Genomic DNA, 55746 nt, shown 5'->3' with positions numbered 1-55746 from the left:
GGAGGCTGTTAAAGGGCTGGCCGAAAGTATTGTTGTGATCGAAGGGGTCGGGTTCCTGAATGATGTGCTGTTCTCCGGAATTCTGTTCGCGCTGCTGCCGACGATGTATCTGGTGCCACGTCTTTATGGAAAAATTGAACCTCTGCTGGGGATGAAGCCGCGTGAGCGCGGGATGCAGTATACGTCTGGAGCCTGGCTGTCACCGAAGCTGGTTATCGGCGGCACGCTGCTTGCCGGGCTTGCTCTCGGTGCAGAGCTGCTGTCGGAATCCGGCTGGAGCATCGGCGAGTTCGAAGTGCCGGGAGCGGAGTCGCATGAGGGGAGCCTGATCTGGGTGAGCATGCTTGTAGCGGCTGTTATCGCGGCTGTGGTAATAGTGGCACTACTGCGCCGCGCCGCCCGCAGGCGGCAGAAGGCGGGGCAGCTGGATGGATAAGCCGCAGCCGATTCTGGAGCTGGACCAAGTGAGCTTCACCTATCCGGGAGCAGAGCTGCCGGTGCTGCGGGATGTCTCCTTGACGCTTCACGCCGGTGACTTCACTGCTGTCATCGGCAGCAACGGATCAGGAAAGTCCACCCTCTGTAAAACCTTCAACGGTCTGATTCCGCATTATTACACCGGTGACTTCTGTGGAGAGGTCAAGCTGAACGGGGTTTCTACAGCGGGTCAAAAGGTCAGCCAGCTCTCCAGGCATCTGGGGTACGTGTACCAAGACTTCGAGAACCAGCTGGTCCGTCCAACTGTGCTGGATGATGTCATTTTCACCCCGCTGAACTACGGGCTGCCCGATTACAAGGAGCGGGGTCGGCGCGCACTGGAGCTGACCGGGCTCACAGGACTTGAAGGCCAATATATCTGGCAGCTCAGCGGGGGCCAGAAGCATCTGCTTGCCCTCGCCGGAGCGCTTGCCATGGACCCGGATATTCTTGTCATTGACGAGCCGGTGGCCCAGCTTGATCCGCAGCATGCCCGGCAGATCTATGATATTCTGCGCCGCCTGAATGAGCAGCACGGCAAGACCATCGTGGTCATCGAGCATCATGCCGAGTTTATCGCCGAATACTGCCGGACTGTTGTCCTGATGGATGGCGGCAGCCTGCGCTGGCATAAGCCGGTGCGTGAGGCGCTCTCCTCGGTGGAGGAGCTGCTCGCGCTTGGCATTTATCCGCCGGATGTGACCCGGGCGGCGTGGATGCTTCAGCCCGGGCCGCATGCCGGGGCAACCTATCCGCTGAACAGCCGGGAGGGCGAAGGCTGCTTTGTACGTCGATGGGAGCAGATGCAGGCGGCAGGACATGCAGTGCCGGAAGCCCCGGCAGCGCTTGCCGGGAAGGCGGATTCCGCAGCGGAAATGGCGGGCGAGACCGTTGTGAGCATGGAGAAGGTTAAGCTGTCCTACCGGACGATTCACAAGACCCTGCACCCGGTGCTGAACGGAATCAGCCTTAAGCTGCGGGCCGGGGAACGTATTGCGCTTATCGGCAATAACGGAGCGGGCAAGTCTTCGCTGATGAAGCTGATTGCTGGGATGGTCTCGGCTACGGAAGGGGATGTGCATGTTAAGGGAATGCGGGTCAACGGGCAGCCGCCTGAGCGTCTGGCCGGGATTGCCGCCTACGTGTTCCAGAACCCGGAGGACATGTTCATCGACGATTGTGTGCGCAAGGAAATCGCCTATTATCTTAAGGCCAGGCGGCTGGCCGATACAGAGCAAACGGTAGAACTGATGCTGAAGGCTTTCCGCCTGGAAGCACTCGCGGAGCGGGATGCCCGTCTGCTCAGCGGCGGACAGCAGCGCCGGGTCTCGCTTGCAATTGGCGCCGCTGTCCGTCCGGCGGTTATGCTGCTGGATGAACCGACGGCCAATCTGGATATCTCGACAAAGCAGGAGATGATCCAGGTGCTGCAGACGCTGCGCAGCCATGTGGAGACGGTGGTGATTGCCACACATGATATGGCGCTGGTGGCGGAATGGGCCAGCCGGATTATCGTAATGAATGAAGGGCGGATTATCGCGGACGGCAGCAAAGAGGAGATCTTTGCTGATGGTCAGCTGCTAAGGCGCGCGGGACTGGCAGAAACCCAGCTTATGGAGCTGAGCCGGATGCTCAGACTTCGCGTCATCTGCAGCAATCTTGATGAATTTGTGCAGCATGTCCAGTGGAGAGAAGGGGGAGCTGATCATGGTGGAAGCCGTCAAACGGGCACTTAACCGGATCTCGGTTGAGCAAATCAAGCTGGAGCTGCTGGGCAATGCCTATAACAGCAGCAGCACTTTTCTAGGCAAATTGGACCCCCGCACGCTGCTGATCTGGTATTTATTCTTCGCCATCACGCCCTGGTTCGTGCACAACCGGACGATTCTGCTTGGCATGTTTGTCTTTATGGTCTTTACCACAGTTCTATCGCGGGTCAGTCCCTATATTATCTTCATACTCTGTCTTGGGCTGATCAGCCAGATCGGCTGGATGTTTCTCTTGTCGCTGTTCTTTGGAGGCGGGGCCGAGTCGGTGCTGCCGATGCTGACGCTCACACTCAAGCTATCGGTCATTTCACTTGCAAGCATTACCGTCTTCACAAGCCTTGATCCCGAGCGGCTAAGCGACGGGCTGTCCTCACTGGGTATCCCGGATGCCTTTGCCTTCAGCCTGTCTTACGGGTACCGCATCCTGCCAACCCTGCTGGAGGAGTTCCACCAGATTCTGCTGTCCTTCCGGCTACGGGGGCAAAGACCGCAAAAGCATGGATTTCTGTACCTTCGGACAGCAGTTTATTATTTGAAGATCATCGTTCTGGTCTTCTATCCCCTGATGCTGAACACAGCCAAACGGTCACGCACCACCGTAGAGGCGCTGGAGACCAGAGGATATACGTACGCCCTGAACAATCCCAAGGTAAAAAAGCTGAAGCTGTCCTATTTGAAGCTGAAACGGATGGACTGGATATTTGCCTCAGCCTCCGTTCTATATATTATCCTGCTGTTTTCGCTGGGTTCGTTGTATCCTAATCTGCTTTACTGACACTTTTATCACAAAGGAGACTACTCTATTGAATATTGATCTGCATACACACGGCAAGCTGTCGAAGAAATCCCGCTTTTCTAAGGATTATTTCCGGGAAATGGTACAGGAGGCCAAGGCCAACGGGCTGCAGGCGATCGCCCTGACCGAGCACTTCAATACCCTCGATTTCTTCGGAATGTACGAGACACTCGACACCATGTATCCGTACAACGGGCATTACTACGAGGCTGACGGTCTTATGATTTTTCCAGGTATGGAGGTGGATATATTCGAAACCGGGCATATCCTGCTGATCGGACTGAAGGAGGATATTCTGGCTGTCCGCTCCGGCCTTACGGAATATACAAAGGAAGGACATTTCATTCCTTTCCGCGAGCTGCTTGATAGGGCAGATGAACGGGGACTGTGGAAGATTGGGGCCCACCCGTTCCGTATCTCCACACCGCTGCATCACCTGGACCCGCAGCTGCTTGCGCGTCTGGACGCTTTTGACTTCAATGCGAAAGATATATATATGCAGGGGGCAGAGGCTTATAAGGCGCTGATTACCCCTTTTGCTGAAGGGTTGGGCGTTCCGGTGATTGCCGGAAGTGACAGCCATCAATGCCTGCAATACGGCAGTGTGTTTAACAAGCTGGAGGATTTCTGTTCTACGGTTGAGGAATTGCGGGAGGCGGTGCGGCAGGGTCGTTATTCCATTGAACTTTCGCCTTGCCTCCACACCAAGGTGAAAGGCTCCATCATGATGAAAAAGCTGCTGAAGCAAATGCACGGCGAAGCCCCATCCAGGGATGAAGAGGCGGAGTTCACCGCTTAATCAACATTTAATCATGCAAAAGGGATGTGCCCGGTACAGTAACGGGTCATCCCTTTTATAGTGTGACTGATTATTTATTTTCAGGCTTTACCCGCGCCGGTCGCGTTACCCAATTGCTGCGGTTCATGGGTTTGACCGTATCAATCCGGGGATTGGGCAGCTCCTCAGCGGGAGCTGCGGATTCGTTCAGCTCTGCGGCTTCCCGGGCTGCCGCCGGCTTCTTCGAAAGTCCGCGCCCATTATGCTTGCCTCTGTTCCACACGGTGTTCTTGCTCATCTTTACACTCCATTTCTGTAGGCTAATGCCTCAACCATATCACATCATACAAGGTTAAGAAAGAACCTATAGCATAAAACACTCCTTTTGACAAGTTATAAAATATACTATTGATAGCAAATCAGGGTGGCTATAATGAGATAGAATTGAAAGGAGAGCACCCTGATGCCCATCAAGATTATTACGGATAGCGGTTCCGATTTACCCCTTGAGTACATTGAGAAGTATAACGTTACTATCGTTCATTTGCCTGTTCATTTCCAGCATGAGCTGATGCCGGAGGATATGGAGACGAAGGCTTTTTATGCCAGAATGCGCGAATCCAAGGAGCTGCCGACGACAGCAAGTCCCAGTCCGCAGGTGTTTCTGGATAAGTTCAGGGAAGTGGAAGCAGGTACAGATATTATGGTTGTCTGCATGTCCTCCAATATCAGCAGCACTTATCAGACAGCGATGATCGCTAAGGAAATGTATGAAGAGGAAGGTCATCCGAACGCGATTGAAATTATAGATTCGAAAAACTTCTCCGGCGGGCTGTCCCTCATTGTCGCCCTGACAGCGAAGTGGTCGCTTACCTGTTCAAGCCTGAGTGAACTCAAACAAATGGTCCTGGACAAAATTCAAGATGTGAACGCATACTTTACGCTAGATACGCTGGAGAATGTGATCAAGGGCGGACGGCTGAACCGGCTGTCAGGCGCAGTGGCGTCTGTGCTTAACATCAAGCTGCTGCTTAAGATCAGCGACGAAGGCACTGTTGAGGTGGTAGAGAAGACGCGGGGTCTGCCTAAGGCGCTTACCCATCTGCTGGCGAAGCTCGAAAGCAAGCAGCATGATTACGAGAAGGCCGTGATTGCCATAGTGCACAGCAATTGTGAGAAGCTGGCGCTGGAAATCAAGGAACGTATTCTGCAGAAGCATCCCTTCAAGGAGGTGCTGTTCTCCAGCATGGGCCCTGTGATGGGGACTTATGCCGGTGAAGGCGGAATCGGCGTGGCTTTTTGAGCCTAGCGCTGTAATATTGGATAACCAGGCCGTGCATGGGGAGTTGCCCACAGTGCGGCTTTTTTCGATCAAGAAGCTATAACTTAGCGTGGCGGTGCGGTGAAATTTAGCTTTTCTTAAGATTTGGTTTAGACTGGATTAAGAATGGCACGCTATAGTTAGAATTAACGCTCCTTGCGGAAGTGAACTAGAGGGGGATTCACGATGTACACTATTCTGATCGCCGATGATGAATCGGAAATCGTTGAGCTGCTGCAGCTCTATCTGGAGAAGGAATATAACATTCTGCAAGCGCACAATGGGACCGAAGCCTTGAAGCTGATGCAGAGCCATAATGTTGACCTGGCTATTCTCGATATTATGATGCCTGGTATGGATGGACTGCAGCTTTTGAAAAAAATTCGCGAAACCCAGCATTTTCCCGTGCTGTTCCTGTCAGCCAAAAGCCAATATCACGATAAAATCCTGGGACTTGAGCTTGGAGCGGACGATTATATTTCCAAGCCGTTCAATCCGCTTGAGATTGTTGCCCGTGTCGGAGCGATGCTGCGGAGGGTACATCATTTTGACGCTCAGGTCGTACCAGAGAAGAAAGCGGATCAGATCGTCCTCGGGCGCTTAACCCTGGACCGCAGCGGTTGTCTGGTCTATTTGTCCGGGCAGCCTGTCGCGCTGACCTCAACCGAATATAAAATTCTGGAGCTGCTCATGGAGCAGCCGGGACGGGTGTTTACCCGCAAAAAGATCTATGAAGCGGTCTGGGAGGATTTTTACGTCTACGAGGACAACAGCATTATGGTGCATATCAGCAATATCCGCGACAAGATCGAACGTGATTCGAAGAAACCGGAATACCTGAAAACAATCAGGGGATTGGGGTACAAAATTGAAGCACCCGTGGGAGAGTAGAGACAACCGGCCGCTGCAGACGTCGCTCACAATGGATTTTCTGTTGTTTAACTGCATGCTGCTCCTGCTGGTGCTAGGGGTGTACCTGTTCATCCGCATGGATGTAACTCATATGATTCTTAACAAACAGGTTGCCGATCCGGATCTGTCGGTGGAAGCCGGAGATTACCGGGAAGAGCTGGGGAAGGGACAGGAGAGCCGTAGGCTGCTGAAGAGCGGGGGTTGGCTGGAGATCCTGGATAACGATAAAAATGTCGTCCGTGTCGTTGGAAACAAGCTGGATAAGACCAATTCGTACGATGAAGAGAGTCTGTATCTGGGACTGGAGAACCGTGCGGATCAGCCGTATTACTACTCGCTTACCCGATTGAATGAGGACGGTCAGAGCGGCTGGCTGCTGCTCAAAGTCCCCCGTGATGTGGTTAAAGTCTCCATTAATAACGGAGTGCTGGTTTCCTATTTGAACCATTCTGTGTTTTTCTATGTCATTGTGTTCAGCGGGTTAATCCTCATCTTGATCTTTGTATACAGCTCTTGGGTCACCAGACGGATCAAGAAGCCACTGCGCATTCTGAACCTTGGTCTGAAGCAGATGATTGGCGGGAATTACAGCACGCGGATTGAGCTGTATGCGGAAAAGGAATTTATGCGAATCGGCGAAACCTTCAATTATATGGCGGATGTGATCGAGAGAACTACAGAAGAGAAGCGCCGGGCCGAGAAAAGCAAGCAGCGCCTGATGGTCGATCTGTCCCATGATTTGAAGACGCCGATTACGAGTATTCAAGGTTATGCGCAGGCACTTGTGGAAGGCCGGGGGACAGATTCTGAACGGCAGACGAAGTACTTGAATTATATCTATAACAAATCTGTGCAGGTCACGAAGCTGATCCAGAATATGCTTGAGCTGCTGAAGCTGGATTCACCGGATTTTATTCTTCATGAGCAGCGGCTGGAGCTGGGGGATTCCCTCCGGGAGATTATTGCCGATACTTATGGGGAGATTGAGCAAAAAGCGTTCCTGCTGCAGCTTCAGGTTCCCGAACAGGAGGTTTACGCCAGATTTGACCCCGAATTGTTCGCCAGCGTGGTTAATAATCTGATCGCAAACGCACTTGCCTATAATCCGCCTGGTACAGTCTTAAGGGTACAGGTGATTCCCGAGGACACTGAGGTTGCGGTAGAGATTGCCGACAATGGGGTGGGGATTCCCAAAGAGCTCTGGTCCACGATATTTGATCCTTTTGTACGCGGTGATGAAGCCCGGACAGCAAGCGGCGGCACGGGTCTGGGCTTATCCATTGCGAGGAAAAACGCTGAAAAAATGGGCGGCTCCCTGGTGCTTGAGAGCAGAGATAATGAGCCGACGGTGTTCACGATCCGGGTTCCGAAGTAGAAGGATAGCTGCTGGCTGAAGTTAGAAACGGGGGGAGAGCTATGGCTAAGTTAAATGTGTTTATCCGTATTTGTATTGCTGTGCTGCTGGTGCTGGCGATTATCTATCTTGGCTCGCGAGTAAATTTTATTTTCAAGCCTGTTCTATCCTTGTTCAGCGTGGTAATTGTGCCGTTAATGTTGGCTGTATTCTTCTATTACCTGCTGCGTCCGCTGATTGACCTTCTCGAGAAACGCAAGCTGAACCGTACGGCAGCTATTCTGCTTGTGTATTTGGCAATTGCAATTCTGCTGCTGGCGTTCAGTAATGGCGTATGGCCTTCGCTGCAGAGCCAGTTGATGAATCTGATCCACAATATGCCAAATCTGTTCAACGCGGTGGGTGAACAGCTAACCAAGCTGGAGAACAACAAGCTGCTGTCCTCCCTGATTCCGGCTGATATGAATCCGGCCAGCCAACTGATGGAATATTTGAACAAAGGCTTCTCGCTGATGTCAAATTATGTGTCGGAGCTGTTCTCCTTTGTATCCAATTTCGCCGTTGTGCTGTTCACCTTTCCAATTCTGCTGTTCTACATGCTTAAAGAAGGCGGGAAGTTCGGAGCGAGGATTGTGAGCTTTTTTCCGAGGCGGTATCACCAGGAAGGCACGGCGGTTATGAATGATATCGACGGTGCGCTAAGCGGTTTTATTGTTGGCAGAGTACTGGTGAATTTGGCGCTGGGCGTGCTGATGTTTGTTGGGTTTCAATTGATTGGCTTGCCTTACGCGCTGCTGCTGACACTGATGGCTGTGGTGCTGAACTTCATTCCCTTTATCGGAGCAATCGTGTCCACCATACCTATATTCATTATCGGGCTGATTGAGTCACCTTCGACGGCGATCTGGTCGATTGTCGTTGTTCTTGTTGCGCAGCAGATTCAGGACAACCTGGTGGCACCCTACATTTTTGGCAAAAGCCTTGATATCCATCCGCTGACGACGATTATTCTGGTGCTGGCCGGCGGTGACTTTGGCGGAATTATTGGCATCCTGCTGATTATTCCGGTCTACATGATTCTTAAGATCATTGTTGTGAAGCTGCATCAGCTATTTATTCAACAGCATAACAAAGACGAGCCGCAACTGGGTGCGGATGCTGAATGAGTCTGGCGGGACTTACCAAAAGTTGAGGAGGAATAAGAATGGAACCAAATTTGGCAAAAGGGCTTATTCATATTTCAGATCATGTGGTGTCGGCCATCATTGGATATGTCGTGCGGGAAACTCCGGGGATCGCCGGGATGTCGGGAAGCTCTGTTACCGGGAATCTGGCCAAATGGCTAGGAGCAAAAATCGGCACAAAAGGCTTGTCCGTGGAAGTTACGGAGGCTGATGTTGCCATTAATCTGCAGGTCATTATCAATTACGGGTGCCGGATTCATGAGGTCTGCAGCAGCCTGCAGCACAATGTACGCAGTGCTGTTGAGAATATGCTGGGCTTGTCATTGACCGTTATAAACATCCGGGTGGAGAAGCTGGCCCTTCCGTAAGTCTGTTGCAGGCACCCTGATCTGGGCATCCGCATAGAATGGAGCAAAATTCATTTACGGACTGCTGACGATCTCCTTAATCTAGGTTTGGCTATCCAAAAAAAAGACATGAACCGTATTCGCGGCAGCTCTGCCGATCACGGGTCATGTCTTTTTGGTGTTGGCATCCTGCCGTTCATTCAGGTGTGTCTGTTCACTAGACCGCCTGTATTATTGTCCACCGCCGGGGCCGCCGCTGCTGAGAGTGATGCTCTCCGCCTGGGTTGTTCCCGCTTTAAGCGTGTACTGAATAATGTCACCGGCTTTTAGTGCAGACATGGCAAGGGTGGCTTCACTGCGTGTACCATTGTCAAAAGTGACGCTCAGCAGCTTCGTGCTGGAAGTTACGGTGATCACCTTCGTAGTCTCCGAGAAGCTCATCTGCCCGCCGCCCTGCGGCATATTCCCCGGCAGCTCTCCGCCGGAAGATCCCGGTGAGGCGATAGGTTTGCTCGCCGGAGACGCACCCCCGGTTGCCCCGGCAGGTCCCGCTCCGTTCTGCGGAGGAGCGGAAGGAGCATCGGCGGTATAGATCGTAATCGCGCTGCCGCTGATGCTCTTGATTTTGCCGAAGCTCAGCGCAGCCGTCGGATTGCCGCCTGCCGGCTTAGCGCTGTCGCCTGCCGAAGCGGCTGGCTTGGCGCTGTCGCCCGCCGAAGCGGCTGGCTTGGCGCTGTCGCCTGCCGAAGCGGCTGGCTTGGCGCTGTCGCCTGCCGAAGCGGCTGGCTTAGCGCTGTTGCCTGCCGAAGCGGCTGGCTTAGCGCTGTTGCCCGCCGACGCTGCCGGCCTAGCGCTGCCGCTTGGCCGCGCCGCTGCGCCAGCCGGGTCCGGCGCTCCGCCCGCGCCGGGTCTGCCGCCGGGTGCAATGCCCGGCGCGCCGCTTGGCGGCGTTCCGCCTTTGCCGCCGCCCTTGCCGCCTGCCGGCGCTTGTCCATCCTTGCCGCCTGGCGCGGCTCCGGGGCTCTGGCTCGGCTGGCTGTCCGCGCCTGCGCTCGGCAATGCCTTGCCGCCAGGGCTCGCACTCGGCTGCGGCGAAGGGCTGGCGCCGGGGCTTGGTTCCGCCGCCATATTGCCGCCGCCTGTTACTAACGTGGCTTGCACTTCAATAATGGCCGCTGTCAGTGAATCCGGCTTCAGCGTAACCCTGATTACATCGCCTGCTTTCAGATCGGCGAGCGTATACTTGCCGTCTGCACTTTCTTCGTCCGCAGATTTGCTTGCACCCGCCAACTGGACAAAATCCGTGTTGTCATCAACTGTGATCGTTACCGTCTCATCGGTAAACTGAAGAGCGGAATCCAGTGCACTCTCCGCCGTACCCCCTGTTTCTTTGGCAACCGGCTTCTGTTCTCCGGTGGTATCACTGCCAGAAGCTTGTCCAGCCTCTGATCCAGCCGGTTCCGCCGAATTGTTTCCAGCACTTGTCTCTGGCACGGCAACCGCGGATTCCTGAACTCCGCTGCCTGCCTTATAGAGCGTGATTTCATTTCCGCTGATGCTGCTGATTTTACCGGTGAAGCTCTGGGCTGACAAATTGGTGTCGGCATCATCTGGACTGGCAACCGGAACGGTTGTTTCGTCCGCTTTTGAACCGCATGAGGTCAGTAGCAGCCCGGCCAGAAGCAGGCCTGTGAAGAGGCATTTTCTTGCTTTGAACATTTTCTCTAAACCTCCTGAACGTGTTTTGTGGTCATTCACCGCATTATGCAGAGCAAAGGCTCTGAGAGAATATACCAGATCTTCCTGAAAGAATGATGAATGCAGAGCTATCCTGTACATGCGGGTACCAAAGATTCGAAAGCGTGATACACTAGTAAAGTAATGTAACAGAAATTCAGGAGGTACAAGATGATTACATACCCAAATCTTAGAAGCGGGGCAACAATAGGTGTGACTGCTTCCTCGTCAGGCGTAAGTCCGCAATCCCTGAAGGGGTTCGATGAGGCCCGCAGCCGGATGAAGGAGAGAGGTTATCAGGTAGTCTGCGGAGATACAGTATTCAAGCATGACAAGGCCAAATCATCATCCGGGCAAGAGCGCGGCATGGAGTTTAACCGGATGATGAGTGACGATGCCATCGACCTCATTATCCCGCCCTGGGGCGGAGAACTGCTGATCGAGATGCTGGAATTCATTGATTTTGAGCAGGTGAGGAATAAATGGATTCTGGGTTTTTCGGATATCAGCCTGCTGCTGCTTGTAATCACATTGAGAACGGGGATTGCGACAGCGCATGGACCAAGCTTAGGAGATTTGCGGGGAAAAGTTACAGATGACACGACAGCAATGTGGCAGACGGTGATGTCCACGGAGGCGGGAGGATCTGTCATCCAGCATTCCTCAAAGAACTATCATAAAGAAGTGGAGGGCGCTGAGCCTTCGCCGTCACTGTTTCATTTACATACTCCGACTGTCTGGAAGACAGTATCCGGTGGTGATGTGACCCTGAAAGGCCGTCTGCTGGGGGGCTGTGTAGAGATCATACGACATATCATCGGCACACCATTCGGTGATGTACGGCATTTCCGCGAAAAGCTGATTCATAATGAGCCGGTCTTATGGTATTTGGAAAATTGCAATCTGGATACGGCTGATTTGCGCCGGTCTTTGGTGCAAATGAAGCTGGCCGGCTGGTTCGAGAATTGCTCCGGCATCATGTTCGGCAGAAGCGGCACCAAAGTTACTATGGAAAACTATATGATTGAAGATGTATACCAAGAGCTGTCTGAAGAGCTGGGGCTGCCTATTGTGTATGATCTGGATTTCGGTCATGTTCCACCGCAAATGACGCTGATCAACGGGGCATACGCTGAGGTTACGGTAGCTGATGGAGCAGGGACCGTAACACAATATTTCTACGAGTAGCAGACATAATAAAAAGGGGCAGCCGAAGTTAATGGCCACCCCTTTTTTTACCGCCGCTTTGTGAGGATTGCGATGCCGTATGCGTTACACATTCACTACCGCTGTGATCTCTTCATCCAGCTCCAGCCTTACGTCCTCCCGGTAAGCCCGGATACCGTATTCGCTGAGCATATAGCGGAGGATGGCCTCGATCATATTGGACTCTACCAGGTACTGGCTGCGGCCTTGAACCCACACCTCCGCAGTATATCCGGTGTCTTCCTCCCAGCTAAGCTCTACCTGAACCTCTTCGACACGAACCGCCTTGCGCTCAGCCATATGCAGGCAGATGGCGTTAATAATTTCATCCATGCTGAGAATGGTGGTCTGCATATTAGTAACGTCCATCCCGCTCTTCAAGTCGGCGCCGTTCCTGTCTGCGGCGGAAGAAGGACATGATCATCATCACCACGAGATAGATGGCGAGCATGTTGATGGCGAATCCGAGAATGTTCCCGAAGGCACCCATCCCGGCGAACATTCCGCCGAAGAGGAGGCCGGCGATTCCGCCGATCATCAGGCCTTTCATTAAGCTGCCGCCGCTGAAAAATCCACGGTTTGTCTTGGCTGCCGTACCGGCAGCCGCTCCTTTGGTGCTATCGCTTTGTTTCACATTATTTGTGGTTGATTTCTTCGGAGTCGTGGTAAATCCCCGGGTTCCGGATTTGAAGCCGCCGCCTCCGCGCCGCGCATCTGCAAAGTCAGGAACGGTTACGGCGAAGAACAGAGTAAAAGCCATGAGAATCATCATTACGCGTTTCATTGGTTTCATCGAGTACAAGTACCCTCCTAAAGGTTCTGTGAGCAGTGCTCACATGGAATTTGTGTATCTGCACGGTAATACGCAGCACATCCAAGGAGGTTTCAATTTTTAAATATCACAATTATTGATTCTCAGCATACCCGTCCGACACAAGCTCAAGCGCTCCGGTTGCCGGATCAATGATCATGCCGTGAACAGGGATGTTAGGAGGGAGCAGGGGATGGCGCTTAATCAGCTCCACAGTCTGAATAACCCCTTCTTCCACATTGTCGAACCCGCGCAGCCATTTCGTCAGCTTAATTCCGGAATTCTCCAGCGTGGACAGCACCTGTTCGGAAACACCGCGTTCTTTGATCGAGTTGATCATTCTATCTGCGTTAAGGGAGGCCATCCCGCATTCGTAGTGACCCACGACAATGACCTCGTCCGCATCAAGCTCATATAAAGCGACCATGACACTGCGCATAACGCTGCCGAAGGGCTGTGAAATGACTGCGCCGGCATTTTTAATGATTTTGACATCGCCGTTCTTGAAGTTCATAGCCTTAGGCAATAGCTCAACAAGACGTGTATCCATACAGGTGATGATCAGCATTTTTTTATCAGGAAAACGGCTGGTCAGATAGGCTTCGTATTCTTTTTTTTCTACAAAGTTCTTATTAAACTCCAAAATATCAGTGATTTGACTCATGACCATACAGCCTCCCAAAAAGTAATGTGTATTTAGATTTCTTGAATATTCTCCATACAGCTTGCAAACGGCCCGCCTTAGATTGCTATATATTATACTCCCTAGGCCACAGTTTCGCTTGAAAAGATATTTTACGCTTTAACGTGTTACCCGAGCTTGAACATTCCCGGTTTATTGTTAAGACTTGCTCTAAGCTTGTTCCCGGCTACAGATGTAACCTGAATCTTCATGGATTGCTCACACTCCTTTACATTAGATATCGCTTGATACGGCTCAGAAGTATTTCAAATTAAAGATATAGGCTCTGAAGTTGATTATATATATTTAAAAAAGTATCATCAAGAGGAGCTGGTAAAAACAGAGAAAGCGGGTGTTTGGAGAATGGAACAGTTAGTCAAGGAAGAATGGGAGAAATTTCAAGAGCTATTATCCAAAATTTGCGGGTACATAGAAACGATGGGGCTTCTTCATTGGGATCTGCGCACAGGTGCGCCGCGTAAGGGTGTAGAGATCCGCTCGAACACAATCGGGATGATCAGCGGGGAGATCTTCAGACTGGAGACTTCACCGGAAATGGGAGCATTCACCGAATATTTTAGCCGTCCGGAAATTAAGAGCCAATTGAGCGAGATTCAGAATAAAATCGTCAAGGACCGCCGCAAGGAATACGAGCGCAGCCAAAGCATCCCCGCCAAAAGCTTCGAGGAATATTCCGTCCTCGCCGCCCATGCGCAAACCATCTGGGAGGAAGCGAAGGAAGCCGATGATTTTGCCTCTTTCGAACCTTTCCTAAGCAAAATTGTTGCGTATAAACAGGAGTTCATCAATTACTGGGGCGTTAAAGACTCACGTTATGATACGCTTCTGGATATGTACGAGCCTGATTTAACAGTAGAAAAGCTGGATGCCATCTTCGGCCGCTTGCGCAGCCGCCTGGTGCCGCTTGTTGAAGCCATTTCATCATCATCCCACAAACCGGATACGAAGTTTCTGGACCAGATTTTCCCCAAGGAGCAGCAGGAGAAGTTCAGCTTGTTCATTCTGGAGCAAATGGGCTTTGACTTCGAGGCAGGCCGTCTGGATGAGAGTGTGCATCCGTTCGCTTCCGGCTTGAATCCGGGAGATGTGCGCATCACGACGAACTACTTGCTGGACAACGTCCCGAGTGCTATTTTCAGCTCGCTTCACGAAGGCGGACATGCCCTGTATGAGCAAAATATCAGCAAAGACCTCGTTGGTACAACACTCGCTCAAGGAGCTTCCATGGGCATACATGAATCCCAGTCCAGATTATGGGAAAATATGATCGGCCGCAGCCGCTCCTTCTGGCAGCGTTATTACGGCGATCTGCAGCAGCATTTTCCTGAGCAGCTTGCCGGTGTGGAGGTCGAGGATTTCTACCGTGCAATCAATAGTGTGGAGAACTCCTTCATTCGTATTGAAGCGGATGAGCTGACCTACAATCTGCATATTATTGTCCGTTATGAGATTGAGAAGCTGATCTTTAATGAAGGGCTGGAGGTTAAGGATCTGCCAAAGGTTTGGAATGCCAAGTATCAAGAATATCTGGGAATCACACCTCCGACCAATGCGCTTGGCGTGCTGCAGGATGTTCACTGGTCAGGCGGGGACTTCGGTTATTTTGCCTCCTACTCACTGGGTAATATGTATGCCGCACAAATTCTGAATACGCTGCGCAAAGAGCTGCCGGAGTTCGAGGAGCTGATTGCCGCCGGGAATCTGCTGCCGATCAAGGAATGGCTCACAGACAAAATCTATCGCCACGGACAGAGTCTTACGCCTTCACAGATTATCGAGCAGGTGACTGGTGAGCCGCTGAACCCCGATTATCTGGCCGATTATCTGGAAGCAAAGTATAAAGAGCTCTACAAGCTGTAACTAATTTATTGGCCCGTACAGCCTGCTGTAAAGTGGAAGGACATCACTGAAGAGGATATAATAGAAGAAAAGCGTACAATGGAAGGAATCGTAGGATGGCAAACACACACACATACAGCCGCAAGGAAGAGGTTGCGAATGCAATTACGCATGGAATTGGAGCATTATTAAGCGTAGCTGCACTTGTGCTGCTGGTAGTCTACGCCGCTCAGAGCGGCACTGCCTGGCATGTAGTCAGCTTCTCCGTTTACGGCGCTACCATGCTGCTGCTGTATATTAATTCAACGTTGGTGCATAGTCTCAGGGATGGAAGGGCCAAGGACTTTTTTGAATTCATGGACCATTCCTCTATCTATTTATTCATTGCCGGTACTTATACTCCTTTTCTGCTGGTAGCGATACGGGGAACACTGGGCTGGACCCTGTTCGGTGTAGTTTGGGGGATAGCGGTGTTTGGTGTTTTCTTCAAAGCCTTCTTCGTCAAAAGATTCCTGTTCATGTCAACCATCTTCTACATTGCCATGGGGTGGCTGATCGTGATCGCCTGGAATCCGCTCTCGGCGGTGATGGCGGATGGGGGCATGACTCTGCTGCTTGCCGGCGGGCTGCTGTATACACTTGGAACGGTTTTTTATGTGTGGCGGGGCTTTCCTTACCACCATGCGATCTGGCATTTGTTCGTGCTTGGCGGGAGTATCGTTCATTTTTTTGCAGTGCTGCTGTACGTGCTGCCGATACGCTGAATCGCGCTCTGTACCGGGAAATTTTGCTCTGATTAACAAAGAAAAAGATGACAAGCAAAAAAGCTTGACATCTTTCTTTGTTTTAGGTATCATAAGGGACGTTGTGAAGCTGTAAAGTGTTTTTCCTTGACGAAGGGAGTGCCCTTAATGAGTCAGGAGAATAGGCTCGAGAAAACCAACCGGATCAACCTGTTATTTGCTTTCTATGAACGCCTGCTTACTGACAAGCAGCAGACGTTCCTTAAATATTATTTCCACGATGACTTCTCCCTGGGAGAAATCGCCGCAGAGTTTGATATCAGCCGCCAAGCCGTGTATGAGCATGTCAAACGGGCGGAGCAGGTGCTGGAGAATTACGAAGAGAAGCTAGGCTTGCTTAAGAAGCATGAGAGCCGCAACAAATACTTAGATGAACTGCGCAGACTGCCGGAGACTGGGATGCTGCCTGAGCAATATAAACTGCGTTTCACGGAAATTGTGGATCGTTTGCAGAGGTTAGAGTAGCATGAAGGGAGAAGCTGCATATGGCGTTTGAAGGTTTAACCGGAAGATTGCAGAATGTGTTCAGCAAGCTGCGTGGCAAAGGGAAAGTATCTGAAGATGATGTAAATGAAGCCATGCGCGAAGTGCGGCTGGCCCTTCTGGAAGCCGATGTTAACTTCAAAGTAGTCAAGGACTTCGTGTCCAAGGTGAAGGAGAAATCCATTGGCAAGGAAGTAATGGACAGTTTTACTCCCGGCATGGTAATCATCGACATCGTTAACAAAGAACTGACCGAGCTGATGGGCGGAAGCCAGGCGAAGCTGGCCAAGTCGAACAAGCCGCCGACCGTGATCATGATGGCCGGTCTGCAAGGGGCCGGTAAGACAACCACTTCAGGGAAGCTTGCGAAGCTGCTGCAAAAAGGAAATCACCGCCCGCTGCTCGTAGCGGCCGATATTTACCGTCCGGCTGCGATCAAGCAGCTGCAAATACTGGGCGAACAGATCAAGGTTCCTGTCTTTGCACTGGGTGATCAGACGAGTCCGGTGGAAATCGCCAGACAAGCTCTGCAGCATGCGAAGGACAACAGCCTGGATTATGTGATTATTGATACCGCAGGCCGCCTGCATATTGATGAAGAGCTGATGGAAGAGCTGAAACAGATCCATACCGTTGTAAATCCAGACGAAGTGCTGCTTGTTGTGGATGCAATGACCGGTCAGGATGCCGTCAACGTCGCCGACAGCTTCAACAAGCAGCTTGAGCTTACCGGCGTAGTGCTGACTAAGCTTGACGGCGACACTCGCGGTGGTGCCGCGTTGTCTGTCAAGGCTGTAACCGGCTGCCCAATCAAATTCGCCGCACTGGGCGAGAAGATTGATGCACTGGAGCCTTTCCATCCGGAGCGTATGGCTTCCCGGATTCTCGGAATGGGCGACATGCTGTCACTGATTGAGAAAGCTCAGGCCAATATTGATACGGAAAAAGCCAAGGAAATGGAACGTAAGATGCGCAACGCAGAATTTACGTTCGATGATTTCCTGGAGCAGATGGATCAGGTGAAAAAGCTTGGCCCGATCGACCAGATCCTCGACATGCTGCCTGGCATGAACAAAGCCAAGGGCATGAAGGACCTCAAGGTCGATGACAAGCAGATGGGCCGCGTCGAAGCCATTGTTCATTCCATGACAAAGGAAGAGAAGGCTCAGCCCGAGATCATCAACCACAACCGCCGCAAGCGCATCGCCGCCGGCAGCGGAACCAACGTAGCCGAGGTCAACCGCCTCATCAAGCAGTTCGATGAAATGCGCAAGATGATGAAGCAGTTCTCCGGCATGATGGGCGGCGGAGGCAAGGGCGGCAAGAAAAACGCCATGAAGCAGCTCAAAGGCCTTGCCGGCAAAGGAATGAAGTTCCCATTCCGCTGATGTCTTGGTCTCAAGGGTTTGCTTCTATCTTCCCCATAGATCAGACATAGTACAACATCAGATGATCAAAAGGGTTTTGATCTTAATCTTTTGACTTTGACTTTAATCTTTTGATCTTAGTCTTTAAATCTTTACCCCGTCTCTAGGTCACGCCGCAGTTAAGCGTGTCCCGCAGGGACGGCAAGCGCTCCTACTCCCAACTCCTCCAAGTCCAGGCAGTCTGAACACTTACGCTAATTGCACTTAGACGGGTGTCCAGAGGGCAGAGCCCTTGGGGCCCTCCCTTGGCTAAGGGAGGGTTTGGGAGGGATCGAAACAGTTCGAAACTATTTTAAGGAGGTGAAATTTCGTGGCAGTACGTATTCGTCTGAAAAGAATGGGTGCACATAAAGCTCCTTTCTATCGTGTAGTGGTTTCCGATTCCCGGTCCCCTCGTGACGGTCGTTTTATCGAGGAAATCGGTTATTATAATCCGATTGAAGTGCCGGCAGTAGTTAAGATTGATGAGGAAAAAGCTCTTAAATGGCTTCAAACAGGTGCGCAAGCATCTGACACCGTGCGCAATCTGCTTTCCAAAGCAGGCGTGTTGAAGAAGTTCCATGAGCTGAAGCAACAGAAATAATGACTGATTGCGAGGGTCCTCTATGGAAGAATTAGTTGGAGTTATTGCTAAGGCTTTAGTGGATCACCCAGAGGATGTGACCGTACGGACCGTGGAGAAGGATCACCTGATTGTATATGAGCTTTCCGTACATCCAGATGATGTTGGCAAGGTTATCGGCAAGCAGGGGCGGATCGCCAAAGCGCTTCGTACCGTAGTTACATCTGCAGCAGTCAAGAGCGATAAACGCGTTACCGTGGATATTTTATCTTAAAGAATGCGTTCAATGAGGGGCTAGGGATAGTATATCCCGGCTCCTTTTTGTTCAAATATATAGCTAAGGAAGCTGTTCATTACACGCAGGGCAGGTAAAGGAGAGGGTTAAATGACGGAAGAGCTGAACGTAGGCAAGCTGGTGAACACACACGGAATCCGCGGAGAGATCAAAATATTGTCCTCAACCGATTTCCCGGAGGTCCGTTTTGCACCTGGCAAAAAGCTGCTCGTGGTTCCCGCTGACGGAAGCCCGAAATTTGAGGTTACCGTGGAGTCCGCCCGGGAGCACAAAGGCGTATATATCGTCAAGCTGAAGGGATACACCAATATTAATCAGATCGAGAAATATAAAGGAAGCATGCTCAAGGTTCCAAGTGATGATCTCGTAGAGCTGCCGGAGAATGAATATTACTTCCACCAGATTGTCGGCTGTGAGGTATACACCGATGAGAATGCCAGCCAGCCGCTCGGCACGATCAAGGAGATTCTGCAGCCCGGTGCCAACGATGTCTGGGTGGTGAAGCCCGCTAAAGGAGCAGATATTCTAATTCCGGTCATCGACGACGTAGTGCTGAATGTGGATATAAAGGCTAAGAAAATCACAGTGCACCTGATGGAAGGACTGCTGCCATGATGCGGATTGATGTGCTGACACTTTTTCCGGAAATGTGCGAGGGCGTGTTCAGTACAAGCATTCTTGGCAAAGCCCGTGAAAAAGGGATCGTCTCTCTGAACGCGGTTAACTTCCGTGACTTCTCAGGGAACAAGCATAATAGTGTGGATGATACGCCTTATGGTGGAGGCGGAGGGATGGTGCTTAAGCCAGACCCGATTTTTGCCGCAGTGGAGCATGTGCTTGACGCATCCGGCAACGTGGAGCCGGTGAAGCCGCGAATCATTCTGATGTGTCCGCAGGGGCAGCCCTATAATCAGCGTATCGCCGAGGAATTAGCCCAGGAGCAGCACCTGATTTTTATCTGTGGGCACTATGAAGGTTATGACGAGCGGATCAGAGAGCATTTGGTCACGGATGAGCTGTCCATCGGGGATTATGTTTTGACCGGCGGAGAGCTGCCTGCTCTTACCGTCATTGATTCTGTGGTGCGGCTGCAGCCCGGGGCGCTGGGCAACGAGACCTCTGCAGTTACCGATTCGTTCAGCACCGGGCTGCTGGAGTATCCCCACTATACACGTCCGGCGGAATTCCGCGGCTGGAAGGTGCCGGATATTCTGCTAAGCGGCCATCATGCCAATATTGAGGTGTGGCGGCGTGAACAAGCGCTGCAGCGAACCTTGGAACGTCGGCCGGATTTGCTGGACACCGCTGATCTGTCAGACAAGGATAAAGCAATACTTGCACGTCTGAAGCAGGAGAAGTAAGAAAGCTAATTCGCGGAAATTTACCATTAGATGGAATTTATTGCGTCTCTTTAACGTATACTACGTTGAGGAGGCGCTTTTTGCTGTGTACTGAAAAATCTGTGCGCTAAAAAAATACGAGCAAGTGTGCGTAACCATCCTGTATTTAGGGTAAATAGAGAGGGAGAGGAAATTATTCTGCAGCAATAGCCGCAAGCTTCTCTACTATTGAAAGGAATGAACATTAGTGACTACGAAGCCGCACGAAGAACTCAAGCCAGACGTGGACACTGTCCACAAGGAAGCGGAGCCGCTCCGCACCGTAAGTGATATTATTGATTTTTATAAGAACCGGAAATCATATGACTAAGTGTGAACATGAAAAAAGACCGTCCGAAGACGGTCTCTCTACCCGAGGCGCTAATTGAAACTTTGATCCGTATCCCGCGCCACCAAGGCCGGTTGTTCAGCCGTTGGTCCGGGTAAGGGATACGTTCAACATGTCATGCTTGATGTGAACGCACCTCCTTTCCTTGTGCCAAGAGTATAGCACAGCCTATACGAAAAAACCATACTATTTTAAAGCATAGGAAATGGGAATTTCTGAGCCTGGGTCAATAGCTTCGCTCTTCAAACTTCAGATTCTGCGGCTTCATTGGAAGGTCGGTATCGGTGACCGGAATGTCCATTCCTACTTCTTCAAAGGTGCAGTCATCCAGCCAAGCCTTTCCGGCTCCCGAGAGAATAATGCCGATGTTAAGACTGTTTGCCTCTGGCGGGATATCCAGCACACAGGCGTAATAATTCCAGTCAGTCGTTGCGAGCGGATAAATTCAGCCACGCTTTTACCGACATATTTCTGAAAGATGCGGTGAAAATGAAATTTGGAGAATCCAGCCTCTTGCGCAATCCTGTCAAGGTTCAGCTCTTCATCCAAATGATGCTCAATAAATTCAATGCTATCGTGAACCATTTTGTAATACAGCCTGGTCACCTCCTGTGCCCTGAAATTAGCATACCTTACCAGTGCAATTGAGTTTTGATAATTCTTGCTATCCAATTTTTACTTGAATCTAATACTAATCTGCGGTATATATAAAATGTAGGTAAAATATCACCTTGGCTTCTACTGTACATAATTGCGGGGTATAGCGCAGCCTGGTAGCGCGCACCCTTGGGGTGGGTGAGGTCGCAGGTTCAAATCCTGTTACTCCGATTTAAAAAGGACATTTTTACAAAGGAACCACGTTCGGCTGGGCAGTGCCCCGGAGAAAGTGGTTCTTTTTTGTCGCACAAAAAAACACTTCTAAGCGGTGCTGTCCGCTAGAAGTGCTTTTGATGGAGAATCCATTTAGCTGGCTCTAGGCTCTGCCCCGGCGGTCGCGGATCAGCATCACGATTCCTGAACCAAGCGCGTACAGGGAAACAACCGCAAGCAATACAACTGCCCATGTGTAGTTGCGCACCGTATAGGTGAGCGAGGCGAGAATGATAAACCAGGCGATGCGTAGCACCCCTTCATTAATAAATCTTCTGCCTGCTGTACTCATGATTCCTGCCTCCTTAAATTATATTGAAATACAAAGCACATCGTAAGCGCTTTTAATTGTGTCTGTTATATTAATAATAACTCCTTTTTATCGAAAATGATACACAATGTTCACAAGTTCTTTGTTTCACAGGTGTTTTTGTCATAGTTATTTATTTTAGTGGCTTTCGCCGTTGCCGGCTTATCCCCTTCCGCATAAAATACAGCAATTCGAATAAGGAGGGTTCGCTGGTGGAAGCTTATTATAATTGTCTGAAATGCAAAAATAAAAGAGTGCGCATCCTGACAAATGATGGCAAGCGTCATGAAGGGGTTATTGTAGATGTGGACAGAAACAATGTTTATTTGAGAACGAAGGGCAACGGCAGAGTAACAACCTCGGGATATAATCCTTATGGCAATTATTATGGCGGATTTTACGGCTATGGCAGTGAAATTTTGACATTGAGTTTATTCACCCTGCTGGCAATAGCGCTTATTTAAGGTTAAAGGCATAAAAAGCGGACCATCCTCGGCGTTTGGGATGGCCCGCTTTTTATTATGTAGAGTTTTGTATGCTGTATACGGCTAATTCTGTACGGCAATGGAACCAATTTGTGTAGAGAGTGAGAGCAGGGGGCCGCCTCCGTTAAACTCCTTTTTTCCTTTTGAGGTGCCTGTAATTTGTCCAAGCTCGCTTGATGCTTCCACGGTGCATTTCAGATTGCTGGCGATAGAGGCGGTGATTTTACCTATTTCGCTCTTGACGTTAAGGCTGCTGCCGGCCTCCATTCCGTTGATATCCAGTCTGATGCTTCCGGTGTCGGACTTTATTGCAGATTTGCCGCTGACTTGGGCATTCTCCAGATGAATTGATCCGACATTGCTTGTGATATGGAAGGTACCCTCCAGGTCTTGCAGCCCGATCGCTCCAATATTATTGTTGATCTGATATTCAGTGATATTGGCCGGAACTCCGATTTCATAGTCGATGCTAATGTCTGAGGAGCCGAATTTTTTCTGCGCCCAAGTCCAGAGATCCTTTTGGGGATTATCTTTTGCGTGTGTGGAGACGATCAGCTTGTCACCGCTGGCTTCGATGGATACCTCGGCATTATCCAGAATTTTAAGGCTAGTCTCATGGGCTGAAATATTATGCGTGGCAACCGTTGCTTTTACAGTGAGGGAATCATCCTTGGTGGACGTCACCTGCACTTCTCCGATTTCGTTGTCAAGACTGAGCACTGAGGCTGATCCGGATTTCAGTGAGGCTGTAAGCTCTTTGCTGATGCTCTTCGAATTTATCTCCTGGGTCACTTTAACTGCAGTATTCTGAACGGCCTGCTCTACATTTGCAGTGATCTGGCCAAGCTCCTGCTTCGCTGTCTCCACTATCTCTTCATGGCTTTTTCCGGACAAGCGCTGTTCAAGCTGAGCGTCAGCCGCTTCCTTGCCCGGCAGCTCCCGGCAGCCTGCCAAGAGAGCAATAGAGACAACGGCAATCGCCGCGATAATAGCGGTATTATGATTTCTTTTCAATTTACAGACCCTCCCAAAGGTAATCTTCCTGCTTATGTATAATCAATATTATATATTATGGAAAAAATTGAAGAACAGGCCGCAGACGGGTTGCTGTACTGGACTAAAGTCCAGGGGAGATACCCGGCTACATTTTAATGAAGGGGTATGCTAAAATAACAGTAGAATTTACATTTTAACGGAACGCGTTTCGGGTTGAAACACGCTTGGACTAAAAAGCAGGGGAGCGGATGAGCAAATGACATATACAGCAGTTCTAGCTGTGTTGTTGGTTGGTGCGGTTCTATATTTTGTATCCCGCAGCCGGAAGAGCAAGCCCTCAGGCCCCAAGGCGGGACCCACCAGCAATGTGATCTCTATGGATAGGCACCGGAAAGCCAAACAAAGCTCTACAGATCAGCTATGTTCTTCGTGTAAAAAGAAAAACGGCAAGCTGATCTTTTATGCGCAGGATAATGGAACTGTCGTGGGACTCTGTAAGGATTGCCAGAGCAAGGCGAAGAAACGGGATATGCTGCCGCTGTAGCTCCTAAGAAATAAGTTGTCTTTATTATTCAGTTGTGATATTATTATTTCTGTTGCGTGGAATACGGTGGTCCGCTGCGGATGATGAGGGAGAGCGAGGGTCTCTCCGGAAGAGGCAAGAACACCTGTACGGAAGGAGGAAGTCCTGAATGAATATCCTACAAGCGATTACGCAAGAGCAGCTTCGTAAAGACATCCCGAGTTTTCGCCCGGGTGACACTTTGAAGGTGCACGTAAAAGTTATCGAAGGAACTCGTGAACGGATCCAGTTGTTCGAAGGCGTTGTAGTTAAACGCCGCGGCGGTGGAATCAGTGAGACTTTTACAGTTCGTAAAATCTCTTACGGTGTTGGTGTGGAAAGAACTTTCCCAATCAACTCGCCTAAGATCGAGAAAATTGAAGTGGCTCGCCGTGGTAAAGTGCGTCGTGCTAAGCTTTATTATCTTCGTGACCTGCGCGGTAAAGCTGCAAGAATTAAAGAAATCCGTCGCTAGAATAGCGGCAAAGGAGAGGGGCTTGAGTTCAAGCCCCTTTCGTTTATCCTTGAGGAATACAATGGACCTGAAATATATACGCCTTAGGATCAGCTTCTCCGAAAAGGCCTCCTGACGGAGTATTCGTGGAGGAGTTTTTGGCAGGAGCTTTTTTGTTGTATAGTGAGAGTAGCATATATAGAGAGGACGGTGAGCCATGCAGCAGGATTTGCAGCAGGGACAAGATGAGGTTGCCCAGCCTGATGGCAAGAATCCCCGTAAGCCCAAAAATGAAGTATTGGAATGGATCAAGGCTATTGCCATCGCGTTAGTTCTGGTGGTATTGATACGCTGGCTTTTGTTCAAACCGTTTATTGTTGACGGACCGTCGATGAAGCCGAACTTTCATACCGGTGAACGGGTGATTGTGAATGAAATATTGTATGACATCCGCTCTCCTAAGCGCGGTGAGGTCATTGTGTTCCATGTACCTTCAGAGGGCAGAGACTTCATTAAGCGTGTAATCGGTGTGGCTGGAGATACGGTTAAGGTTGAAGGGGATGTCGTTACGGTTAACGGCGAGCCGGTGAACGAGACTTATATTCAAGGTGCGATTGATGCGGCGCATAAGAATAATGCACTCTACAACGATAAGAATTTCCCTAATGAACAATTCACCGACGGCAAAGTGCCGGAAGGACATGTGTTTGTTATGGGGGATAACCGTTCGGACAGTACAGACAGCCGGATGATTGGCTATGTGTCGCTGAAGGAAATTGTCGGCCGTGCAGACCTGATCTTCTGGCCAGTCAAAGATATTTCGGTAATTAACCATTAAGTTGACGGAAGTCAAAGGAGGTGACGGCGATGACCATTCAATGGTTTCCTGGTCATATGACAAAGGCTAGGCGGCAAATCGAGGATAAGCTGAAGCTGATTGATGTTGCGATAGAACTGCTCGATTCCCGTCTGCCGTTTTCCAGCCGCAATCCGATGATTGACGATATTCTGCGGGACAAGCCAAGGCTGATTATTCTTAACAAAGCAGACCTGGCTGATCCCGAGGCGACCCGGAAGTGGCTGGCGTATTTCAAAGCGGAAGGGCATGTTGCCCATCCTGTTGATGCGGCTACCGGTACGGGCATCAAGGAAATTCCTGAGCAGGTCAAGCTGCTGCTGAAGGACAAGATCGACCGGCAAATTGCCAAGGGAATCAATCCGCGGGCCAGCCGGGCGCTGATCGTCGGGATTCCCAATGTGGGCAAATCCACGCTTATCAACCGGATGGCCGGTAAAAATATCGCCGCCACCGGCGACCGCCCGGGTGTCACCAAGGGTCAGCAATGGATCAAAACGGGCGGTAATCTGGAGCTGTTGGATACTCCGGGAATTCTGTGGCCGAAATTCGAGGATCAGGAGGTAGGTTACCGCCTGGCAGTAACCGGAGCGATTAAAGAGGAGATCCTGAACGTTGAGGACATCGCTTTTTTCGCAGTCAAGTATCTGGTCAAGGATTACGGCGCGAGCTTTCAGGAGCGATTCGGAATCGGGAAGCTTCCCGAGGATCTGGAGAACCCGGACGAGATCGTTGCGGTAATGGAAGAGGTAGGCCGCAAGCGGGGCTGTCTTATCAGCGGTGGCCGGGTGGATCTGGAGAAGGCTTCCCGCCTCCTGCTGCATGATCTGCGGGCGGGCAAGCTTGGCCGCTTCACGCTGGAAACGCCTTAATCGTCAAATCGAACGCAGAAGAGCCATCCAATGGTATTGGGTGGCTTTTTGCGTTGAGGTTTTGTGAGACAACGTGGAAACATCAGGCAGCATTTTGAGGGAGTATAAGCACCCAGAGTAAACTATGTAAGTTGAATACATAAAACGGGGCAAAGTTCAACTTAAATGGATCAACGGCTGTTGCTAAATATTATGAGCAAAAAGAGGGATGACCCCACGGCTATTATTGTGATAAGCTGGCTTGTACAGGATACTGGGAAATTTGAATTGGCGGTGGAGAAATAGTGAGTGCTACGGATATGTTGTACTATGAAAAAGCTGGGTGGGAGCAGGATTACCGCCGCATTGCCGGCGTTGACGAGGTGGGCAGAGGCTGTCTGTTCGGCGATGTTGTCGCAGCGGCAGTTATTTTGCCGGAAGGCCTGATTATAGAGGGTGTGGATGATTCTAAGAAGCTGACGGCGAAGAAGCGGGATGCTCTGTTCGAGATCATTATGGAGCAGGCGCTGGCCGTTGGTGTCGGTCATGTGGATTCGGCCGTTATAGATGAAATTAATATTAAGCAGGCTTCACGTCTGGCGATGAGAAAAGCGGTGGAGGGCCTGGCCCACACTCCGGATTACATGCTGATTGATGCCGAGAAAGTGGATCTTCCGCTGCCGCAGCGTGCGATCATCAAAGGTGATGCGAACAGCCAGTCCATCGCCGCGGCGTCGATTGTAGCCAAGGTGACGCGTGACCGTCTATGTGAAGGTTTATGGGAGGAATTATACCCCGACTACGGCATTAAAATACATAAAGGGTATGCCACCAAGCTTCACCGTGAACAAATACTCGCTCTGGGACCGACCCCTATGCATCGCCGCAGCTTCATAGGCAAAATTCTGGCGGACCAAATGACTTTGTTCTAGGTTGTTATCTGCGGAGCGGAAGGATTCTTATAAAAAGGTCAAAATTGCCGATATAAATGGAAAGGGAAACTGGAAGGGAGGGGAAACGGGATGAATATCGGATCAGTTATACGCGGATTGCTTGGCGACACTAAAGCGGGAGAAGCCAAGACAGTAGAGCTGAAGGAAGGCCAGGTTGTCCGTGGTGTAGTGCTGAGCGTATCCGATTCCGGTAAAGAGGCTGTGGTGCAAATACAGGGCACTCCGGTCCGGGCGGAGCTCGAAACACCGCTGCAGCCGGGACAAACATTGAATCTGCAGGTTGCGCCGCCAGGAGAAGGCGGCTTGCCTGTGTTGAAGCCGGTCTCCCTTGGCGAGGCGGCGCTGGCTTCCCCGCAGAGCATGGGAGAAGCATTGGAATCACTGGGGCTAACAGATTCCAAAGCGGGCCGGGAAATAATTCAAGCTATGGTATCCGGTGGAGTAGCCTTGACAAAAGAAACGGCGGCAAAGCTGGATGCAATAATAAATGCCAAACCGGCAAACGTACCGGTGTCGGAATGGCTGGAGGCGGCGGTGATTTCGGTAAAACGAGGGCTGCCGGTTACAGCTGAAAGTGTGAAGGGGCTACAGCAGGCCGTGTTCGGGCCAAAGCTTCATCAGCTATTGGCTGCTCTGGAGACGGAAATCGGTCTATGGATGCAGCAGGAGCAGGAAGCCGGCGGCAAAGGAAGCTCTAATGCGGCTGGCGCGGGAAAGCCTGCTGCTGTTATATCTGGTACATCCGCTCCGGGTCCTGCTGCTCCTCTGGCGGGAGGGAATGTGGCTCCTGAGGCTGCGGCGCAGGTTGCCGATGCTGCTGATACGGCGGAAGGTACCGCAGCAGGCCAGGCTCGTACAGTTCCGGATGAGTCACAAGCTGCCAAAGCTGCTGCTCCATCGCCCGGGACACAAGCGGCTGCTGCCGGGAAGACCGAAAATGCTGCCGGTAATCCGGCTGCATCGCTTGCCGGCAATTTGGTTGCTGATGAGGATCAGCCTCCGGCTGCTGCTTCCTTGGGGAAAGGCGGAACGGCTGCTGCCCAGCAAGTGGAGGGCGGCGAAACTATAGAAAACGGTGCTTCGCCTAGAGCGGCAAATGGTGAACCTAGTGCAGCCTCAAGGCCTGCTGCATCTGCAGGTGCGGCTGCTGCGGGCAGTTCTGCTGCTGCTTCTAATGCTTTTGCTGCGGTTGCAGAAGAGGTTGTAGGGCGTTCCGGGGCGGAGCCGGAACGCGCAGAGCCAGCGGCAGCAACCGCTGCCGCTGGCAAAGGTGCCGCAGCTTCGCCTGCGGCACCGTCCGGGGCCGCCCTGCTAGCGAAGCTGCAGGGCGTGCTCACCGAGCTGCGCGGCACGCTGCCGCAGCTCGCCACGGCCCCGCCCGCTGACGCGGCGGGCGCTGGCCCTGCCCCTGCGGCTGCGCAGCCGCAGGGCACAACTGCCCCGCCATCGGCGGCGGGGCAAGAGCAAGCCCCCGCGACTGCGCAGCCGCGCGGGGACAATCCGTCTGCGGCCGCAGCGCCGCAGACGGGTACCGCCCCTACCCACGAGACGGAGTCGTGGGTGGGGCGGGTGCTGAAGCTGCTCGGTGCGGAGCACGAGCAGCAGGCCGTGCGCGGCGGCGGGAATGCCGCCGCTGAGGCGCGGGGCGCGGCGGTGCCGGCGGCCGCGGCAGGGCGTGAGGCAGCGCTGCCGCAGGCGGCGCTGGCGAGCGTGGGTGGCGGAGGCGATAGCGCCGCCGACACGCTGAAGGGCCTGCTGCTGCAGGTTCTGGGCAGCAGCGAGGCGCCGCCCGCGGTCAAGGAAGCCGCGGGCCAACTGGTGCAGCAGCTCACCGGGCAGCAACTGCTGCTGAATACGGACCGCACAGCGCCGTTTGCGCAGGTTACGATGTTCCTGCCGCTGAAGGGGCCGGATGGACAGGAGACGGCCTCCGTTCATATCCAGTCGCGCCGGGGACGTAAAGGCGAGCTGGATGCGGCGAACTGCCGGCTCTGGTTTGATCTGGACATGAAGCAGCTCGGCCAGACGCTGGTGGATGTTCAGGTCGTTGACAGGATAGTCAGCCTGAAGCTGCACAACGATACACCATGGGTACTGGAGCTGCTGGAAGAGCGGCGTGAGGAGATTAAAACAGCGGTGGAATCTATAGGATATCAGTTGCTTAGCCTGCGGACCGAACCATTACCTGAACCTGCGTCATCAGCGGCTTCCCTTGCCAAAAATGTAGCCAAGCTGGCTGACTATGTGCCGGATTCATACAAAGGAGTAGATTACCGCATATGAGCGAACCCGTTAACGAAGTTACACCAAGTCGCAAAAAAGCGGTGGCGCTTAGATATACTCCCGGCCAGAACGAAGCACCGGTCGTTGTAGCCAAGGGACACGGTGCAATAGCAGATAAAATCCTGCAGACGGCCAAAGAAAACGGAGTGGCTGTCCAGGAAGATGCCGCACTGGTGGAAGTGCTCTCCAAGCTGGATCTTGACCAGCAAATTCCTCCCCAGTTGTATCAGTTAGTGGCGGAGATTCTAAGCTATGTCTACCAGAGTGACCGTTCTGCCGGAGAACGGAGGCAGAAGTGAGTGTATCGCCGGCCGGAGAGCATTATAACCGTAAGCAAAAGGGAGCTGCCGGGGAAACGGCTGCTGTCCAGTATTTGTCTGCCCAAGGCTACAGGATTGTGGACCGTAATTGGCGCTGCCGCAGCGGTGAGCTGGATATTGTTGCTGAATATGGAGAAGCTCTCATCTTTGTTGAAGTCCGCAGCCGTGGCGGCAGCAGTCTGCAGGGAACTCCCGAGGAGTCAGTAGATGAACGAAAAATTCGTCAGGTGCGGTCCACCGCCCAGGTATATTTGCATATGAAAGGCCAATATGAGCGGCGGATTTCATTTGACGTTATCACCGTAATGTTGAATGACGATATGGGCGTTGCTTCGCTCAGTCATATCCGTGAAGCTTTTTAAGGACGGCGCAGCCGTTTCTGCTTGTTAAAGTAATGTTCATAGCCGCCATGAGGAGGGCTGCCTGCGTGATAAATCAGCCATTTGATATACAGGTGAGTTTTACTTGCCAATATTGCGGTAACAAAATTGCAGTGGAGCTGGGCGGAGAGCCTGTATCCGTTGTCTGCTGCAGCAAGTGCAGCAAGACCTTTACCGTCATGCGGCCAGCCATCGCCGATGAAATATTGATTGATTGGAAGAATGAAGCCTTATTTCAAAAAATTCGGGCGGAAAAAACCCAGAGCAGCAATGACAGTCTGCTGTCGCTTTTAATCCGGGTTATTGAGCTGCTGACCTGGCGGGATAAAGGCAACGGACAGGTAGAAGCGATCAAGGAAATGCGGAATTGGCTCATTGAACATGATGAAGTTCCGCCACTTGCTGAATTGATTAATCTGGATGAGAATAACCGGCGTTCCACTAAGCGATACTGAAGCTATTATCTAAGACTCCGAAGCATCCGGCGGAATGGGGCATCGGGGTCTTTTTATCAAGTAAGGGGGGATGGGAATGTCTAACGTTTTTTTTACCTCAGATCATCATTTTGGACATAAGCTGATTATTGATTTTGAATCTCGCCCGTTCAAGAATGTCGAGGAGATGGACCGGGCGATGATCGAACGCTGGAATTCCGTTGTGGGCACGCAGGATACCGTATTTCACTTAGGGGATTTCTCATTTCTGAAGCTGGAAGACACCCGCAGTATTGTGTCCGCGCTGAACGGCTACAAAATACTGATCCTCGGCAATCACGACCGCAGCCGCGGCCGGAGCTGGTGGCTGGAAGCCGGGTTTAATGAGGTTAGTGAATATCCCCTTATTTACAAAGACTTCTTTTTTCTTTCGCATGAACCTATGTATATGAATAAGCATATGCCTTACGTGAATGTGCACGGTCATATCCATGGACAGAAATATGAAGGGAAAAATTACTTCAACCTTTGTGTGGAGCACTGGGACTATACCCCGTTATCCTTTGAGCAGATAAGGGATGCGGTAGTGGTCAGTGAGGAAGGTTAACCGAATTTCCTTTTATTATTGAGTTGCATAAATATGCATGGTTCTGAGGATAATGAGCATTATTGCCTATAGGTATTGATTATATCAAGGTAAGCTCTGTATACTTAAGAGAATAGAATTTTCGGAAAATTGAGGAAGCACCCTTTTTCTTGAACTTATACCGCTCTGTTATGAGCGTATTTCGGGAGAAAAGGTGTTTTTTGTTATGTATGGAAAAATGCACAGCGCGTGCCTGTACGGTATTGACGGTGTAATGATCGGTGTGGAAGTAGATCTGGCCAATGGTCTCCCCCAAACAAATATAATTGGGCTTCCTGACTCTGCAATTCGCGAAGCTGTAGAAAGAGTGCGTGCTGCCGTCAAAAATTGCGGCTACCGTTATCCCCAGCAGCGCGTCACAATCAATCTTGCTCCGGCCGACCTGCGCAAGGAGGGGTCAGCGTTCGATCTGGCGATCGCTCTTGGCATCCTGACGACCAGCGGCCAGCTTGTCATGCCTGAGGCGGAGAACATACTGCTGATTGGGGAGCTGGCACTGGATGGAAGCCTGCACCCGGTTACCGGCGTGCTGTCGATGGTTGAAGCTGCACGGCGGGCGGGTTTGCGGGCGGTTTTGGTGCCTGCAGAGAATGCCGCCGAAGCCTCGCTGATCAGTGGCATGAAGGTGTATGCTGCCGATCATCTGCGGCAGTTGCCACTGCCGATGCAAGAAACAGATAAGATCGTAGCGGTCAGTAAGCAGCGGGGAGGCGAGGAAAGCGATTCACCGGATGGCCAGGACAGAGGGGATATGGGACTGAATGATGTAAAAGCCACCGGCCATCCGGCAATAATCCAATCTGCAGACTCTAATTCGGAACCGGCGTCTTTTTTACAGACGAATCAGCTTCCTTTCCCTGTCTCTGTCAGTACAGGCTCGGCCGCGCCGGAACGTCCTCCGGTCACAGTGCTTACATTGGAACACCTAAGATATGTTCCGTCATATAAGCTTTCGGGTACGGCTGCTGCTGCAGAAAATATGATGACTGAGGATTACAGTGATGTGCTCGGGCAGAATCATGTGAAGCGGGCACTGACAATTGCTGCGGCAGGAATGCACAACATTATTCTGATGGGCCCGCCAGGCACCGGAAAAACGATGCTGATCAAACGTCTGCCGGGCATACTGCCGGAGCTGAGCGATACCGAATCGCTGGAGGTGACCCGGATTTTCAGTGCTGCCGGCAAGCTGAAGGATGCTCATAGCGGGCTGCTGCGCAGCCGTCCTTTTCGGTCCCCGCACCATACCATTTCAGCGGCAGGACTAATCGGAGGCGGGGGAATCCCGAGGCCTGGAGAGGTGAGCTTGGCACATCGCGGCATTCTTTTCCTGGATGAGCTGCCCGAATTCTCCCGCAATGTGCTTGAGGTTCTGCGTCAGCCGCTGGAGGACAGTGTGGTGACAATCAGCCGCGCCCGTGCTGCTTTTACATTCCCGGCCCAATTTTTACTCGCTTGTTCGATGAATCCGTGCAGCTGCGGATTTTTAGGAAGTATGCAGCAAAGATGCACCTGCTCTCCGGCTAAAATCGCACAGTATCGGAGCAAGATCTCTGGTCCTCTGCTGGACCGGATTGACATGCAGGTTGATGTTCCCCGCCCCAAGGAATGGGATGAGCAGGGGGCTTCATTATCTTCGGGAGAGATGCGTTCTGAGGTATTGAAGGTTCAGGCCATTCAGGCGGAACGCTACAAGAATCTGCCGATTTCCTGGAACAGTGAGCTTTCGGGGGCTGCCCTGCGGCGCTACGCCGGGCTTAACAAGGAGAGCAGGCTGCTGCTTAATGACATTCTGGAGAGTCTCGGTCTGAGCATGCGGGCGCATGACCGGATCATCAAGCTTGCCCGCACGATAGCTGACTTGGAAGCAGCGCCTGACATAACTTCCGCCCATCTGGCAGAGGCTGTGCAGTACCGTAATCTGGATCGGCAGGCCGTAGCAGAGGAATAATATACTTATGGAAGCCGCTTCATAATTTTAATCTTTCTCTTAATGCTACAAAAACAAACCGCCCGGAATTTCCGGACGGCTTGCATGCTTCTATGCAAATTCTAACCCTTGCTTACAGCACATTCAGCTCAACTTGAATATTGCCGCGGGTAGCCCGGGAATAAGGGCATGCTCCGTGAGCTGCTTCCACCAGTTGTGCAGCGGTTTCTTTGTCAACGCCTTTAACGAGAACATCAAGCCGCACGGCGATGCCGAATCCGCCGTCTTCAACTTTACCGAAGCTTACGGTAGCCGTAACTTCGCTGCCTTCGATTTTCACTTTACCCATACGGGCTACCATGTTAAGTGCGCTGTCGAAGCAAGCGGAGTAACCGGCTGCAAACAATTGTTCAGGGTTAGTGCCTTCGCCGCCGGCGCCGCCCATTTCCCGTGGAGTGCTTATAGTAAGGTTCAGCTTTGGACTTTCGGACTCGATATAACCGTTTCTGCCGCCAACGGCTTTAACCGTAGTTTCATACATTTTTTGTTGAATAGTCATCATAATAAAATCGCTCCCGTTCATTTCATAATGTATTGTACACAATTTAATTTAACACAATAAAAATAATAGTCAATATATTTTTTGCTATTAACATGATATTAGATTAGAATTGTGATAAACTAATGACATGAAGGCAGGTGAAGAAGATATGCAAGAAACAAATCATACAACTCCCGAGCTGTTGCTTGAGAATCAGCTTTGTTTTACCATTTATGCTTGTTCACGTGAGTTTACGAAGCTGTATCAGCCGCATTTGGACAAGATTGGATTAACGTATTCCCAGTATCTTGTAATGCTGGTGCTTTGGGAAAGACGGCAATGCACGGTTAAAGAGCTGGGCGAAGCGCTTTTTCTGGATTCGGGCACACTGACACCACTGCTGAAGCGGCTGCAAGCCGCCGGATTGATTGTGCGTGAGCGCTCTTTGCAGGATGAACGGAAGGTGCTGATATCATTGACTGAGCAGGGCTGGGCGCTTCGCAGTGAGGCAGCCTGTATTCCCGGCAGAATGGTGGAAGGCACGATGCTGTCTGCCGATGAATTTGTGGGCCTGCTTGGACAATTTAAGGGCCTGCTTGCCCGTGTTCATGAGGCTAACACCAATGCGTCGAAATAGCTTGTTCAGGTGATGTCAATGCAATCGTTCGCATTTCGGCATGAAATTTAGCGAAAATGTATGTATAAATCGTGAAAGTTTTTAAGGAAAGCGTTTTTAAAACATGTTACAATATTCTGGGTTTCACATGATGGCATCATGGCGGTTGCAGATATTTATCTGTAATTTAGCTTGGATGCCTACTTACGGAAGATTGTGCCGTTTTCGTGCAGAAGGCGGCACAGGTATTCTGTTTGTACCGGGATATTGTGCATTTCACCGGTCTGGACCCGGCTTTGGACAATCAAACGGAAAGCGGAATGGGAGCAGGCTGCCTGCTTATGCCACCGCAACACTTTAGGAGGCTTCCGGTATGAATATCCACGAGTATCAGGGAAAAGAAGTACTTAAGAAGTACGGCGTTGCCGTACCGAACGGAAAAGTAGCTTATTCAGTGGAGGAAGCGGTAGAAGCCGCAGCATCACTGGGTACACCGGTGGTAGTGGTCAAAGCGCAAATTCATGCGGGAGGACGAGGGAAAGCCGGAGGCGTGAAGGTTGCCAAGTCAAGTGATGAGGTGCGTGCCTACGCTGGAGAGATTCTCGGCAAAACGCTGGTTACCCATCAGACCGGACCCGAAGGCAAAGTAGTGAAGCGGCTGCTAATTGAAGAAGGCTGCCAGATTGTTAAGGAATACTATATCGGACTCGTTGTGGACCGTGGCACCGGCCGAGTTGTCATGATGGCATCGGAGGAAGGCGGGACGGAGATTGAAGAGGTTGCAGCGACACATCCGGAGAAGATTTTCAAGGAAATCATTGATCCGGCAGTAGGGCTGCAGACATTTCAGGCCCGGAAATTAGCGTACAGCATTGCTATTCCAACTGAACTGGTCAATAAAGCTGTCAAGTTCATGCAAGCGCTGTATTTGGCTTTTGTGGATAAAGATTGCTCTATTGCCGAGATTAATCCGCTTGTTGTGACAGCAGACGGAAATGTGATGGCGCTGGATGCCAAGCTGAATTTTGACTCCAACGCTTTATTCCGGCATAAGGATATTCAGGAGCTGCGCGATCTCGATGAAGAGGATGCCAAGGAGATTGAAGCGTCCAAATTTGATCTCAGCTACATCGCCTTGGACGGTAATATCGGCTGTATGGTGAACGGCGCCGGTCTGGCAATGGCTACTATGGATATTATTAAATATTACGGTGGAGAGCCGGCCAACTTCCTGGATGTAGGGGGCGGCGCGACGACCGAGAAGGTTACTGAAGCATTCAAAATTATTTTATCCGATGATAAGGTAAACGGGATATTTGTTAATATTTTTGGCGGAATTATGCGTTGTGATGTCATTGCCAGCGGAGTGGTGGAAGCGGCTAGACAACTTGGACTCACCAAACCGCTTGTTGTGCGCCTTGAAGGCACCAATGTAGCGCTTGGCAAACAGATTCTGGCCGGATCGGGACTAAATATCGTTGCAGCAGATTCCATGGCGGACGGGGCCCGTAAGATTGTTTCTCTTGTGTAATAATGGCTGGAAATAGAAGGCGCCAGTTCTCGTATTCGACAATTTAAGTGGGGATGTGACCAAGGCATGAGCATTCTTGTAGATAAAAATACGAAAGTCATCACGCAGGGAATTACGGGCTCAACGGGCTTATTTCATACTAAAGGGGCACTGGATTACGGAACGCAGATGGTTGGAGGGGTGACGCCGGGCAAGGGTGGAACCTCTGTTAATATCACGCTGGAGAACGGAAGCGAGGTCAGTCTGCCTGTATTCGATACCGTAGTCGCAGCCAAGGCGGCAACCGGCGCAACCGCCAGTGTCATTTATGTTCCGCCGGCCTTTGCCGCCGATTCGATCATGGAAGCGGTGGATGCAGAGCTGGAGCTGGTTATTTGCATTACCGAAGGAATTCCGGTGCTTGATATGGTGAAGGTCTCGCGGTACATGGAAGGGCGTTCCACTGTGCTGATCGGTCCCAACTGTCCGGGGGTTATAACGCCAGGAGAGTGCAAGATTGGCATTATGCCGGGATATATTCATATGCCCGGTTATGTAGGGGTTGTCTCCCGCAGCGGAACCTTGACCTATGAGGCGGTTCATCAGCTTACTGAGCGCGGCATCGGGCAATCCTCGGCCGTGGGTATTGGCGGCGACCCGGTTAAAGGCTCGGAATTTATCGACATTCTGAAGCTGTTCAATGAAGATCCGGGAACCAAAGCCGTCATTATGATCGGTGAGATTGGCGGCACGGCAGAAGAAGAAGCAGCTGTCTGGATCAAAGAGAATATGACAAAGCCTGTAGTCGGGTTTATAGGCGGGGTCACCGCGCCACCGGGCAAACGGATGGGGCATGCCGGGGCCATTATTTCGGGAGGAAAAGGTACGGCCAGCGAAAAGATTGCCGTGCTGGAATCCTGTGGCATCAAAGTGGCACCAACTCCTGCAGAAATGGGCTCTACGCTTGTGAGTGTCCTGGAAGAGCGCGGCATTCTGAATGCTTTTACTGCGCATTAATAATTGGAATACATTTGCGTCAATATCAGGTATAATCAACTTAAAGGTAAGCAACCTTTTATTCTCTAATGGGGATAAAAGGTTGCTTTTTTGGCGTCCAGGCATAACTCCATCTGGGATGTACTGCATAATCTTACATTTTTGCGTAGGTTTATTAACTAGGAAGGCTCATCCTTCCATTCAAAGGAGAGATAGACTTGGAAACACGCGACTTGCTGTTTGGGCTAAATGAAATCGAGGGAGTTGGATGGAAGACTATAGAAAAAATACACCAAGCGGGACTTTTGACGGAAAATGTATTTTCCTGTAGTTCAGAGGATTGGGAAAAGAGGGGGATAAACGCGAAAATAGCGGTAAAACTTGCTTGTAATTTTAATGAAGAATGGATTAATGCACGTCACCTTTTAATGAAGGAAAGCGGAGTAGCGATGGTGACTATTCTGGATGAAGGGTATCCTGAATTGTTGAAAGAAGCGCCCCAGCCACCTTGGGTGCTGTATTATCGCGGGCGTCTGGAGCTGGCATCCAGTCCTGCCATTGCTATGGTCGGTACCCGGGTGCCGACTGCCTATGGACGCAAGGTAGGCGAGCTGCTGGCGCAGGAGCTGAGTGCAGCAGGTTTTGCTGTAGTCAGCGGCTTGGCCCGGGGCATTGACAGTGTCTGTCATGAAGCTGCGCTGGGCAGCAAGGGCGGTACAATTGCGGTTGTTGCTACAGGGCTCGACAAGGTTTATCCGCCTGAGAACCGGGAGCTGGAGCTGCAGATTTCACGCGAGGGGCTTGTGCTTAGTGAATATCCGCTGGGTACCAAGAGCCATCCCGGCCTGTTCCCGCAGCGCAACCGGATTATCGCCGGACTGTCGCTCGGAACGCTTGTTGTCGAGGCTGACAGCCGCAGCGGATCGCTGATTACCGCCGATGCCGCACTTGAAGCTGGAAGAGATGTTTTTGCTGTACCCGGGCCAATAACATCTCCAAAGAGCCGGGGAGCGCTTGACCTGATTAAGCAAGGGGCAAAGCTGGTAACCGGCGCTGCCGATATTGTTGAAGAATACATATCCTACCTGCCCGCAACGCTCTCGGAACAAGGGGATGCAGCGGCTAATTTGCGTGAAGTCCAAGGGACGCCGACGGAAAAGAAATTGACAAGTGAGGAGTCTCACCTATACCATATACTGCATCAAGGCCCTTTTACACTGGATGAGCTGCTGGACAGAACGGGATGGGATTTTGGACATTTGCATTCAGTTCTGTTATCTTTAATCATAAAAAAAGCGGTATCACAATTACCAGGGGCAATCTATAAGGTAATTTAATATAGAAGTAACAGGGTTAAGCAATGCTTTCGATAGGGGTTTTGTCCGAAGACCATGTCAAACGAAGCATATGCTTACAAAATTTTAGGGGGAACAACCTATGGCGGATGCGTTAGTTATTGTCGAGTCGCCGGCAAAAGCGAAGACAATTGGTAAATATTTAGGCAGTAAATATATCGTAAAGGCTTCAATGGGACATATTCGGGATCTGCCGAAGAGCCAGATCGGTGTAGAGGTAGAGAATCATTTTAGTCCCAAATACATCACGATCCGCGGCAAGGGTTCTATTCTGAAGGAACTCAAGGACGCCAGCAAAAAAGTGAAAAAAGTATATCTGGCGGCTGACCCGGACCGCGAAGGAGAAGCAATCGCCTGGCATCTGGCGCATGCGCTGGAACTGGACAACACGCAGGAGTGCCGGGTGGTTTTTAATGAGATTACCAAGCAGGCTGTCAAGGATGCCTTCAAGACACCGCGCAAAATTAATATGGATCTCGTGAATGCCCAGCAGGCCCGCCGGATTCTGGATCGTCTGGTTGGCTACAAGATTAGCCCATTATTATGGAAGAAAGTGAAGAAGGGCTTGTCTGCCGGCCGGGTACAGTCCGTTGCCGTTAAGATTATCATGGACCGCGAGAATGAAATCTCTGCGTTTGTGCCAACTGAATATTGGAGTATTACGGCGAAGCTGGGTATCCGGGATTCAATTTTTGAAGCCAAGTTTCACAAGCTGAACGGCGAGAAGAAAGAGCTTGGCCAGGAAAGCGATGTTCAGGAAGTGCTTGAAGCGATCAAGAATGCTGCTTTTAAGGTAAGTGAGGTTAAAGAGAAGGAACGGCAGCGTCATCCCTCGGCGCCGTTTACGACTAGTTCCCTACAGCAGGAGGCGGCCCGTAAGCTTGGCTTCCGTGCAGCCAAGACGATGTCTGTGGCGCAGCAGCTCTATGAAGGTGTTGAGCTTGGAAAAGAAGGCACCGTCGGTTTGATTACCTATATGCGTACTGACTCTACACGACTGTCCACCACAGCGCAGGAAGAAGCCAAAGAACTGATCCTGGCCAAATACGGGGAGAAATTTGTTCCTGAAGCCCCTAGACAATATTCAAAAAAAGCTGCTGGAGCACAGGATGCGCATGAAGCTATTCGTCCCACCTCAGCACTTCGTGAACCTGAAATGGTCAAGGAGTTCATGAGCCGCGACCAATTCAGGCTGTATAAGCTGATCTGGGAGCGTTTTGTCTCCAGCCAAATGTCCTCGGCGCTCTTGGATACGCTCTCGGTAGATATAAATGCAGGAACTGCTGTATTCAGAGCTGTTGGTTCCAAGGTTTCCTTTCCGGGATTTATGAAGGTCTATGTGGAAGGCAATGATGATGGTACGACGGATGAGGAGAAGTTTTTGCCGCCGCTGAAGGCCGGAGACGACCTCGTTAAGCATGAAATCGACCCTAAGCAGCATTTTACCCAGCCGCCTCCACGCTATACGGAAGCACGGCTGGTGAAGACGCTGGAGGAGCTGGGCATAGGGCGGCCAAGTACATACGCCCCGACGCTGGAAACCATCCAGAAACGCGGCTATGTGGCGATTGAAGAAAAGAAATTTATGCCGACAGAGCTCGGAGAGCTGATCATAGAACAAATGGAACAGTTTTTCCCGGAGATTCTTGATGTGGAGTTTACCGCGCACATGGAAGGGGATCTTGACCATGTAGAGGAAGGCGCAGAGGATTGGGTCAAGGTACTCGCGGAATTCTATGAATCCTTTGAGAAGCGGCTTGTATTTGCTGAGGAAGAAATGAAAGAGATCGAGATTGAGGATGAAGTCTCGGATGAGCTGTGCGAGAAATGCGGCAAGCCTATGGTCTACAAGCTGGGGCGTTTCGGTAAGTTTCTGGCCTGCTCAGGGTTTCCGGATTGCCGCAACACAAAGCCGATTGTTAAGGACATCGGGGTGACCTGTCCGAAGTGCCATGAAGGGAAGGTTGTAGAACGCCGCAGCAAGAAGGGGCGTGTCTTCTATGGCTGTGATCAGTATCCGGGCTGTGACTTTGTCTCCTGGGACAGACCGTCGATTAAGCCGTGTCCGGTCTGCGGCTCCTGGATGGTTGAGAAGCGCAGCAAGCAGGGTACGAAGCTGCAATGTACTTCATGTGACCATACAGAGGCAGTTCTTGACAACGAAGAAATAGCAGAATAAACGCTCTACAGGAGGAAATGAAATTGACTGATATAGCTAAAGTTACAGTAATTGGGGCAGGTCTCGCCGGCAGCGAGGCGGCCTGGCAGATTGCTTCGCGGGGAGTGCCGGTCAGATTATATGAAATGAGGCCTGCCGTGAAGACGCCTGCACATCATACGGATCAGTTCGCCGAGCTGGTATGCAGCAACTCGCTGCGTGCCAACGGGCTTGGCAATGCTGTAGGCGTGCTGAAGGAGGAAATGCGCCGTCTGGATTCGCTGGTGCTGGGCGCAGCCGACCGTCATGCGGTTCCCGCTGGCGGGGCGCTTGCCGTTGACCGCGACGGATTCTCCGGTGAAATTACAACAACGCTGCATAATCATCCCCTTGTGGAAGTCATAAATGAAGAACTCACGCATATACCGGAGGAAGGGATTGTAGTTATTGCTACCGGCCCACTCACTTCACCAGCCTTGTCCGCAGAGATCAAGGGGCTGCTTGGCGAAGAGTATTTCTACTTCTATGATGCCGCCGCGCCGATAGTGGAGAAAGATACGATCGACATGAATAAAGTATATCTGGCCTCCCGGTATGATAAAGGAGAAGCGGCATATTTGAACTGTCCGATGACAGAGGAGGAATTTGACCGTTTTTACGATGCGCTTATTTCAGCGGAGACAGCCGCGCTCAAGGATTTTGAGAAAGAGATTTACTTTGAGGGCTGCATGCCGATTGAAATTATGATGAAGCGCGGCAAACAGACGGCTTTGTTCGGCCCGATGAAACCGGTAGGTCTACTAAACCCCCATACGGGCAAGCTGCCTTACGCGGTTGTGCAATTGCGTCAGGATAATGCTGCAGGAACTCTTTATAATCTGGTCGGCTTCCAGACGCATCTTAAATGGGGTGAACAGAAGCGGGTATTTTCGTTGATACCGGGACTTGAGAATGCCGAGTACGTCCGCTATGGCGTAATGCACCGCAATACATTTATTAACTCTCCGAAGCTTCTGCATCCCACCTATCAAATGAAGGGCCGGGAAAGGCTGTTTTTTGCCGGTCAGATGACCGGGGTCGAAGGATATGTTGAATCCGCGGCATCGGGGCTGATTGCAGGTGTGAATGCAGCGAGAGCGGCGCTTGGCAAGGAAATGCTGGTTTTTCCTGAGGATAGTGTGCTTGGCAGCATGCCGGCTTACATTACTTCTGCCGATCCAGACCATTTTCAGCCGATGAACGCCAATTTTGGCCTGCTGCCAAAGCTGGAGAAGAAAATCCGTAATAAAAAAGAAAAAAATGAACTGCTTGCACATCGCGCTTTGGACAGTCTCGCCAATTTTGCGGCCTCTACCGGTCTTGCTTATAAAGAGCCTGTGACCGCTGAGTCTGATCCATCTTAGGTTGCTAACAAAACTTTTGGGAGGATGCTTATTATGTTGCCAAGCTTTCATGCGACTACGATTTGTGCGGTAAGACATAACGGCCAGGCTGCGATAGCAGGGGACGGTCAGGTTACTTTCGGAGAAAGTGTCATTATGAAGACGACGGCCAGAAAGGTCCGCCGCCTGTATAGAGGACAAGTCATTGCGGGCTTTGCAGGTTCTGTTTCTGATGCGATCACGTTATTCGAGAAGTTCGAGGGCAAACTGGAGGAGCATCATGGCAATCTGCAGCGGGCTGCTGTCGAGCTAGCCAAGGATTGGCGGCAGGACCGTATCCTGCGCAAGCTGGAAGCACTGATGATTGTGATGGATAAGGAAGGCATGCTGCTGATTTCCGGCAATGGCGAGATTATTGAACCGGATGATGATGTGCTGGCGATTGGCTCGGGCGGCAACTTTGCCCTTGCTTCCGGACGGGCGCTCAAGCGTCATGCTCCAAGTATGAGTGCTGCAGAAATTGCCGGAGAGGCGCTGAAAATCGCTTCCGAGATATGCGTATATACCAATTCCAATATCATCGTTGAACAATTATAGGCACGGTGCCTCAGAAAAAGGGAGGAAGTCACAATGGTGAATCAATCGCTTACACCCCGACAAATCGTCGCAGAGCTTGATAAATATATCGTTGGCCAGAAGCAGGCCAAAAAATCGGTAGCTGTCGCACTCCGCAACCGGTATCGCCGCAGTCTGCTGTCTGAAGAGCTGAGGGATGAGGTTGTACCCAAGAATATTTTGATGATCGGACCGACCGGTGTCGGAAAAACCGAGATCGCCCGGCGTCTGGCAAAGCTGGTCAACGCTCCATTCATCAAGGTGGAAGCAACCAAGTTTACGGAGGTCGGTTATGTAGGGCGCGACGTGGAGTCGATGGTCCGCGATTTGGTCGAAACCTCGATTCGCATGGTAAAGCTGGAACGGACTGAAAAAGTAAAGGATCGTGCCGAAGAGCTGGCTAACGATCGCATTGTTTCTATCCTGGTGCCGGCATCCTCAAAGAACAAGTCACAGCGTAATCCTTTTGAAATGATCTTTGGCGGGAACAATGCAGGGGCGGAGGACACCAAGGAAGAGGCCGAGGACGGAAGTCTGAGCGAGCGCCGCCGCGGAGTCAAGTTCAAGCTGCTGGCAGGGCAGCTGGAGGACGACATCATTGAGATTGATGTTGAAGATACCGCCCCTACGATGCTGGATATGTTCGCTGGACAGGGCAATGACCAGATGGGTATGAACATGCAGGAAATGTTCGGTAGCCTCCTGCCGAAGCGGACTAAGAAGCGCAAGCTTCCGATCCGGGAAGCCCGTAAGGTGCTGATCCAGGACGAAGCGGCCAAGCTGATTGATATGGATGATGTGATCCAGGAATCGGTTGCCCGTGCCGAGCAGTCAGGCATCATTTTCATTGATGAGATCGACAAAGTGGCAAGCCAAGGCAAAGGCTCCGGCCCGGATGTATCCCGTGAGGGTGTTCAGCGCGATATTCTGCCGATTGTAGAGGGATCTACGGTAATGACTAAATATGGCCCTGTGAAGACGGACTACGTGCTATTCATCGCTGCAGGAGCGTTTCATATCGCTAAGCCTTCCGACCTCATTCCAGAGCTGCAGGGCCGGTTTCCGATCCGCGTGGAGCTGAGCAGTCTTTCGCTTGAGGATTTTGTCTCCATCCTTACTGAACCGGAGAACGCGCTCACCAAACAGTATGTCAATCTGCTGCAAACTGAGAATCTCGAAATCCAGTTTCAACAAGAGGCTATTTATGAAATTGCCCGGATAGCGGCCTCGGTGAATCAAAATATGGAGAATATTGGTGCGCGCCGTCTGCATACGATTTTGGAGAAGTTGCTGGAGGACCTGTCTTTTGAAGCGCCAGAGTTAACTTTGGATACAATGGTGATCACTCCGGAGTATGTTCGGGAAAAATTGGCAGGAATCGCCCAGAACCGCGATTTAAGCCAGTATATCCTATAGTGTGACAGCCATCAGAACTTCAAAATTAGGTAAATAGAATTAGTGGTATACCGTAATTCAGCGGATACGGAGCATAAAGTGTAATATACTGTTACACGATGACATAATTTGTAAATAAAAAGGAAGAAAATTGAAAAAACATGCTTTAAGCCCTCTCTTTTCAGAAAAGATAGGGCTTATTTCTTATTGTAATAATATACAAATTCTAAGAGAATCAATGTATGTGAGATTGACATAAAAACTGCCCACCGACAATTTTCGACCTTTTTTCGGCATATCAGGAAGTTTTTTAGCTTTTTCTGTCGAATCAAGCAGGAATTCGCAAAGAGTCTGTGGAATTCTTTTCATCACGATAGCTTTGGAGGAGGGATTAGCATTGGGTTTGTTGAACAGTGTCAGTTTTCAAAGATTACAAGGAGGCCTAGATGCCGCCAGCAAACGACAAAGTGTTTTGGCGAATAATGTAGCGAACGTCGACACTCCGAATTTCAAGCGCTCTTATGTTAATTTTGAGAGTATCCTTCAGCAACAGGAGAGCGGACTTAAGCCAACGCTTAATGCAAAGGTGACGGATTCTCGCCACTTTCAATTTGGCACCAGTACTATTGTACCAGCCGCAGTCGTCAGCACAGATGAAACCACGTCGATGAATAATAACGGCAACAATGTGGACATGGAACGGGAGCAGGCGCTAAGCGCCGAGAACCAACTGAGGCACGATTCATATGTAGAGCAGTTAAACAGCCAAATAACAATGATGCGTACTGTCGTTGAAGGGAGGTAGAGTGTAAATGAACTTTGGCAGCAGCTTTGGAATAAGCGCTTCGGCATTAACCGCCCAACGGCTCAGAATGGACGTAATCTCCTCCAATATCGCCAATGCGGAGACAACAAGAGCCTCTGTAGTTGACGGCAAAGCGGTACCTTACCGGCGAAAGCTGGTTGTGCTGGAAACGGCGAAGAACGATAGCTTTTCTGATGTACTTAGTTCCAAGATGAACGGCGGAGATGCCGCGGGAGTTAAGGTTCAGTCGATTATTGATGATTCATCTCCACTGAAGCCTGTGTATAATCCGAGTCATCCGGATGCGGATGCTAACGGATATGTGTACATGCCCAATGTGGATATGGCAAAAGAAATGGTGGACATGCTGTCGGCATCACGCTCCTTTGATGCGAATGTTACGATGCTGAACGCATCGAAGGCCATGGTAGTCAAGGCTCTCGAAATTGGACGATAGGACGATAAAATTACAACACACCGGGAGGGAAACAGTTGATACAGAATTTAAGTATTGGAGCCCAAGCCATTAAGCCGCTCGCTATGAAAACGTCAACTGCTGAAACTGCAACTGTTGATGGTTCTGGTCAAAGCTTTGGCGCATATCTGCAAGATGCTTTGAATCAAGTAGCTAATCAAGAACAGCAGGCGAAGGATATGAGTAATAAGTTTGTCCTGGGAGAGGCCAACCTCGAAGATACCATGATTTCTGCCTCACAGGCGTTGCTGAGTTTGCAGTTGACTACACAAGTCCGGAACAAAGTGATTGAAGCCTATCAGGAAATTATGAGAACTCAAATCTAAATAATCCTAGCTTAGTTTCGGATGGGGTGACACTGTGAATGAAAGATTTGCCCAGTACCGGGAGAAGCTTACCCAGTATTGGAACAGATTCAGCGGTAAACAGAAAATACTATTTTTCTCAACATTGTTTATCATCATACTCATTATTGTGGTTTTAACGATGCAGTTATCGAAGACGGAGTATGAAGTGGCATTTCAGGATTTGGACAGCACGGATTCAGCCGGAGTAATGACATATCTGGATTCGGCCGGTATTTCTTACCGCTTAAGTCCTGACGGCAAAAGCATCTCTGTACCAAGTACGGATGCCGCCCGAGTCAAAGTAGACATTGGTTCGAAGGGGATTGTGCAAGGCGGTTCCATCGGATACAAAGTATTCGACCAGTCTTCTTCGATGATCGGTACTACGGACAGCGAATTTAATGTTAAATACAACAATGCCTTGAATGGTGAAGTGGAGCAGTTGATGAGACGGATGCAGGGCGTCAAGGATGCCAAGGTTCTGGTCAATCTGCCCAAAGAAACGGTATTTGCATCACAACAGGATCAGGAGCAGGCTTCTGCTTCGGTAGTACTCACCTTTGATCCTGGCTTCAGACCTACTCAGGACAACATAGACGGTTACTTCAATCTAGTGAAGACGGCTGTTCCGAACTTGCCGATTGACAACATTACGATTGCTAACAATGAAATCGAATTAATGCCGACGGCTAAAGGCGGACAAGCCGGTGTATCGAGCCAGGTTGAAGAGAACTTCGCTCTGCAAAAGAAATTTGAAGAGGAAGTCAAGAAAAATGTGAAACAATTCCTTAGTACGCTCACAGGTCCGGATAAAGTGGATGTTCTTGTGTTCTCCAAACTTAATTTTGACAAAGAGAACCGCAAAGAAGATCTGGTCACACCGGTAGATGCGGAGAATATGAAAGGGATTGAGATCAGCTCGCAGATTATCAGCAATTCCTATTCTGGTCAGGGAAACACTACCGGGGGGGTTGCGGGTACAGGCTCGCAAGATGTTTCGGGTTATCCTTCGTCTACAGGCTCGGGCACTTCTACATCTGAGGAATCTTCGGAGACAAGAAACTATGAAGTGAATCGAATCACCAAGGATATTATTGCAAGTCCTTATACTGTTAAAGACTTAACCATAAATGTTGCAGTTGAACCACCTAATGGACAAACAACTTTAGATGCAACAACTTCAGCGGCAATTCAGAACATCTTGGTGAATATCGTACGCGCTTCTCTTGCAGATTCAGGTGTTACCTATACAGACGCAGATTTAACGAAAAAAGTTTCGGTATATTCGCAACAATTCGGAAGTACTGCTGCAAATGCCGCTTCAGGCGGACTTGCAACATGGATGATTTGGGCGATAGGGGCGGCCGCTTTGCTTGCTGGCGCAGGTGGTGGATACTTCATTTACCGCAGCCGCAAAAAGAAGGAAGAAGAAGTGGAAGAAGATATTCCACTACAGGTTCCTACAGAGTTCCCGTCTATCAACTTGGAGAGCGTAACGAACGAAAGCCAGGTTCGCAAACAACTGGAAAGTCTGGCCAAGAAGAAACCGGACGAATTCGTAAATCTGCTGCGTACATGGCTTGCAGACGAACAGAGGTGAACAAATGGCAAAAGCCACCCAGCAGCAGGTGCTTAGCGGCCGTCAAAAGGCGGCAATCCTGCTCATCACACTAGGGCCCGAGGTATCGGCGCAAATTTTTAAGCATTTAAGAGATGAGGAAATCGAGCAGTTGACTCTGGAAATCGCAAATGTCCGCAAGGTGGACAGCGCGGAGAAAGAGGCAATCATGTCAGAATTTCATCAGATCTGTCTCGCTCAGGAATATATATCCCAAGGCGGTATCAACTATGCCAAGGAGATTCTGGAGAAAGCGCTCGGTTCCAGCAAGGCGATGGAGGTTATCAATCGTCTGACAGCAACCTTGCAGGTTCGGCCTTTCGATTTTGCCCGGAAGGCTGATCCAAGTCAGATTCTGAACTTTATTCAAAATGAAAATGTACAGACCATTGCCCTCGTGCTGTCCTACCTGCAATTTGAACAGGCGGCTTCAATTCTCTCTTCGCTTCCGCAGGAGAAGCAGGCTGAGGTAGCCAGAAGAATTGCGATCATGGACAGTACTTCGCCGGAGGTTGTTACACAAATTGAACGGGTGCTGGAGCAGAAGCTGTCTGCAACTGTAACTCAGGATTATACAAATGCCGGCGGCATCGAGTCGATTGTGCAGATTCTGAATGGTGTTGACCGCGGTACGGAACGCACAATCTTGGATTCACTGGAAATTCAAGATCCCGAGCTGGCCGAAGAAATCAAGAAGCGGATGTTCGTATTCGAGGATATTGTCAATGTGGACAACCGTTCGATTCAGCGCATTATCCGCGATATCGAAAATGCCGATTTGCAGCTTGCGCTCAAAGTGGCGAGCGAAGAAGTGCGGGACGTTATCTTCCGCAATATGTCCAAACGGATGGCGGAAACCTTCCGCGAAGAAATGGAATACATGGGTCCGGTGCGGCTGCGTGATGTCGAGGAAGCTCAGACCCGCATCGTAGGCACGATCCGCAGACTCGAAGAATCAGGTGAAATAATCATCGCCCGTGGCGGAGGAGATGACATTATTGTCTAAGCTGATCAAACATTCTCAATATGTTCCGGTAGATGTTCTGAAACGGCTGGAACAAGCCAGGCAGCATGCTGGACTGACCGAGGAGCCTGCTGCTTCAGAGGAATCAGCGCATGAGGTGCATTATCAGGATACCGCCAGGGAAGAGGCGGAGCAGGCCCGCAAGCAAATGCTCAAGGATGCCCAGGAGTTTGCCGAAGATCAGGTCCGGAATGCGGCGCAGGAAGCTGAGAATATTGTGGAATCAGCACGGACAGAAGCCGAAGAATGGTGGCGGCAGCAACGGGAGCAGGATGAGCATCTTGTGGAGGCTCTCAAATCCGAGGCCTATCAGCAGGGATATCAAGAAGGATTGGCACAGGCTGAACAAGAAATGGCGTTGAAGCTGGCCGAGATGATGGAGGAAGCAAGCAATGTGCTTCAGGAAGCCTATCGGGCCAAAGATGTTATTATTCAGGAGGCCGAGCCATTTCTGGTAGAGCTAAGCTGTGATATTGCCGAGAAAATTGTGGACAAGCAGCTCACAATAGAGCCGCAATTCGCCATTGATTTGATCCGCAATAATCTTGCCCGCAAACGAGAACAAGGCTTGATTTCATTGTGTGTGTCACCGGGGCAATTCGCTTTTGTGAATGCAGCGAGAGAAGAATTAGCACTGGCGGTGGATTCACAGGCTGAGCTTCAGATACTGCCCGATTCAACCGTAAAGGATCTCGGCTGTGTAATCCGCTCTTCCTTTGGCAGCATTGATGCACGTATTGATACACAGCTTACGGAAATCAAGAAAGAGCTGGTAAGAATCGCACTGGATACTGATGAGCACAGAAATGGGGAAGACGATGCTTGACAGCAGACGATATAAAGAGCAATTGCGTAATTTCGACCCGGTAAGAATCAACGGGAAGGTTACACAAGTTATCGGGCTGATGGTTGAGTCGGAAGGGCCGGACGCCAGTATCGGAGACGTATGCTACATTTATCCGTCAAAAGGCAATAAGCCGCTCCAGGCTGAGGTTGTCGGCTTCCGTGACAATAAAGTGCTGCTGATGCCGCTTGGAGAACTGCAGGCAATTGGCCCAGGCTGTGATGTTGTAGGTACAGGTAAGCCGCTGAGCGTTCAAGTAGGATCGGAATTGTTGGGCAAGGTGCTCGACGGACTGGGCCAGCCGCTCGACGGCTCGCTAATCCCGGCGCGTATGCCGCATAGCTCTACCTTCAATATTCCATCCAACCCGCTGAACCGTCCGCGCGTGCATGAGCCGATCAGTATCGGGGTTAGGGCAATTGACGGGCTATTGACCATCGGAAAAGGACAACGCGTCGGCATATTTGCCGGGTCAGGTGTAGGCAAGAGTACGCTCATGGGGATGATTGCCCGCAATACGTCAGCCGACGTGAATGTGATTGCCCTGATCGGTGAACGGGGCAGAGAGGTACTGGATTTCATTGAACGCGATCTCGGGCCTGAAGGTCTGCAGCGTTCAGTGGTCGTGGTTGCTACTTCAGACCAGCCTGCACTCATTCGGATCAAAGGGGCGCTTATCGCTACAACAATTGCCGAATATTTTCGCGACCGGGGCTTAAACGTCATGCTGATGATGGATTCCGTTACCCGTTATGCCATGGCGCAGCGCGAGGTTGGGCTCGCCGTTGGTGAACCTCCCGCAATGAGAGGGTATACACCTTCCGTATTTGCCAGCCTGCCTAAGCTGCTTGAACGGGCCGGAACGGGACCTACCGGTTCTATAACCGCTTTTTATACAGTGTTGGTAGACGGTGACGATATGAACGAGCCGATTGCCGATGCGGTGCGGGGAATACTTGACGGACACATTGTGCTAAACCGGAGTATTGCCAACAAAGGGCATTTTCCCGCAATTGATGTGTTGTCCAGTATCAGCCGTGTCATGAAGGATATCGCTCCTGAGGAACAGATCGCCGCAGCCGAGAACGTGAAACGGCTAATGGCGGTGTACAAGGATTCTGAGGATTTGATCAACATTGGAGCCTACCAGAGAGGCTCTAATGCCCAGATCGACGAGTCCATGCATTATATTGATAGCATCTGGGATTTCACTAAGCAGAAGGTGAATGAAAAGGTCACGCTGGCCGAGGTTCAAGAGTCTCTAATTTCTCAGTTCTCAAGGAGTTGATTGATAGTGAGGTTCCATTATACTTTTCAAAAAGTGGTGGATTTGAAGGGTAATGAAAAAACACAGGCAGAGTGGATGCTCTCAAGCGCACTCGGAGAACTCCAAGCCCAGGAAAAAAGTCTTGATGAATTAATTGCTGGGCGTACTGCATTGATGCTGTCATTGCAACATGCGGCGGAACAAAAGACACCAATGTCGAAGCTTCGCGAGATGCAGGATTACGTAGATTATCTGGATCAATGTATTGCCCGCAAGCACTTGGATATCAGCCGGGCGCATCTGGAAGTGCAGCATAAGCAGAATCACCTTAGCACGAAGGTGCTTGATGAGAAGGTATGGCTGAAAGCCAGAGACAAGGCTCAGACCGCATTTCTGCAGAATATGAGTTTACGGGAACAAAACGAACTGGATGAGATGGCTACCGTCCGCTTCGCGATGAAATCCCTCTAACCCAGGAGGTTTCCGCTAGTGGCTAATAATGAAATGGATATTGAAAACGAAGGGTCAGCGAGCAAGTTTGAGCGGTTTCTATTTTTAATGATACCTATTATCTTTACTCTCGTGCTGCTTGGGGTATTGCTGACTCTTTTTAATATGGATATTCGAAAAAATGTCCTGGAGATTGCAAACAAGATTCCCATTGTGGAAAAATGGGTCCCTGACCCGCCGCAAGACGAAACGGGAGACACTTCGACTGATGCGAAAAAGAAAAGTGAAGAGCAGGCTGCAAGCTCTGAGACAACAATCAAGGAGCTGAAATCCCAGCTTGCAAAGCAGGCAGAGCAGCTCAGAAAAGCCTCTGAAGACAAAGCTGCCCAGGAAACGAAGTCGGATGCGCTTCAGAAGCAAATTGACGGGATGAAGGCAGAGGCTGCTGCGGCAGAGGCAAGCAAGAATGCGCAAACGGAAGATCCTTATGTGAAGCAGGTTACTGAATTAGCCAAGCTGTACTCGGGGATGAAAGCTTCCAAAGCTGCGCCGATTATGGAGAATTTGACCACGGATGAAATGGTGCAAATCTTCAGTGTCATGAATAATGCGAGCAAAACGGCGATATTGGAAAAGATGGACCCTAAAAAAGCTGCCGATGTCTCGGTTAAGCTAAAGGAAACCACCAATTCGACCGATATGGCTATTGCAGCCCTGCAATCCAGGCTCAAGCAAGAGGCTGCTGCGGCTTCACCAACTCCTGCAGCATCAACCGGCACCCTGGACTTAGCAAAGGTCAGCCAGACATTTACGACCATGCCTGCGGCCGACGCCGCTTCACTGCTCGATTCCATGTATAAGGTCAGCCCGGACAGGGTTGTTAAGATTTTGAATAACGTAAGCGACAGTGTCCGCTCCTCTATTCTTGGAGAGATGACGAAGAAAGACAGCGCCCAGACCGCTAAAGTCGTAAATCGGCTGATGGGCGGTAAATGACACTTGAAAGGAGGTGAAAAATAATGAGTTTAGTTGCTCAATCCTTAATTAGCGGTAAAACACCGGTGACAACTGGAACTGCAACGGGTACGCAGGCGGCTGCTGCTGCCGGTACAGCAGCAACTGTAATGCCTTTCGCCCAAACCCTTGTGCAAAGCATGGTAGGGACAGAAACAAAGGGTGCTGAGACTCCTCTTCTGGGCAACCTGGCCTCATTGCTGCAAGGACTGCTGAACGCCGTGCAAGCAACGGGGGAAGAAGCGGGAAAAGCAGATACAGCCAAGAATGCCGATCCTTTGCAAGGACTTGTGGAGAATATTGAGAAGCTTGACGAAAGCATCAGCAGCGATCCTGCTTTGCTGTCTGCACTTCAAGGATGGCTTGTCCAGGTATCTGCATTGCTATCCGGCAACACTCAGGCTGGTGCGATATCTGTGGAGAACGGCGGCGAGACAAAATCGGCTTTAGCGGCGTTATCTCCTCTCGCACAAAACCCGGAGACACTGCGGTTTGCCGTTCAGGACGAGCTTAACAGTCTAGTGGGACTGGTTCAGCAAGCGGTAGCTAGTGGAGATGAAAAAACAGCTTCCACAGGCATCACCTTGCTGAATAATTTCACAGCAATTTTGGCGGAAACCCAGGCTCCCCAGAGCAAGCCTAAAGCTAACACAACTGGCAACGCCGAAGCTTCAGCAGTATCACTGAAACCAGTTTCTACTACTGAAATGAAGAATGACACCCAAGTAAAAGCGCCTGTTATACCGGAAGCTCGTCCGGGTGTTACCATTGCTGCAAAGACTGAGAACGCCAAACCTGTAAATGTTGTTGTACCCGTAACGGATGATGCAGGAACAGAAACCAACAACACTCCGGTAGTTAAGGGTGCGGGAGCGGTAGAAGCCCCAACAACCAAGGAGACTGCAGAAGCATTACCTGAAGTAAAGACTGCCGCAGGCGATCATGAAATCGTAACTGCAGGCCAGTTGTCCTTGCGTGGCGGAATCACTGCACCCCTAAAGGCAGAGGCAGCTCCAGTACCGGTTCATAAGTTCGCTCATGAGATGACATCGTTTATTACAGGTAAACTTGAGATCGTTCAAAAAGGCGGAGTGGCTGAGGCTACTATCTCACTCTTCCCTGAGAACCTTGGACAGGTTGATGTAAAAATCACAATGCAAAACGGTCATTTGGTTGCCCAGTTCTTGACTGAACATGCCGGAGCCAAGGATATGCTGGAGCAGCAGATGAATCAGCTTAGATCGGCTTTGCAGTCCCAAGGACTTCAAGTGGAGAAGCTGGAGGTTACACAGAACAATACGCCGCTCCAATCGCAATTTAATGGACAGCAGGGACGCGGGTCCGGATTTGGCGGACAGCAGCAGGAAAGACGCTCCAAAGAACGCAGCGAGGAGAACAGTGACGCGGTAGTTGCTGCAGAGCTTAATGGGGAATGGAAAGAATGGGTAGCTAACGCCCAGCAGGATACCCGCTCACAAGGCTTCTCTGCTAAGGTGTAATCCAAAAATAAGTGAGGTGAAATGATATGGCAGAAACACCCCTAGTATCAACGAAGGATCAATGGAATTACACAGTACCCGATAGTACCAAAAAGACGGTAGGCAGTTCTGTCTTGGGTAAGGATCAATTTTTGAAGATCTTGATGGTCCAGATGCAGAATCAGGATCCGACGCAGCCGTTGGAGGATAAGGAACTTATTGCCCAAATGGCCCAATTTACTTCGGTAGAGCAGCTGACGAATATTTCAACACAGCTAACTGCAATGAGCCAGTCGCTTGGTTCGGTATCCAGCCTAATCGGCAAAAATATCACATGGACTGATAAAGCTACAAATCAGCCGAAATCAGGCAATGTGGAGTCCATCGTGGTGAGCAAAGATGTACAGTACGCAGTTGTGGGCAAAGAAAAAATTGAAATAACCAACATCTCACAAATTCAGAACGCTGCACCGGAAGCCACTCCAGTTAGTGACAGCAAATCTTCTGGGAATGACGGGGAGAGCGGGGCGGCACTATGAGTGAAAGGCTGACTATCGGCCAATTGTATCCCTCGAGTGTGCACCCTTCTACGCTGCAAAGGCCACAGGTTTCCAAGAATCCTGTGAATACTGAAGTTTCGTTTGAAAGCTTGCTGCAGAAGAATTTGCTGAAGATCAGCAATCATGCGGCAAAACGCTTGGAGCAAAGAGGGATAGAACTTGGCAGCCGCCAATTGGATCAGATTTCGTCCGCAGTGGACAAAGCAGCGGCTAAAGGAAGTAAAGAATCATTGATTTTAATGAAGGATATGGCGTTAATTGTGAGTGTGCCAAACCGTACAGTAGTTACAGCTATGGACGGAAGCTCGATGAAGGATAATGTATTCACGCAAATTGACAGTGCAGTAATTATTTCATAAACCGGCCGGTCCTTACGGAGAGCCGGATGACCGCTGACCGACTGACGCGGACATAGCTCGAGATTTATTGTAATTCAAATTTGGAGTCCAAAGACTTCATAATCCGGGAGGAATTCGATTAATGCTTAAATCAATGTATGCAGGCGTTTCAGGTATGCGCGGTTTCCAGACAAAGCTGGACGTTATCGGCAACAACATCGCAAACGTTAATACCGTTGGCTTCAAATCTGGACGCGTTATGTTTAAAGACATCATGAGCCAGACTGTATCCGGAGTTACTGCTCCGGTGGATGGAGGTCAAGGCGGGGTAAACGCCAAGCAGATCGGACTTGGTGTAACTGTTGGTTCGGTAGATACAATGCATTTGCAGGGCAGCCCTATGACCACTAACAATCCTACCGACCTGCGTATTGATGGAGATGGCTTCTTTCTGGTCAAGCTCTCGGATGCCCAGGAGACACCTTTTCTGACGCGTGCCGGGGATTTCCATATGGATGCCAGCCGTAATCTTCTTACTTCTGATGGGCTGCACGTGGTGGATTCTACTGGACAGCCTATCCAGTTGGAAGATACGGTAACAGCATTCTCTATTTCTAGCGATGGCACGATTATACAGACAATGGCTGATGGAACCACAACCCCAGGTGTACAAATTGGTGTAGCCAAAGTCACCAACCCGCAAGGTCTGGAAAAAATCGGCGGAAATCTCTACCGGATGACGCTTAATGCCAACACTGATGGTGAGCTTAACCCAACAACAGCCAATAATACAGCGGATGGCACTGGCGCTATTGTATCGGGTCAGCTCGAAATGTCAAATGTCGATCTGACAAATGAATTCACAGAAATGATTGTTTCCCAGCGCGGGTTTCAGGCCAACTCCCGTATTATTACGACTTCTGATGAAGTGCTGCAAGAGGTCGTTAACCTCAAACGTTAATTTTTTAAGCCAAAATCATAAACTCGCTGTATAATAAAAAGGTTTCGCCTATGAATGGCTTTGTTATTGCGCTATCGTGGGGGAGAACTCCTCCCCCTATTTTTTGTTAGGAGGCCTGTTATGATTGCGGTAACTAGATTGAATGGGGCACCGATGTTTCTGAATGCCCTGCTGGTAGAAATGGTAGAGGAAAGTCCGGATACGTACATCACATTAGTAACTGGTAAAAGACTGATCGTGCTGGAAAAGGCCGATGAAGTCATCCGCAAGATCCGAGATTATAACAGGGACATAGGCACATATGCTGCCACCATTAAAGTCCAGTCTATGGAGGAGCTTTCATGAAAAAGATGCTGCCGTGGCTCATTACGATTTTATTGGCGATTACACTCATCGTAGTAGCTGCATTTTTATTAATGGATAAAATCTTTCCGAGCAATACGAATGATGTGACTGCTGCTGTCCAGAATGTGGAAGCCAAGAAGCTCAGCGCTGATGAAATTGTTGCAATGACAGCAGAAATTACCGACATCAAAACTAATCTTGCCGACCCCGATTACATCCTTTCAGTAGACATCGCGTTCCAATTGGATACAGCGAAGTCCAAGGAGGAATTCGAAAAGATAAAAGCTATTAAGATCACGCCGCTTATTATCAAGGCGATTGCCGATACCAAGCCTGAGGAATTGAATGGGGCGAACGGCAAAGATCAATTCAGCAGTAAGCTAGTGAATATTTTAAATAAGAATTTGACCGAAGGCACTATAACCCAGATCGAATTCACTAAATTCATTTTGGCTTCCATTTAGCTGCTGGCGGGTTAATTCTTTGATAGGGGGGTGATTGAATTGGTTGATGTACTATCACAAAACGAAATAGATGCTCTGCTTGCTGCGCTTTCATCCGGTGAAATGGATGCGGACGAACTTAAAAAAGAGGAAACTCAGAAGAAGATTCGCTCCTATGACTTCAAACGGGCTGTGCGATTTTCGAAAGATCATATCCGCAGTCTTACGCGGATACATGACAACTTCGCTCGCTATCTTACAACGTACTTTTCGGCACAATTACGCACCTTCGTGCAGATCAATGTCGTTCAAGTAGAGCAGCTCCCTTATGATGAGTTTATCCGCTC

At 50.5% G+C, this 55746-nt stretch carries 64 protein-coding genes and 1 tRNA gene (2 of these 65 only partly in view); 56 read left to right on the top strand and 9 right to left on the bottom strand.

Translation table 11 applies throughout. The annotated features are described in order from the left end of the window. The 4 genes in view from AC0LWN_RS05270 to AC0LWN_RS05255 are tightly spaced (at most 28 nt apart) and all read left to right on the top strand, a layout consistent with a single transcriptional unit that may run on beyond the window. Positions 1-436, top strand: the 3' end of a protein-coding gene (locus tag AC0LWN_RS05270) for a DUF8171 family membrane protein (RefSeq protein WP_474663493.1). The gene continues 443 nt to the left of window position 1, outside the view; 436 of the gene's 879 nt are visible here — the last part of the coding sequence; the start codon falls outside the window, past its left edge; the stop codon is at positions 434-436. Continuing rightward, the gene (locus AC0LWN_RS05265) at positions 429-2213 is read left to right on the top strand and encodes an ABC transporter ATP-binding protein (RefSeq protein WP_474663492.1); all 1785 of its coding nucleotides are present in this window, start codon (positions 429-431) and stop codon (positions 2211-2213) included. Before AC0LWN_RS05270 ends, AC0LWN_RS05265 begins: the two co-directional genes overlap by 8 nt. Next, a complete protein-coding gene (locus tag AC0LWN_RS05260; protein ID WP_474663491.1) occupies positions 2185-3021 on the top strand; it encodes an energy-coupling factor transporter transmembrane component T family protein in 837 nt (278 codons plus the stop codon). The genes AC0LWN_RS05265 and AC0LWN_RS05260 overlap by 29 nt, the downstream gene beginning before the upstream one ends. Positions 3022-3049: 28 nt before the next feature. Beyond that, positions 3050-3841: a PHP domain-containing protein gene (locus AC0LWN_RS05255; protein WP_474663490.1), complete on the top strand. Its 792-nt coding sequence runs from the start codon at positions 3050-3052 to the stop codon at positions 3839-3841. A 70-nt stretch (positions 3842-3911) separates the two neighbouring features. Here AC0LWN_RS05255 and AC0LWN_RS05250 read toward each other — a convergent pair whose 3' ends face one another. Next, the gene (locus tag AC0LWN_RS05250) at positions 3912-4118 is read right to left on the bottom strand and encodes a hypothetical protein (RefSeq protein ID WP_474663489.1); all 207 of its coding nucleotides are present in this window, start codon (positions 4116-4118) and stop codon (positions 3912-3914) included. 165 nt (positions 4119-4283) lie between these two features. Here AC0LWN_RS05250 and AC0LWN_RS05245 point away from each other — a divergent pair, with 165 nt between their 5' ends. The 5 genes from AC0LWN_RS05245 (at position 4284) to AC0LWN_RS05225 (ending at position 8959) form a co-directional block, all read left to right on the top strand. Beyond that, positions 4284-5123: a DegV family protein gene (locus AC0LWN_RS05245; protein WP_474663488.1), complete on the top strand. Its 840-nt coding sequence runs from the start codon at positions 4284-4286 to the stop codon at positions 5121-5123. 204 nt (positions 5124-5327) lie between these two features. Then, positions 5328-6032 carry a response regulator transcription factor gene (locus tag AC0LWN_RS05240; RefSeq protein ID WP_474663487.1) on the top strand — a complete coding sequence of 235 codons (705 nt, stop codon included), beginning with the start codon at positions 5328-5330 and terminating at the stop codon, positions 6030-6032. Next, positions 6010-7428: a sensor histidine kinase gene (locus AC0LWN_RS05235; RefSeq protein WP_474663486.1), complete on the top strand. Its 1419-nt coding sequence runs from the start codon at positions 6010-6012 to the stop codon at positions 7426-7428. The genes AC0LWN_RS05240 and AC0LWN_RS05235 overlap by 23 nt, the downstream gene beginning before the upstream one ends. Positions 7429-7469: 41 nt before the next feature. Continuing rightward, positions 7470-8573: an AI-2E family transporter gene (locus tag AC0LWN_RS05230; protein WP_474663485.1), complete on the top strand. Its 1104-nt coding sequence runs from the start codon at positions 7470-7472 to the stop codon at positions 8571-8573. A gap of 38 nt (positions 8574-8611) precedes the next feature. Continuing rightward, positions 8612-8959, top strand: coding sequence for an Asp23/Gls24 family envelope stress response protein (locus tag AC0LWN_RS05225; protein ID WP_474663484.1), 348 nt, complete (start codon positions 8612-8614; stop codon positions 8957-8959). A gap of 210 nt (positions 8960-9169) precedes the next feature. Here the strand turns inward: AC0LWN_RS05225 and AC0LWN_RS05220 are convergent, their stop codons facing one another. Beyond that, positions 9170-10657 (bottom strand): hypothetical protein, encoded by a 1488-nt coding sequence (locus tag AC0LWN_RS05220; RefSeq protein ID WP_474663483.1) that lies wholly within the window; start codon positions 10655-10657, stop codon positions 9170-9172. 189 nt (positions 10658-10846) lie between these two features. Here AC0LWN_RS05220 and AC0LWN_RS05215 point away from each other — a divergent pair, with 189 nt between their 5' ends. Continuing rightward, positions 10847-11863, top strand: coding sequence for a S66 family peptidase (locus AC0LWN_RS05215; RefSeq protein WP_474663482.1), 1017 nt, complete (start codon positions 10847-10849; stop codon positions 11861-11863). Between the two features lie 84 nt (positions 11864-11947). Here AC0LWN_RS05215 and AC0LWN_RS05210 read toward each other — a convergent pair whose 3' ends face one another. The 3 genes from AC0LWN_RS05210 to AC0LWN_RS05200 form a co-directional block, all read right to left on the bottom strand. Further along, positions 11948-12250: a YxcD family protein gene (locus tag AC0LWN_RS05210; RefSeq protein ID WP_458962673.1), complete on the bottom strand. Its 303-nt coding sequence runs from the start codon at positions 12248-12250 to the stop codon at positions 11948-11950. After that, positions 12237-12665, bottom strand: a complete 429-nt coding sequence (locus AC0LWN_RS05205) for a hypothetical protein (protein ID WP_474663596.1) — start codon at positions 12663-12665, stop codon at positions 12237-12239. Before AC0LWN_RS05205 ends, AC0LWN_RS05210 begins: the two co-directional genes overlap by 14 nt. A gap of 121 nt (positions 12666-12786) precedes the next feature. Next, a complete protein-coding gene (locus tag AC0LWN_RS05200; protein WP_474663481.1) occupies positions 12787-13356 on the bottom strand; it encodes a beta-class carbonic anhydrase in 570 nt (189 codons plus the stop codon). A 381-nt stretch (positions 13357-13737) separates the two neighbouring features. Here AC0LWN_RS05200 and AC0LWN_RS05195 point away from each other — a divergent pair, with 381 nt between their 5' ends. The 9 genes from AC0LWN_RS05195 (at position 13738) to AC0LWN_RS05155 (ending at position 20514) form a co-directional block, all read left to right on the top strand. Next, positions 13738-15255, top strand: a complete 1518-nt coding sequence (locus tag AC0LWN_RS05195) for a carboxypeptidase M32 (protein ID WP_474663480.1) — start codon at positions 13738-13740, stop codon at positions 15253-15255. A 95-nt stretch (positions 15256-15350) separates the two neighbouring features. Further along, positions 15351-15998, top strand: coding sequence for a PAQR family membrane homeostasis protein TrhA (gene trhA, locus AC0LWN_RS05190; RefSeq protein ID WP_474663478.1), 648 nt, complete (start codon positions 15351-15353; stop codon positions 15996-15998). Positions 15999-16145: 147 nt separating this feature from the next. Further along, a complete protein-coding gene (ylxM, locus tag AC0LWN_RS05185; RefSeq protein WP_458962669.1) occupies positions 16146-16502 on the top strand; it encodes a YlxM family DNA-binding protein in 357 nt (118 codons plus the stop codon). Positions 16503-16522: 20 nt separating this feature from the next. After that, positions 16523-17908 carry a signal recognition particle protein gene (ffh, locus tag AC0LWN_RS05180; RefSeq protein WP_458962668.1) on the top strand — a complete coding sequence of 462 codons (1386 nt, stop codon included), beginning with the start codon at positions 16523-16525 and terminating at the stop codon, positions 17906-17908. Between the two features lie 349 nt (positions 17909-18257). Further along, positions 18258-18530 (top strand): 30S ribosomal protein S16, encoded by a 273-nt coding sequence (gene rpsP / locus AC0LWN_RS05175; RefSeq protein WP_474663477.1) that lies wholly within the window; start codon positions 18258-18260, stop codon positions 18528-18530. A gap of 22 nt (positions 18531-18552) precedes the next feature. Beyond that, positions 18553-18783: a KH domain-containing protein gene (locus AC0LWN_RS05170; protein WP_019910364.1), complete on the top strand. Its 231-nt coding sequence runs from the start codon at positions 18553-18555 to the stop codon at positions 18781-18783. A 111-nt stretch (positions 18784-18894) separates the two neighbouring features. Continuing rightward, a complete protein-coding gene (gene rimM / locus AC0LWN_RS05165; protein WP_474663476.1) occupies positions 18895-19419 on the top strand; it encodes a ribosome maturation factor RimM in 525 nt (174 codons plus the stop codon). Then, positions 19419-20165 (top strand): tRNA (guanosine(37)-N1)-methyltransferase TrmD, encoded by a 747-nt coding sequence (gene trmD / locus AC0LWN_RS05160; protein WP_474663595.1) that lies wholly within the window; start codon positions 19419-19421, stop codon positions 20163-20165. Before rimM ends, trmD begins: the two co-directional genes overlap by 1 nt. Before the next feature lie 226 nt (positions 20166-20391). Next, the gene (locus AC0LWN_RS05155) at positions 20392-20514 is read left to right on the top strand and encodes a hypothetical protein (RefSeq protein WP_474663475.1); all 123 of its coding nucleotides are present in this window, start codon (positions 20392-20394) and stop codon (positions 20512-20514) included. Between the two features lie 321 nt (positions 20515-20835). On the opposite strand, the gene AC0LWN_RS05150 is transcribed toward AC0LWN_RS05155, so the two are convergent. After that, positions 20836-21117: an AraC family transcriptional regulator gene (locus AC0LWN_RS05150; RefSeq protein WP_474663474.1), complete on the bottom strand. Its 282-nt coding sequence runs from the start codon at positions 21115-21117 to the stop codon at positions 20836-20838. A 169-nt stretch (positions 21118-21286) separates the two neighbouring features. On the opposite strand from AC0LWN_RS05150, the gene AC0LWN_RS05145 reads away from it, so the two are divergent. Beyond that, positions 21287-21360: transfer RNA gene (locus tag AC0LWN_RS05145), tRNA-Pro, on the top strand. Positions 21361-21505: 145 nt separating this feature from the next. On the opposite strand, the gene AC0LWN_RS05140 is transcribed toward AC0LWN_RS05145, so the two are convergent. Then, positions 21506-21694: a hypothetical protein gene (locus tag AC0LWN_RS05140; RefSeq protein WP_474663473.1), complete on the bottom strand. Its 189-nt coding sequence runs from the start codon at positions 21692-21694 to the stop codon at positions 21506-21508. Between the two features lie 230 nt (positions 21695-21924). Between AC0LWN_RS05140 and AC0LWN_RS05135 the strand changes: the two genes are divergently transcribed. After that, a complete protein-coding gene (locus tag AC0LWN_RS05135; protein ID WP_474663472.1) occupies positions 21925-22176 on the top strand; it encodes an LSm family protein in 252 nt (83 codons plus the stop codon). 84 nt (positions 22177-22260) lie between these two features. On the opposite strand, the gene AC0LWN_RS05130 is transcribed toward AC0LWN_RS05135, so the two are convergent. Continuing rightward, positions 22261-23211 (bottom strand): hypothetical protein, encoded by a 951-nt coding sequence (locus AC0LWN_RS05130; RefSeq protein ID WP_474663471.1) that lies wholly within the window; start codon positions 23209-23211, stop codon positions 22261-22263. 238 nt (positions 23212-23449) lie between these two features. On the opposite strand from AC0LWN_RS05130, the gene AC0LWN_RS05125 reads away from it, so the two are divergent. The 11 genes from AC0LWN_RS05125 (at position 23450) to AC0LWN_RS05075 (ending at position 32883) form a co-directional block, all read left to right on the top strand. Next, entirely contained in the window at positions 23450-23737 is a 288-nt protein-coding gene (locus AC0LWN_RS05125) for a hypothetical protein (protein WP_474663470.1), read from the top strand. Positions 23738-23885: 148 nt separating this feature from the next. After that, positions 23886-24230 carry a 50S ribosomal protein L19 gene (gene rplS, locus AC0LWN_RS05120; RefSeq protein WP_458962662.1) on the top strand — a complete coding sequence of 115 codons (345 nt, stop codon included), beginning with the start codon at positions 23886-23888 and terminating at the stop codon, positions 24228-24230. A 196-nt stretch (positions 24231-24426) separates the two neighbouring features. Then, complete coding sequence (lepB, locus tag AC0LWN_RS05115; protein ID WP_474663469.1) at positions 24427-25047, top strand: signal peptidase I; 621 nt, start codon at positions 24427-24429, stop codon at positions 25045-25047. Between the two features lie 29 nt (positions 25048-25076). After that, on the top strand, positions 25077-25937 hold the full coding sequence (gene ylqF, locus AC0LWN_RS05110) for a ribosome biogenesis GTPase YlqF (protein WP_474663468.1): 861 nt from the start codon (positions 25077-25079) through the stop codon (positions 25935-25937). A 299-nt stretch (positions 25938-26236) separates the two neighbouring features. Beyond that, the gene (gene rnhB, locus AC0LWN_RS05105) at positions 26237-26848 is read left to right on the top strand and encodes a ribonuclease HII (RefSeq protein WP_474663594.1); all 612 of its coding nucleotides are present in this window, start codon (positions 26237-26239) and stop codon (positions 26846-26848) included. Between the two features lie 90 nt (positions 26849-26938). After that, complete coding sequence (locus AC0LWN_RS05100; protein WP_474663467.1) at positions 26939-29152, top strand: DNA ligase; 2214 nt, start codon at positions 26939-26941, stop codon at positions 29150-29152. Continuing rightward, complete coding sequence (locus AC0LWN_RS05095; protein WP_474663466.1) at positions 29149-29451, top strand: EscU/YscU/HrcU family type III secretion system export apparatus switch protein; 303 nt, start codon at positions 29149-29151, stop codon at positions 29449-29451. Before AC0LWN_RS05100 ends, AC0LWN_RS05095 begins: the two co-directional genes overlap by 4 nt. Then, positions 29448-29834 carry a YraN family protein gene (locus AC0LWN_RS05090; protein WP_474663465.1) on the top strand — a complete coding sequence of 129 codons (387 nt, stop codon included), beginning with the start codon at positions 29448-29450 and terminating at the stop codon, positions 29832-29834. Before AC0LWN_RS05095 ends, AC0LWN_RS05090 begins: the two co-directional genes overlap by 4 nt. A gap of 65 nt (positions 29835-29899) precedes the next feature. After that, on the top strand, positions 29900-30307 hold the full coding sequence (locus AC0LWN_RS05085) for a hypothetical protein (RefSeq protein WP_474663464.1): 408 nt from the start codon (positions 29900-29902) through the stop codon (positions 30305-30307). Between the two features lie 76 nt (positions 30308-30383). Then, positions 30384-30893, top strand: a complete 510-nt coding sequence (locus AC0LWN_RS05080; protein WP_474663463.1) for a phosphoesterase — start codon at positions 30384-30386, stop codon at positions 30891-30893. Between the two features lie 205 nt (positions 30894-31098). Next, entirely contained in the window at positions 31099-32883 is a 1785-nt protein-coding gene (locus tag AC0LWN_RS05075; protein WP_474663462.1) for a YifB family Mg chelatase-like AAA ATPase, read from the top strand. A 112-nt stretch (positions 32884-32995) separates the two neighbouring features. Here the strand turns inward: AC0LWN_RS05075 and AC0LWN_RS05070 are convergent, their stop codons facing one another. Next, a complete protein-coding gene (locus AC0LWN_RS05070; RefSeq protein WP_019910385.1) occupies positions 32996-33424 on the bottom strand; it encodes an organic hydroperoxide resistance protein in 429 nt (142 codons plus the stop codon). Between the two features lie 148 nt (positions 33425-33572). Between AC0LWN_RS05070 and AC0LWN_RS05065 the strand changes: the two genes are divergently transcribed. The 24 genes from AC0LWN_RS05065 to fliM all read left to right on the top strand — a co-directional run. Further along, the gene (locus tag AC0LWN_RS05065) at positions 33573-34040 is read left to right on the top strand and encodes a MarR family winged helix-turn-helix transcriptional regulator (protein WP_474663461.1); all 468 of its coding nucleotides are present in this window, start codon (positions 33573-33575) and stop codon (positions 34038-34040) included. A gap of 352 nt (positions 34041-34392) precedes the next feature. Then, positions 34393-35550 carry an ADP-forming succinate--CoA ligase subunit beta gene (gene sucC, locus AC0LWN_RS05060; RefSeq protein ID WP_458962652.1) on the top strand — a complete coding sequence of 386 codons (1158 nt, stop codon included), beginning with the start codon at positions 34393-34395 and terminating at the stop codon, positions 35548-35550. Positions 35551-35616: 66 nt separating this feature from the next. Continuing rightward, on the top strand, positions 35617-36546 hold the full coding sequence (gene sucD, locus AC0LWN_RS05055; protein ID WP_474663460.1) for a succinate--CoA ligase subunit alpha: 930 nt from the start codon (positions 35617-35619) through the stop codon (positions 36544-36546). Positions 36547-36743: 197 nt separating this feature from the next. Then, the gene (gene dprA / locus AC0LWN_RS05050; RefSeq protein WP_474663459.1) at positions 36744-37862 is read left to right on the top strand and encodes a DNA-processing protein DprA; all 1119 of its coding nucleotides are present in this window, start codon (positions 36744-36746) and stop codon (positions 37860-37862) included. A gap of 100 nt (positions 37863-37962) precedes the next feature. Continuing rightward, positions 37963-40059: a type I DNA topoisomerase gene (topA, locus tag AC0LWN_RS05045; RefSeq protein ID WP_474663458.1), complete on the top strand. Its 2097-nt coding sequence runs from the start codon at positions 37963-37965 to the stop codon at positions 40057-40059. Between the two features lie 17 nt (positions 40060-40076). Then, on the top strand, positions 40077-41441 hold the full coding sequence (gene trmFO, locus AC0LWN_RS05040) for an FADH(2)-oxidizing methylenetetrahydrofolate--tRNA-(uracil(54)-C(5))-methyltransferase TrmFO (RefSeq protein ID WP_474663457.1): 1365 nt from the start codon (positions 40077-40079) through the stop codon (positions 41439-41441). Between the two features lie 33 nt (positions 41442-41474). Beyond that, the gene (gene hslV, locus AC0LWN_RS05035) at positions 41475-42017 is read left to right on the top strand and encodes an ATP-dependent protease subunit HslV (RefSeq protein WP_474663456.1); all 543 of its coding nucleotides are present in this window, start codon (positions 41475-41477) and stop codon (positions 42015-42017) included. A 33-nt stretch (positions 42018-42050) separates the two neighbouring features. Further along, complete coding sequence (hslU, locus tag AC0LWN_RS05030) at positions 42051-43451, top strand: ATP-dependent protease ATPase subunit HslU (RefSeq protein ID WP_474663455.1); 1401 nt, start codon at positions 42051-42053, stop codon at positions 43449-43451. Positions 43452-43827: 376 nt separating this feature from the next. Continuing rightward, positions 43828-44235, top strand: a complete 408-nt coding sequence (gene flgB / locus AC0LWN_RS05025) for a flagellar basal body rod protein FlgB (RefSeq protein ID WP_458962645.1) — start codon at positions 43828-43830, stop codon at positions 44233-44235. Positions 44236-44242: 7 nt separating this feature from the next. Then, positions 44243-44692 carry a flagellar basal body rod protein FlgC gene (flgC, locus tag AC0LWN_RS05020; RefSeq protein ID WP_458962644.1) on the top strand — a complete coding sequence of 150 codons (450 nt, stop codon included), beginning with the start codon at positions 44243-44245 and terminating at the stop codon, positions 44690-44692. A 35-nt stretch (positions 44693-44727) separates the two neighbouring features. Further along, the gene (gene fliE / locus AC0LWN_RS05015; protein ID WP_474663454.1) at positions 44728-45036 is read left to right on the top strand and encodes a flagellar hook-basal body complex protein FliE; all 309 of its coding nucleotides are present in this window, start codon (positions 44728-44730) and stop codon (positions 45034-45036) included. A 34-nt stretch (positions 45037-45070) separates the two neighbouring features. Next, positions 45071-46657 carry a flagellar basal-body MS-ring/collar protein FliF gene (gene fliF, locus AC0LWN_RS05010; RefSeq protein ID WP_474663453.1) on the top strand — a complete coding sequence of 529 codons (1587 nt, stop codon included), beginning with the start codon at positions 45071-45073 and terminating at the stop codon, positions 46655-46657. A 4-nt stretch (positions 46658-46661) separates the two neighbouring features. Continuing rightward, on the top strand, positions 46662-47681 hold the full coding sequence (gene fliG, locus AC0LWN_RS05005) for a flagellar motor switch protein FliG (protein ID WP_474663452.1): 1020 nt from the start codon (positions 46662-46664) through the stop codon (positions 47679-47681). Further along, the gene (locus AC0LWN_RS05000; protein ID WP_474663451.1) at positions 47674-48525 is read left to right on the top strand and encodes a FliH/SctL family protein; all 852 of its coding nucleotides are present in this window, start codon (positions 47674-47676) and stop codon (positions 48523-48525) included. Before fliG ends, AC0LWN_RS05000 begins: the two co-directional genes overlap by 8 nt. Continuing rightward, positions 48518-49831: a flagellar protein export ATPase FliI gene (fliI, locus tag AC0LWN_RS04995; protein WP_019910403.1), complete on the top strand. Its 1314-nt coding sequence runs from the start codon at positions 48518-48520 to the stop codon at positions 49829-49831. Before AC0LWN_RS05000 ends, fliI begins: the two co-directional genes overlap by 8 nt. A gap of 6 nt (positions 49832-49837) precedes the next feature. Beyond that, positions 49838-50281: a flagellar export protein FliJ gene (gene fliJ / locus AC0LWN_RS04990; RefSeq protein WP_474663450.1), complete on the top strand. Its 444-nt coding sequence runs from the start codon at positions 49838-49840 to the stop codon at positions 50279-50281. 18 nt (positions 50282-50299) lie between these two features. Then, positions 50300-51256 (top strand): magnesium transporter MgtE N-terminal domain-containing protein, encoded by a 957-nt coding sequence (locus tag AC0LWN_RS04985; protein ID WP_474663449.1) that lies wholly within the window; start codon positions 50300-50302, stop codon positions 51254-51256. Between the two features lie 23 nt (positions 51257-51279). After that, on the top strand, positions 51280-52773 hold the full coding sequence (locus AC0LWN_RS04980) for a flagellar hook-length control protein FliK (protein ID WP_474663448.1): 1494 nt from the start codon (positions 51280-51282) through the stop codon (positions 52771-52773). A 26-nt stretch (positions 52774-52799) separates the two neighbouring features. Further along, positions 52800-53291: a flagellar hook capping FlgD N-terminal domain-containing protein gene (locus AC0LWN_RS04975; protein ID WP_474663447.1), complete on the top strand. Its 492-nt coding sequence runs from the start codon at positions 52800-52802 to the stop codon at positions 53289-53291. Then, a complete protein-coding gene (locus AC0LWN_RS04970; RefSeq protein ID WP_474663446.1) occupies positions 53288-53671 on the top strand; it encodes a TIGR02530 family flagellar biosynthesis protein in 384 nt (127 codons plus the stop codon). The genes AC0LWN_RS04975 and AC0LWN_RS04970 overlap by 4 nt, the downstream gene beginning before the upstream one ends. A gap of 121 nt (positions 53672-53792) precedes the next feature. After that, a complete protein-coding gene (gene flgG, locus AC0LWN_RS04965; RefSeq protein ID WP_458962634.1) occupies positions 53793-54611 on the top strand; it encodes a flagellar basal body rod protein FlgG in 819 nt (272 codons plus the stop codon). A 120-nt stretch (positions 54612-54731) separates the two neighbouring features. Further along, the gene (locus tag AC0LWN_RS04960) at positions 54732-54956 is read left to right on the top strand and encodes a flagellar FlbD family protein (RefSeq protein ID WP_019910412.1); all 225 of its coding nucleotides are present in this window, start codon (positions 54732-54734) and stop codon (positions 54954-54956) included. After that, on the top strand, positions 54953-55420 hold the full coding sequence (locus AC0LWN_RS04955) for a flagellar basal body-associated FliL family protein (protein WP_458962633.1): 468 nt from the start codon (positions 54953-54955) through the stop codon (positions 55418-55420). The genes AC0LWN_RS04960 and AC0LWN_RS04955 overlap by 4 nt, the downstream gene beginning before the upstream one ends. Before the next feature lie 39 nt (positions 55421-55459). Beyond that, positions 55460-55746, top strand: the beginning of a protein-coding gene (gene fliM, locus AC0LWN_RS04950; RefSeq protein ID WP_458962632.1) for a flagellar motor switch protein FliM. Its footprint extends 712 nt past the window's final position; 287 of the gene's 999 nt are visible here — the first part of the coding sequence; its start codon is at positions 55460-55462; its stop codon lies beyond the right edge, outside the window.

The organism is Paenibacillus sp. sgz302115, assembly GCF_056120445.1.
The sequence above is the reverse complement of the archived record's forward strand: the minus strand, read 5'-3'. Positions and strand labels throughout refer to the sequence as shown.

Bases quoted from the DNA above. Each gene is read 5' to 3' on its own strand.
- trhA (WP_474663478.1), top strand. From the start codon at position 15,351: ATGGCAAACACACACACATACAGCCGCAAGGAAGAGGTTGCGAATGCA.
- lepB (WP_474663469.1), top strand. From the start codon at position 24,427: ATGCAGCAGGATTTGCAGCAGGGACAAGATGAGGTTGCCCAGCCTGAT.
- AC0LWN_RS05200 (WP_474663481.1), bottom strand. From the start codon at position 13,356: ATGAGTCAAATCACTGATATTTTGGAGTTTAATAAGAACTTTGTAGAA.
- AC0LWN_RS05080 (WP_474663463.1), top strand. From the start codon at position 30,384: ATGTCTAACGTTTTTTTTACCTCAGATCATCATTTTGGACATAAGCTG.
- rimM (WP_474663476.1), top strand. From the start codon at position 18,895: ATGACGGAAGAGCTGAACGTAGGCAAGCTGGTGAACACACACGGAATC.
- AC0LWN_RS05195 (WP_474663480.1), top strand. From the start codon at position 13,738: ATGGAACAGTTAGTCAAGGAAGAATGGGAGAAATTTCAAGAGCTATTA.
- AC0LWN_RS05215 (WP_474663482.1), top strand. From the start codon at position 10,847: ATGATTACATACCCAAATCTTAGAAGCGGGGCAACAATAGGTGTGACT.
- ylqF (WP_474663468.1), top strand. From the start codon at position 25,077: ATGACCATTCAATGGTTTCCTGGTCATATGACAAAGGCTAGGCGGCAA.
- topA (WP_474663458.1), top strand. From the start codon at position 37,963: ATGGCGGATGCGTTAGTTATTGTCGAGTCGCCGGCAAAAGCGAAGACA.
- AC0LWN_RS04970 (WP_474663446.1), top strand. From the start codon at position 53,288: ATGAGTGAAAGGCTGACTATCGGCCAATTGTATCCCTCGAGTGTGCAC.
- AC0LWN_RS05065 (WP_474663461.1), top strand. From the start codon at position 33,573: ATGCAAGAAACAAATCATACAACTCCCGAGCTGTTGCTTGAGAATCAG.
- sucD (WP_474663460.1), top strand. From the start codon at position 35,617: ATGAGCATTCTTGTAGATAAAAATACGAAAGTCATCACGCAGGGAATT.
- AC0LWN_RS05100 (WP_474663467.1), top strand. From the start codon at position 26,939: ATGAATATCGGATCAGTTATACGCGGATTGCTTGGCGACACTAAAGCG.
- AC0LWN_RS04980 (WP_474663448.1), top strand. From the start codon at position 51,280: ATGAGTTTAGTTGCTCAATCCTTAATTAGCGGTAAAACACCGGTGACA.
- sucC (WP_458962652.1), top strand. From the start codon at position 34,393: ATGAATATCCACGAGTATCAGGGAAAAGAAGTACTTAAGAAGTACGGC.
- trmFO (WP_474663457.1), top strand. From the start codon at position 40,077: ATGAAATTGACTGATATAGCTAAAGTTACAGTAATTGGGGCAGGTCTC.
- ffh (WP_458962668.1), top strand. From the start codon at position 16,523: ATGGCGTTTGAAGGTTTAACCGGAAGATTGCAGAATGTGTTCAGCAAG.
- AC0LWN_RS04975 (WP_474663447.1), top strand. From the start codon at position 52,800: ATGGCAGAAACACCCCTAGTATCAACGAAGGATCAATGGAATTACACA.
- flgG (WP_458962634.1), top strand. From the start codon at position 53,793: ATGCTTAAATCAATGTATGCAGGCGTTTCAGGTATGCGCGGTTTCCAG.
- AC0LWN_RS05075 (WP_474663462.1), top strand. From the start codon at position 31,099: ATGTATGGAAAAATGCACAGCGCGTGCCTGTACGGTATTGACGGTGTA.
- rplS (WP_458962662.1), top strand. From the start codon at position 23,886: ATGAATATCCTACAAGCGATTACGCAAGAGCAGCTTCGTAAAGACATC.
- AC0LWN_RS05205 (WP_474663596.1), bottom strand. From the start codon at position 12,665: ATGAAACGCGTAATGATGATTCTCATGGCTTTTACTCTGTTCTTCGCC.
- ylxM (WP_458962669.1), top strand. From the start codon at position 16,146: ATGAGTCAGGAGAATAGGCTCGAGAAAACCAACCGGATCAACCTGTTA.
- AC0LWN_RS05150 (WP_474663474.1), bottom strand. From the start codon at position 21,117: ATGGTTCACGATAGCATTGAATTTATTGAGCATCATTTGGATGAAGAG.
- fliI (WP_019910403.1), top strand. From the start codon at position 48,518: ATGCTTGACAGCAGACGATATAAAGAGCAATTGCGTAATTTCGACCCG.
- trmD (WP_474663595.1), top strand. From the start codon at position 19,419: ATGCGGATTGATGTGCTGACACTTTTTCCGGAAATGTGCGAGGGCGTG.
- AC0LWN_RS05070 (WP_019910385.1), bottom strand. From the start codon at position 33,424: ATGATGACTATTCAACAAAAAATGTATGAAACTACGGTTAAAGCCGTT.
- AC0LWN_RS05260 (WP_474663491.1), top strand. From the start codon at position 2,185: ATGGTGGAAGCCGTCAAACGGGCACTTAACCGGATCTCGGTTGAGCAA.
- rnhB (WP_474663594.1), top strand. From the start codon at position 26,237: ATGTTGTACTATGAAAAAGCTGGGTGGGAGCAGGATTACCGCCGCATT.
- AC0LWN_RS05230 (WP_474663485.1), top strand. From the start codon at position 7,470: ATGGCTAAGTTAAATGTGTTTATCCGTATTTGTATTGCTGTGCTGCTG.
- AC0LWN_RS05125 (WP_474663470.1), top strand. From the start codon at position 23,450: ATGACATATACAGCAGTTCTAGCTGTGTTGTTGGTTGGTGCGGTTCTA.
- hslV (WP_474663456.1), top strand. From the start codon at position 41,475: ATGTTGCCAAGCTTTCATGCGACTACGATTTGTGCGGTAAGACATAAC.
- AC0LWN_RS05225 (WP_474663484.1), top strand. From the start codon at position 8,612: ATGGAACCAAATTTGGCAAAAGGGCTTATTCATATTTCAGATCATGTG.
- AC0LWN_RS05210 (WP_458962673.1), bottom strand. From the start codon at position 12,250: ATGGACGTTACTAATATGCAGACCACCATTCTCAGCATGGATGAAATT.
- fliG (WP_474663452.1), top strand. From the start codon at position 46,662: ATGGCAAAAGCCACCCAGCAGCAGGTGCTTAGCGGCCGTCAAAAGGCG.
- AC0LWN_RS05140 (WP_474663473.1), bottom strand. From the start codon at position 21,694: ATGAGTACAGCAGGCAGAAGATTTATTAATGAAGGGGTGCTACGCATC.
- AC0LWN_RS05245 (WP_474663488.1), top strand. From the start codon at position 4,284: ATGCCCATCAAGATTATTACGGATAGCGGTTCCGATTTACCCCTTGAG.
- AC0LWN_RS04960 (WP_019910412.1), top strand. From the start codon at position 54,732: ATGATTGCGGTAACTAGATTGAATGGGGCACCGATGTTTCTGAATGCC.
- AC0LWN_RS05265 (WP_474663492.1), top strand. From the start codon at position 429: ATGGATAAGCCGCAGCCGATTCTGGAGCTGGACCAAGTGAGCTTCACC.
- flgC (WP_458962644.1), top strand. From the start codon at position 44,243: ATGAACTTTGGCAGCAGCTTTGGAATAAGCGCTTCGGCATTAACCGCC.
- hslU (WP_474663455.1), top strand. From the start codon at position 42,051: ATGGTGAATCAATCGCTTACACCCCGACAAATCGTCGCAGAGCTTGAT.
- AC0LWN_RS05095 (WP_474663466.1), top strand. From the start codon at position 29,149: ATGAGCGAACCCGTTAACGAAGTTACACCAAGTCGCAAAAAAGCGGTG.
- AC0LWN_RS05250 (WP_474663489.1), bottom strand. From the start codon at position 4,118: ATGAGCAAGAACACCGTGTGGAACAGAGGCAAGCATAATGGGCGCGGA.
- AC0LWN_RS04955 (WP_458962633.1), top strand. From the start codon at position 54,953: ATGAAAAAGATGCTGCCGTGGCTCATTACGATTTTATTGGCGATTACA.
- AC0LWN_RS05170 (WP_019910364.1), top strand. From the start codon at position 18,553: ATGGAAGAATTAGTTGGAGTTATTGCTAAGGCTTTAGTGGATCACCCA.
- AC0LWN_RS05220 (WP_474663483.1), bottom strand. From the start codon at position 10,657: ATGTTCAAAGCAAGAAAATGCCTCTTCACAGGCCTGCTTCTGGCCGGG.
- AC0LWN_RS05240 (WP_474663487.1), top strand. From the start codon at position 5,328: ATGTACACTATTCTGATCGCCGATGATGAATCGGAAATCGTTGAGCTG.